The sequence below is a fragment of the Microcoleus sp. w2-18bC1 genome, assembly GCF_036700365.1.
GTDB lineage: Bacteria > Cyanobacteriota > Cyanobacteriia > Cyanobacteriales > Microcoleaceae > Microcoleus.
Genome location: NZ_JAUBOS010000020.1, coordinates 1 through 55447 on the forward strand (window position 1 = coordinate 1; position 55447 = coordinate 55447).

The following is a 55447-nucleotide window of genomic DNA, read 5'->3' on the forward strand; positions in this document are numbered from 1 at the left end:
GTGCAATCGTTTGGGAGTTTATTGTTGCCAAATCTATCTTCCTTTACCTCTGCTTGAATATCTGCGGAATGTGGGCTCCAATGCCGATCGAGCTTTAGGAAGACTAGACGGTGCTACCTCTATTTTGCCCAACCCTGACCTGTTCGTAGCGATGTACGTCCGTCAGGAAGCCGTTCTTAGTTCGCAAATTGAAGGAACGCAAAGCACCCTAGAGGACGTACTTCAATATGAAATTGATGTCAAAGGTCAAGAACGCTTTAAAGATGTGCAGGAGGTTGTTAACTACGTTAACGCCATGAACTACGGTTTAAAGCGGCTTCAAGAATTTCCACTTTGTCTGCGCTTGCTGCGAGAAATTCATGCAGAATTGATCAAAGATGTGCGAGGGAGCGATCGCACACCGGGAGAATTTCGGAAAAGTCAAAATTGGATTGGCCCTCAAGGTTGTAACCTGGGTACTGCGGCCTATGTACCTCCAACAGTTGCAGAAATGCACCAATCTCTCGACAACCTAGAGAGATTTTTGCACGATAACAATTCTTTACCTGTACTGATTCATTGCGGATTAGCTCACGCTCAATTTGAAACAATACACCCATTTTTAGATGGAAATGGACGGATTGGACGATTGCTAATTACTTTTCTGCTTTGTCAGCAAGGAATCCTGCAAAAGCCTTTACTATACCTCAGTCATTATCTAAAATTTCACAGAATAGAATATTACGATCGCCTGATGGCAATTCGCACTCATGGTGATTGGGAAGGATGGTTAAAGTTTTTTCTTCAAGGTATTTTTGAAGTCAGTCAGTCAGCAACAACAACAGCCCGTTCTATTCTGGAAATGCGCGAAAAACACCGCGAAATTATTGGGCAGCAAATTTCCAGTAGCAGTTATGGGTTGCGCTTGCTAGAATTACTTTTCCAGCACCCGATCGTGAATATTCGTTTGGTCGAAAATGAACTGCAATGTAGTTACGCAACTGCTAGTAAAATAGTCGATAAATTTGTAGAAGTTACTTTGCTTCAAGAAGTCACCGGTTGGCAACGCAACAGACTTTATCGTTACGAACCCTATCTCAATCTTTTTGAAAGTAGTTACACATTAATCAATCCAGAAAAATCTGATTCTATACCCTCAACTCAAAGTTAATATTTTTTTTAAGACAGCAAATCTTATGTCATCAAAAACTAACATCGATCAACTTATTATCAATTCTCCCTACAAAGAACCCAAACAATATTGGCACTACGATCGCACTTCTCGCCTGTTTAATCTTGCAGAAGGAAGAAGACCCGCAGGCTATATTATCGCTTCCGAAAGCTCCAAAACCTTCGACGATCCAGGCAAATTTGTCGAAATTCCTCTAGTTAACCAAATCCGCCCCCGCGTCAAAGCTTGGTGCAATGAGGGACACCCCGGCGTTACAGGCGTTACCAAACGTCTGCTAGAACACTGGCACAACTCCGAAGAACGGGACTTTCCCTTCTTTTTCTGTCAGTTAGAAGCCATAGAAACCCTAATCTGGCTAACAGAATCCCCCCCGTCTGAAAAAGTTGGTATCGACATCCCTTCCGATGGGGGAAACTTCAAACGCCTGTGTTCCAAAATGGCAACAGGTTCCGGCAAAACAATCGTCATGGCGATGTTAATTGCATGGCAAATTCTGAATAAAGTTACCTATCCCCAAGACTCCCGCTTTTCCAAAGCTATTTTTGTCATAGCCCCCGGACTTACAGTTAAGAATCGCCTGCAAGTTCTGCTTCCCTCTGCTGAAAATAGCTACTACGAAATTTTCAATATTGTTCCTCTGGGCTTATTAGATCAACTTCGTCAAGGCAAAGTTTTAATCCGTAACTGGCACACCCTCAATTGGGAAACTGAGGAACAAATTAAAAAGAAAAAAGGAGTTGATAAACGTGGTGCAAAAAGTAATGAAGCCTACGCAAGAGAGGTTTTAGGAGAACTTGGCAACTCCAGCAACATAGTTGTCATCAACGACGAAGCACACCACGCATGGCGCATTCCTGCTGAATCCAAAGTTAAAGGTGTCAGCAAAGAAGACTTAGATGAGGCAACTAAGTGGGTTGGTGGGTGCGATCGCATCCACCAAGCTAGAAAAATCCTCACCTGCTTTGACTTCTCCGCCACACCCTTCGCCCCGTCTGGTAAAAAAAGCTCAGAAGAAGCTCTCTTTGGCTGGATTGTCAGTGATTTTGGCTTAAATGATGCGATCGAATCTGGCTTAGTCAAGACTCCCCGCGTTGTGATTCGCGACGATGCAAGACTCAACGTGCAAGATTTCAAATCCCGTCTTTACCATCTTTATCGAGATCCAGAAGTTTACGATGATGTAAATCGTAAAGCCAAGCCCAATGAATCGCTTCCTGATTTGCTCAACAACGGCTACCTCTTACTCGGAAAAGATTGGCTGGAAACTGCGAAAGCATGGAAAGAATCTGGCCATAAAGTTCCACCAGCAATGATTTCGATCGCCAACCGTACCGAAACTGCTGCCCGAATCAAATATGCCTTTGACCATAACAAAATTCAAGTCGAAGAACTCTGCATTCCAGAATACACCTTACACATAGATTCTAACGTTCTGAAAATGGCAGAATCCCAAGAGGAAAGCACTGAGATACAAGACACAAACCCTGAGACTGCCGAAGATGATAACTCTGATGATGAGCCTATTCGCAAACTTTCTAAGAAAGAACAGGCAGAACTTTTACGGCAAATGGTGGATACGGTTGGTCAAGTTGGGAAGCCTGGAGAACAGATTCAAAATGTCATCTCAGTTGGGATGCTGTCTGAAGGCTGGGACGCTAAAACTGTAACGCATATTATGGGGATTCGCGCATTCACCAGCCAACTTCTCTGCGAACAAGTTGTAGGTAGAGGTTTACGGAGAACTACTTACGACATCAACCCAGAAACAAAGCTACTTGAAGCCGAATATGTTAATATTTTTGGTGTTCCTTTTACCTTTCTTCCCCACGAATCCGATGAAGGAACTCCGCCTCCGCCCCCGACTCCTAAAACAGAAATTAAACCCGATCCAGAAAAGCAGCAGTTTGAAATCAGCTTTCCAAATATCGTTCGCATTGATTACATTTATAAACCAGAACTCAAACTCGATTTGAGTCAGGTTGAGCCTTTGAAGTTAAATGCCTCTGACAATATTACCCTAGCAGACCTCGCTCCGAGTGTCGATGGCAAACCCGATGTCACGAAAATAAAGGCGATCGATCTAGAAGATTTAGGTCGCAAACAGCGGATGCAAAAAATCACTTTTGAGGTTGCTAGAGATATTTTCGATCAGATGAAACCCGGCTGGAAAGGTAATAGAGAATACTTACTAGCAAAACTGATTCAATTAGTCGAAAAATTCATCCAATCAGATTTTATCCAAATTACTCCGCCATTGTTCAATCGAGACCAAATCCGACGACGTATCCTGATCACTCTTAATCTGAGAAAAGTCGTTGAACACATCTGGAACGCTATTTATTTAGAAAATACAGAAAGAATTGAACCAGTTTTCGATCCAGTTCATCCAATCCGATCTACAGGTGATATGCGTTCCTGGTACACAGGTAAACCTTGCGAGTACACTTGTAAATCTCACATCAACTGCTGCGTCTTTGACAGTACATGGGAAGCCAGCGAAGCCTACGAACTCGATCGAGAAAGAAACGCTCATATTGTAGATGCTTGGGTGAAAAACGATCACCTTGGATTTGAGATTCTCTATATTTTTGGCGGAGTTGTTCGGAAATATCGCCCCGACTTTATAGTTCGTCTGAAAAATGGCAATTTTTTGATTCTAGAAACTAAAGGGCAACAAACTCGTCAAGATGAGGCTAAATGGGTATTTCTCGATCAGTGGATTAAAGCTGTTAACCAGCATGGTGGTTTTGGTTATTGGCAGTATGATGTATCCACAAATCCGGCTGATGTTGGATTAATCTTGGAAAAAGCTGCATTTCAGTTGAGATAAAGTTACTATAATATAGCATCCGGGGATGAGTAGACCCGACACCTACCCACAAACTATGCAACCGATCCAAATTACCACATTCCAAGCTTTGTGGCGCAGCTTGGGCCTGATAATCAAAGCCGCACCAATTGAACTCCGCCATTTAATAATACTCAACATCATCGCCGGTGCTGCCCCATCTGCCGTGCTTTTTTTAGATAAATTAATCATTGATGAAGTATCTCGGTTGCTGTCGCAAACCCAAACAGCACAGCCCTTTGCTTTGATGCTTTCCCGACCAATATTGCTGTGGAGTATTGCCGGAGTCTTAAGTCTTAGGTTAGTCGGCGATGCCCTAGACACAATGAGCTCTTTTGCAGCGACATCTTTGCGCGATCGCGTTCAAGGCTTTGTCGAAGGAAAAGTCCTGGAAAAAGTCGCCAATTTCGACGATATTGCCCTGTTTGAAAACCCGGAACTATTAAATATAGTAGAACTAGCAAAAACCGGAGTATTCAAAATACAGCAACTAGCATTTACCATCAGCATGACCATCACGGGAATTTTTATATTTATTCCATCGATAGGCCTTGCTGCCGCGATAGCTTGGTGGGTGCCAGTGGTGATGTTGATTTCATCCTGTCCCTCAATTTACATCCAAAGAAAATATAGCAAAATCATCTGGAGAGTTCAAAGAAAGCAAGCTAAAATCAGCCGCGAGATGAACTTATCCGCTAGAGTCTTGACGGGCGAAGAATATGCTAAAGAATTGCGTTTGTTTGGGTTGCAGGAACTTTGGTTCAAACGCTGGCAGGATCAGTTTTTGCAATTTTTTAGCGAGATGCAGCAAATCCGAAAAAAAGGAGCAATTGTTTTACTTTTGTGGTCAGTGTTTAGTAGAATCGGAGTAGCTTTGCCATTTGTTTATGTGGTAATGGGAGCTTTGGGTGGTCGCTATACTTTGGGAGATTTGGCGCTGTATTCGGGTTTGATTGTTCAGGTGGAGCAAAGTTTGCAGTTACTTATAGGCAATTATGCTAATTTGTACGATATTTCCCTCGGTGTTACTCCGATTTTTCAACTTTTGGAACTCCAACCAGAATTGCAGTCTCCGCTTGGGGATGTAGCATCTCGCCTGCCTAGTTTACCAGAAGGCGGGCAAGATTCCCCCCCCACAAAAGATAAAATTGGCATCGAGATGAAGCATTTATCTTTCTGCTATCCCGGTAGCAATAAAAGCACAGTTGAGGATATCAACTTAACGATTAATCCGGGTGAAATGCTAGTGCTTGTAGGTGAAAATGGCGCGGGTAAAACCACCCTTGGCAAACTCCTCGGTCGCCTGTACGACCCGACAAGTGGTACGATCGACTGGAACGGCAAAGATTTGCGATCGTACTCTCTAGCATACGTGCGATCGCGCATCGCCGTCGTCATGCAAGATTACGCCCGTTTCCCCTCCACAGTCCGAGAAAACGTCGGTTTCGGCGACTTGCTTTCACTGTCGGATGACACCGCAATTAACGAAGCTATTTCAGAAGCAGGAATTAGCGCCAAAGTCAATAGTCTTTCCGCAGGTTTAGAGACTCCGTTGGGGAAACAATTAGAAGACGGCATAGACTTATCGGGGGGACAGTGGCAAAGAATTGCGATCGCCCGCGCCTTAATGCGGCTTTCTACAGCCGAAGTGCTTATTTTTGACGAACCAACCGCCGCCCTCGACCCCAAGACAGAACACGAAATTTACAGCATCTTCCGCCAAATAGCCGCCGGGAAAACAACCATAGTCATCAGTCACAGATTAGGATTAGCGAAAATAGCCGATCGTATCGCCGTCATGGAAAACGGTAAAATAGCAGAAATAGGAACTCACGACGAATTGATAGCATCAAACGGAATTTACTGCTCAATGTTCACCCGTCAAGCTAGCAGCTATATTTAGAGTGAAATCAACAGAATTACCGGAGGGGCGGGTTCATCAACCATCTTGAATTCCCACAAACAATTTATATGAACCAGCCCTAACGCTCGCATTTGTGTCGCTGCGTGGCGAGAAACCGAGTTTCTGCGACAATTTTCAGTTGAGTACGAAAAATATCGGAAGAAACCCGGTTTCTGATCGTGCGCTCTTTTTGAGAAAATTGTCAGAAAGTGCGAGCTATAATAAAACCAACCTAGTTGGCGATAATATCAACGATGGAAACTATAACTCTCAACCTACCTGCAGCCGTCGCTTTAACCGACGAACAATTTTATCAATTGTCCATCGCTAATGAAGAGTGGCGATTAGAACAAACCCCCGAAGGAGAACTAATTATTATGCCTCCAACAGGAGGCGAAAGCGGCATCAGAAATTCCGATCTCAACCTGGGACTCGGTTTGTGGAATCGTCAGACTCGATTGGGAAAAGTCTTTGACTCTTCCACTATCTTTCAATTACCCAACGGTGCGAAGCGTTCCCCTGATGCTGCTTGGGTACTCCTAGAACGTTGGGAAGCATTATCCGCAGAAGATAAGCGCAAATTTCCTCCCCTGTGCCCGGACTTTGTAATAGAATTGCGATCGCAAAGTGATTCCCTAGAAACATTGCGGGCTAAAATGCGGTATTATCGAACTAACGGCTGTCGCTTAGGTTGGCTAATTGACCCCCAAACGCCTTTAGTAGAAATCTATCACTTGTCTGAAGATATAGCAGAAGTAATCAATTTCTCTTTTGACCAACCGCCTACACTTTCGGGTGAAGATGTACTTCCCGGATTTCTTCTAGATCTTACACCTATTCTCAATCCTTGAATCTAGATCGAGAACTGTCGCCCAAGTTGCGAGAAACCGGGTTTCTGCGACAATTAGGGTTGAGTACGAGAAATAAAGGAAGAAACCCGGTTTCTGAGATGAGCCTCCATCCACAAAAATGATGAGCAATTATCTCCCCGTCAACGTATCCGCATAAGGATCAGGCAAAGCTTGCTGCACCTCCAAAAGCGGCAAAGGATCTCCAGTCAACGGTTGGCTAATCAAATTTTTTTTTACCCCATCCCCCTTGCGATCGCGCTCTTGCAAATGCGATAATTCCTCTTGATAAACCGCAACAATCCGCGCCAAACTCCCCGCCAAATCATCCCAATTATCATCTCCTCCCAACTTCTCAGAAATTCCCTCAAATAACTCTCCCGCTTGCCTTTTTTGAACATAAGCTTTCAAAAGCTTTCCCGACTTTTGCAAAACGGCCTGATAAATATCCCCATCAGACCACCACAGCCCCTGTTGACTCAGCAGCCAAGTCAAAATATACTCGCGAGCGTGTTGCTCCTTCACCCAGGCCGCGAGATACTGCAAATCTTCCATAATTACAACAGTCTCCTCAATTGTCCTTAAAATGTCCGCTTGTTTGTATCTACCGTTACTGCGATCGACATAATACCTGCCTTATCATCACCTGCCCGCGTCATTAATATCCCTTAAATCTTAAAAAAACCCTACTGATTTACCAAACAGCAATTCTGAGAATATAAAAATAAACCTAAACCTCCTAGGTCTATTGTCCAATACTTTTAGTCCACCGGAAAGCGGTACACCCCGCCTCGCTTTCCTCTCTCGCAAACCTATCATCAAGCGGGAACAACCAGCGGGTTATTAGCATGACAAAGCAAAATTTTGGTTTAATCGGTCTAGCCGTGATGGGCGAAAACCTAGCGCTCAACGTCGAAAGCAGAGGCTTCTCCGTGGCTGTGTACAACCGCACAGCAGCCAAAACCGACGACTTCATGGCCCAACGCGCCCCCGGCAAGAACATTGTAGCCGCCAAGACTCTGACAGAATTCGTCGATGCCCTAGAAACCCCACGCCGAATCTTAGTTATGGTGCAAGCTGGGAAACCCGTAGATGCGGTCATCGACCAGCTCAAACCCATGCTGTCACCGGGCGACATGATTATTGACGGTGGCAACTCGCTCTACGACGACACCGAACGCCGCACCAAAGATTTAGAATCGATGGGACTGGGATTTGTCGGCATGGGCATCAGCGGCGGCGAAGAAGGCGCGCTGAATGGTGCTAGCTTGATGCCCGGTGGCACCCGCACTGCTTACGGCCTACTAGAGCCAATTCTCACCAAAATTGCGGCTCAAGTAGATGACGGCCCCTGCGTCACATTCATCGGCCCTGGTGGCGCAGGCCACTACGTGAAGATGGTTCACAACGGCATTGAGTACGGTGATATGCAGCTCATTGCTGAAGCCTACGATTTGCTCAAAAACGTTGGTGGATTGAACGGCCAGCAGTTGCAGGAAGTTTTTGCCGAATGGAATACCACAGACGAGCTCAACTCGTTTTTGATAGAAATTACGGCTAATATTTTCAAGTACATTGATCCGGAAACTAAGCAACCCTTAGTTGAGGTAATTATGGACGCAGCCGGTCAAAAAGGCACCGGCCGCTGGACTGTTATGAGTGCTTTGGAATTGGGCGTGAGCATTCCCACAATTATCGCGGCTGTGAATGCGAGAATCATGTCTTCTTACAAAGACGAGCGCATCAAAGCTTCCCAAGAACTTACGGGGCCTAGCGGCAAGTACGAAGGCGATACTAAAGAGTTTGTGAACAAAGTTCGGGATGCGCTTTACTGCTCGAAGATTTGCTCCTACGCGCAAGGCATGGCACTTTTGAGCGCGGCCTCGAAGTCGTACAACTATGACTTAAGTTTGAGCGAAATTTCCCGAATTTGGAAGGGTGGCTGTATTATTCGGGCTGGATTTTTGGACAAGATTAAAACAGCTTTCAAGGACGACCCCACGTTGCCGAATTTGCTGTTAGCACCGGAGTTCAAACAGAGCATTCTCGATCGCCAATCAGCTTGGCGGGACGTGTTAGCTACTGCTTGCCAACTGGGGATTGCAGTGCCAGCATTTAGCGCCTCGCTCGACTATTTTGATAGCTACCGGCGCGAAAGATTGCCACAAAACCTCACGCAAGCTCAGCGGGATTATTTCGGGGCTCACACCTACGAACGCACCGACAAACCGCGCGGTGAATTCTTCCACTCTGAGTGGACACAGACTGCTAAAGAGTCGCTGCAAACTGGTACTACCGATTAATTAGTTTTTGTAGGGTGCGTTTCGGCGCACCTTACTAATTATTCTGGTGTTGCTGTTTTGACGTTTGTTTTTGAGATAGGTTTTAATATATTCGTCGTTAAAGAGCGATAGCGTCCTTTGTAGTAATTTATGTAATTTCATGAAACCTTTTATAGTAAAAGCCGCTGCCGTTTTCGGTGTGATTGCAACATCGGTATTGGATACATTGAAAGAAGAAGAGTCAAGAAAACGTTTATTAGACAGTGGTATTCTGGAAGTAGATGAAATGACGGGAAAAGAGTTTGAAAATTTTCTATATCTTTATTTTATAAACTTTGGTTATAGTGTTAAGTTAACTCAAGATAGTCAAGATTATGGGGCGGATTTAATTTTATACAAAGATGGCTCAAAAACTGTGGTTCAAGCGAAAAGAAGCAAAAATCCAGTTGGTATTAAAGCAGTTCAAGAAGTAGCAGGAGCCGTCAAACATTACAACGGCAATAAAGGAAGAGTCATCACCAACAACAGATTTACCGAAAATGCTTACAACCTTGCTGAATCTAACGACATAGAGTTATGGGATAGAAAAAGACTCATCGAATTCATCCTGACAGCTAAGAAGTGTAAATAATTTATCTACCCAAGTAAGTTATATATAAAAGATGCACTGCTTTCTCAGTATCTTTAATTTCACTTATTCATCATGTTACAAATTTCTAACACTGTGTTCATAGACGATCGCGAAATCGAGATTAGTGCGATTCGCTCTCAAGGCGCGGGGGGGCAAAATGTAAATAAGGTGGCGAGTGCGATTCACTTGCGCTTTGATATCCCAGCTTCCTCATTGCCCGATCGCTACAAGCAGCGTTTGTTCCAAATCAACGACCAGCGCATCACCTCCGAAGGTGTGATTGTCATCAAGGCCCAGGAACACCGCAGCCAGGAACAAAACCGGGAGGAGGCTTTGAGACGGCTGCAAGAACTCATTAAAAGTGCGATCGTCATACCGAAAAGGCGCAAACCCAGCAAAGCGACTCGTAGTTCCCAGCGCAAGCGTCTCGACAGCAAAACCAAGCGAGGGCAGATTAAAGCTCTGAGAGGGAAAATTACGGATTGATCGATGAAAGGTCGATCGGGCTTCTGAGTTTTTAGTTATAGCGTTTGTATTTTCCGGGCTTGGGTGCATGACTCAAACCCGTTTCCCTAGACATTTCCGAACCCCTGCGGGTTAGTTGTCTTTCGGCGAGGGCGATCGACTTGGTAAGTCATCGGGAATTTTAGTTACATCTAATCCTAAAAGCTCAAACATAGTTTTTAGAGAAACCTGGTACAGGTTAGCCAGTGCAGCTACGTTTTCAACAGTTGGCATGGACTTTCCTGATTCCCAGTCAGCTTGCATCCGCTCAGAAACGCCGATATGTTGTTTGACTTGAGGGCGGGTTAGGCCAGCTTGTTCTCTGAGAAGCCTTAATGGAGACTTGTCCTTTTCTTGCAAATTTTCTTCCACAGTGCATGAAGTTTGTTTCATGAAGCGAACCTCTTGACATGGTTGTTTAGATGAAGTAGACTTCATGTATAGCGACCAAACAAAGGCCCCCTGGCGAGCCTACTTTCGTCAAAATGCAGGTTTGAAAGACCGCCTTATTTTTAGTGTCTATCAATTATGCCTGCATACCCAAGCGTATTTTCGGGGGTTGGGCGCATACCTCAAGCCCCTTTTTTCTCAACGCCGAGGAGGTGATGCCATGTAAAAGGTCGATCGACCTCACAGCACACTCCAACTCAACATTTTATCAAAGATCCAGACCAAAACTTCAACTTTGCGATCGCACAACTTCCGTGCTATCGTGCCATTTCTCGAACCATTCCAGATCATGCCCCCATCAATTGACAACTTCTACCTAGGCGATGTCGCCTCCAACTTTCACTTTGCAGGCCCGCTGCTAGACTTTGAAGAAGAAATCCAGAATCAATCTCCCTTTCACGATTTAGACTACCTGACAGGCGAAATTAAAAGGGGATTCCTAGACTACGTGCGGCAAGGAATCATGCTGGACGCCATCCGAAAGCTGCGATTGTACAAAGACAAGTTCAAAACTTTTAAAAGTTACTGCGAACAAGCATTAGGTAGGCAGTATTTTTACTGCACACAAATTATCAAAGCTGCGAGTATTTGCCTGCGCTTAATTAAAGCAGGATTTGAGATTTTGCCTAGCTGCGTTGCTCAAGTTGTCCCTTTGTTCAAACACGCAATTACAGACCAATATGGCGACTGTCGTTTACAGGAAAAGTGGCAAGAAGTTGTCGATGTCATACCAAAAGAAAGGATTACCGCAGTAACTATTGCCGAAACCGTTGACAACAATCCCAACCTTCGGCTCAAACAAATTCGCATAAAAACCGACACCTACGCCCTTTTAACGAAAAAAGCAGCCGCAGCCGGACTGTCAATTTCGGAATTTTTGGCAAGGTTGGTTGGCGAATACAATCCCAGCAATTTAGAGCAGCCAGCGGAACATACTCCCGAGCAAGAGGAGATTTTAGACCAATTAGACGCGGAGTTTAAGAAGCCAGCCACGGAACAGACTTCAACTTCTGCCCCACCAGGAAAAGTTAAGTCTAAAGGTTTTGGAGTCAAAGTTGAGCCTAAAGGTGGTAAAAGGGAAGTGAAGGCGAAAACTTCGGAAAGGGAAGTTAAGGCAAAAACTTCGGAAGGTGAAGTTAAGTTCAAAAATCGGCAAACTGAAATCCAAGCCGAGAAACAGTCGAATTCATTTAATGAGAAAAATCATGAAGTCATCTGCCCAAAATCCAATCATGCGTCAACTGAAATTAATGGAGGCTCAACTGAACGAAATTCAGTGCCACCTTATTAAAGCCAGTGTGTTGAATTGGTGGCAAATAGTTTTGCCTGACGGACAGAAAATTGCGATCGAACACGCGGGCGGCGGACACTGGGTTTTTCGGGCGAACGGGCTTGAGAAATCTCATCCAGAAGTGCGGCTAGCGGTTTTGAAGGCGATCGCCCAAGGCTGTCACAGGTAAGTTACGGCTAAGGACACGGCGCAGTGCCGTGTCCTCAGATCGACTGGCGATCGGATTTGATATGATTTGGGGATGTAGGACCAGATAAACACAGATTAATGCAGATGAATTATATCAATCACTGATGGTGCAAGCAAAATTAATATTACTCGATTTGATGAAGCAATTTCTCAATTGTCTCCACTAACGTTTCAGGCTCAACAGGCTTGGGAAGATGCCTGTGAAATCCGGCTGCTAGTGCTTGCTGTTGATTTGCCTCACCTGCATACGCTGTGAGAGCGATCGCGGGAATCTCTCCTCCCTCCTGTGTGGATAGTTGTCTGACTTGACTAATCAACATATAGCCATCAATTTGTGGCATCCCAATATCAGCAATCAAAACATCTGGCTTCAATTCATTGAGCTTTTGTAGCGCATCTTTTGCTGAAGATACAGAGATCACTGTGGCTCCCGCTTGCTCCAAAATACATTGAACTAACTCTAAATTGTCTACTTCGTCATCGACGGCAAGGATACATAATCTAGCCAAGGGTGAAGTGTGAGCTTTGAGTGATAAATTATCGTTGCGATCGCTGTTTGCATCATTGCTCCTGGCTAATAAGGGAAGTGTGACAGTAAATGTTGCTCCCTGTCCTTCTCCACAACTTTCGGCTTTGACAGTTCCACCGTGTAGCTCAACGACGTGACGCACGATCGCTAATCCGATCCCTAATCCACCAAAGGTTCTCGTAATACTGCTATCAGCTTGTCGAAATGTGTCAAAGACATAGGGAATAAATTCTGGCTTAATCCCTTTTCCTGTATCCCTGACTTGAATTTGAGCATAGGAATCAATCGTTTTTAGCTCAACTTCAACTCTACCTCCCGTTGGGGTGAACTTAATGGCATTGGTGAGCAAATTCCAGACAACCTGTTGCAATCGGGTAGCATCTCCTAACACATCGCCGACATCGGGTTCTAGGTGAGTTTGAATTTGAAGGTTTTTCGCTTCGGCGGCTAAACTAACTGTTTCGATCGCGGCTTTAAGAGTTGTTTTCAAATTAATAGGAGTAGAGTTCAAACTCAGCTTCCCTTGCAGAATCCGAGAAATATCCAGCAAATCCTCAATCAGTTGAACTTGCAACTGGGTATTGCGTTCAATTGTTTCGAGAGCTACCGCCGTCTTGCCAGAATCCAGGGTTCCCCTTCGCAGCAGCCGAGTCCAACCCAGAATCGGATTCAACGGAGTTCGCAATTCGTGCGACAAGACAGCTAAAAACTCATCTTTAATTCGGTTAGCTGCTTCTGCTTGTGTCCGTGCTTGCGATTCTGACTCGTAGAGCCGTGCTCGGTCGATCGACTGCGCCGACTGCTGTGCCAGTGCCAAAACGAAAGCGCGATCGCTCTCGGAAAGTCCGGGAACGGTCGAAAAACTCAGCGACAGTCCACCAACGGCTTGTCCTTCAATCAACAATGGCACTGAAATCCAGGCTTTTGAACCAGCCTGGGCATAAGCTTGGGCTAAATCAGGATAACGGGCAATTCGGTTTTCGATAGTTTCTAGCCAAACAGGTTGCCCACTTCGCACAGCTTCTGCGAGAGGATAGGGTGCATGAATCGAAAAACTGCGCTGAAATTCTCCTACGTGCTCGTACCCGATCGCTTGAATAATCTCCAGTTCGCTTGCATCCTGGTTTAATACCGCAACCAAACCACAACTTGCTCCCAGTGCGGACATTCCCTGTTCAATAATCACCTGAGCCACTTGAGCCGAGGTTAGCGATTCCGACAAAGCTGTCATCACCGCCAGCAGTCGAGCCGTCCGGTTAGCAGCGAGTTCGGCGGCTAATTTCGCTTGTTGTGTTTCATTATATAGACGAGCATTATCAATGGCGATCGCTGCTCGCTGAGCCAAATCTTCAGCCAGGGCAATGTCTTCTAGGCGATAGTGGCGATCGGATTCAGTAAACACAAAGGTAATGCTACCCAACACGCGCCCGCGTGCCTGTAGCGGTGCAATGATGCAGGACTTTAACCCAACTCCACGTAAGATTTCCAGGTATTCAGCATTCGGCACTGTGGCAACTAACTGTTCATCTGTAATCTCAATCCCAATTTCAATCTGTCCTGTTTGCATGACTTTAGCAATGCCATACGCATCATCGAGATGTCTGGGAAAGCGTTGAGCCAACTCCCAGCCAAACTTCACTTTTTCGGGATCTGAATGAGCAACTGCAACCCGACCAATTGTGCGATCGTCATTCAGCAGATCAACACTACACCAATCTGCAAAATAAGGAACTGCCAGCTTTGCAACGCTTTGGAGAGTTTGTTCATACTCTAGTGAAGAGGAAAGGACAGCACTCACTTGGGCTAAAAATGCTGATTGTTGTTGAGAATTCTCTGCTACAGCACGGGCTGCCTGTTCTTGAACAAGCTGTACTCGTTCGTCTTCGGTTTGCTTCCGTTCAGTAATGTCGCTGAAAGCAGCAATGATATTGATAATTTGCCCCTCTGCGTCAAACAAAGGGGAAGCATTGATCGAGAGAATCGTGCGAGTTCCATCAGCATGGCTAATAGCCTGTTCAATACCATAAACAGGCTCACCTGTCTGCATCACCCGCGCAAACGGCAGTTCATCTTCTGGGAAAGGATGACCCTCCACGGTTGTAATGAACCAGGATGGAGCGTTATACCCTCGCTCCACACTGTCCCTGCAAGTCAATCTTAAAATCCTTTCTGCGGCCCTATTGGCAGCTATAATCTCCCCGGTAGAATCTAGAATAGTGATACCATCAGGAATAGTTTGGAAGATGCTGGATAATTGCGCTTCACCCTCACGCAGAGCAGTTTCTGCCTGCTTGCGTTGTGTAATGTCGTGCATCACAACAACTGCACCCTGTTTTTCGCCGTTTGGAGCTATAATCGCCTGTCCAGTTACTAACAGCATTCGCGCCGTTCCCTGCTGCGGAACAATCATCATTTCCACATCACGAACGTTCTGTCCTTGCAATGCCTGGAACAGGGGAATATCCTCTGTATTCATGGGTGTTTTGCCGTCGGGCAAATACAAGTTATAATACTCAGCCCATTGAGCCGATGGAACTGGCTGCTGAGGTAATCCATGAAAATCTTTAGCTGCTTGGTTAAATACCGTCAATATGCCATCGGCATCGCAAGCCACAATGCCAGCTTGAACGTTGTTTAGGATGGCCTTCAAAAACTCCTGTTCTTTCTGAAGGGTGGCTTCCACCTGCTGCGAATTGGCGATTTCGGCTTTTAATTGTCGATCGAGTTGAGATGTTTCAGTAGTGTCTTGGAAGTAAATAAGTAACCCATCTTCACTCTTGATGAGGCGAATTCTCAACCATTTGTTGAATGAGGGGTAATGTTCTTCAAACTCGATTGCAGTTCGCGTTGCGATCGCTCGATGACAATACTTATATAGCTCCGAGGTAAGATCGACCGAAAATATAGTCCATATATTTTTGCCTATCAGGTGTTGCTGCTTACTGTTTAAAAGCTCCTCTGCTTTATGGTTGACATAGGTACAGTGCCACTCTGAATTAATAGAAATAAAAGCCTCAGCCATGTGCTCGACTATCACCGCAAATCGTCGTGCTTCCAGTGCTTGGCAGTCCGTACATAGCTCTTGAGGAAAATTTACAGTAAGCTCTTCTCGATCGTTCAAGGAGTGTGTACGTTCTACATTCATTGCGGTTAGTCCTGCCTATTTACCTATTATGCCAGCTATTGTTAGGGAATCAAGATATAATATGCCCCAAACCTAAGTCATTCAGTATTTAAGCACAGGGGCGATCGCACCTCATGCCAGAACACCGCTAAAAATTCGTCTTTAATCCGGTTAGTGGCTTCTGCTTGGGATCGTGCAAGGCGATCGCGTTCTCACAGTGGTTTTCTTTCTTGTTCTGCTTGCTTGCGCTTTGTTCACGGATGGGGATGGTGCCGACGAGAATCGGGCTAGCCTTTCTTTAACACCGAACTCCTGCAAACAACCCAACTGCTCAGCAACAGCCTCGACGAAACGTGGCAACTATACTAAATCTCTAGCCTAGACATATTCTGTCATTCCTAATTGAGAATGCCAAATCTATTAGTTTGGTGATAGAAACCACAAAAACCGCTTTGTGGGCGGGTTTTAGGTATGGAAAGAAAGGGACTCGAACCGCTGACCCCTCCTACAATGGCATTGTAATGCTCTAACTAACTGAGCTATGCGATCGCCTCAGCACTTATCCACCGTTAAAAATTTGCTTAGCGGTCAAATTTAACTCTGGAAACACCGCTGATTCAATTCTTTCATCTCCCCAAAACAGCTTAATTTGATACTCACCATCTACTAACTGATAAACCGATAAAGCAGGCTGTTTGGGATAACCAATATAACGGCTACCCCCTAAGCCCAAATAATCTACAATCCAATATTCAGGAATGCTTAATGCTTCATAATCAATCATTTTATGTGCATAATCATCACGCCAATTTGTGCTGACTACTTCAATAACTAATTTAACCGAATTTCCCTGAGTAATAACTGATTCTCTTTCCCATCAAGACTCATTGGCTTCAACGGCTTGTTTATCTAATACAATCACATCGAGATCGTAGCCAGAGTTATCGTTAAATTCAATTGTACATTCCTTGGGAATAAAGGAAGTTGTAATCGCCTGATTTATAAACCCAATTCTATCGATTGAAAACCCGCGTTGGATGAATGCTTACCAGTTGGATTTGCATTTAATTTAAACCATAAATCAGTTATGTAATTCATAACGGATTTATGGTTTTCCTTCCAGAAATTCATCAAAACTCCTGAACTTCGATATCGCTTGAGTCATGGTAAAGTCTTCCATGCTCTAATATCATTTGATTTTGATTCAGTAGGGTGCGTCAGATTTTTAAATTCATGATCTAACGAATAGGTTAATTGTCGAGCGAAAGACAAAACTCTCGGTAGGAGGGCAAACCTAAAACCCTTGATTTATAAATGATTGAAATTCATGGACACAACTGGACTCGAACCAGTGACCCCTACGATGTCAAGGTTGAATTGGCATCGCTCAAACATATACGGGATATAGGATTTAAGCATTTTAAATAACTGATATATCAATTTAATCGCTTTTTTTAGATTTAGATTCTTGATTTTGTTGATTTTCTTCGCGAATCCTTAACCATTCCAGCAGTCCCATGCGAACGATCGAAGCCAGCGATTGACCCGGTTCGATCGCCTGAGCTCTAAGTCGCTCGCGTAACCCACCCACATCAAATGTGAGCCGATCGCGAGTATCCCTACTTTTTCCTTTTTTACTGTTTTCCTCGCTCATGAATCTAGCATATTCGATGAGCGAAACAAATCTTAGCTAAATATTCAAGTTTTTTCTTGACGCAACATCCATTGGATGTTACAGTGTGTTGAAACGCCCAGAAAAGTGTTGATACCACTTTTCTGGACTTTCAACCAATGTCGGTACACGACACTAGGAGACAGAGTGCGATTCGTTGAAACGTGAATCACGGTAAAAGCCCGTACATAGCGTTTCCAACCACAAGGTTGAACTCTCGGTCGGATAAGGGTGTTAAGCCCCTTCTACCAGACTCAGGTATGACTCCCGATCTGCCCACACCGACCAAGCTCGATTCTTGCAGAGTGAAGCTGGGAACAGGACGCAATCAGACATCTAATGTGAGGTGACACTGGCGTTAATGGGGAGTTCCAATGGTGAAACAGAGCCTAGAAAAGTAACTTACCTAGGAGCGGGACACAGACCATTAATCCCGACTCTACTGGAGTTCATTCCCGCCGAATATTCTGTCAATATCGGCAAGAGTCCAGGGAATCCAGTAGTTAAATTGGCTCCACCTAAAGGAACAATCAATCTAACCGAGGGAACGAAGAAAAACGAGCTGAGGGTCAAGGGGAAGTCGAATCCTTTCGTAGGCTAGACGAGCAGCGGAACCCCCTTAGTTCGGGTAGGACAGACCGTAATTGGTCTGAGGTGTTCAGAGAACATAAGTTAGAGCAGAGTATGATTAGACACAACAGCAATGTTAGTGAATCTTGGAAGACGTTACCTTGGAAGAAATTCCGAAGGGACTTATTTCGCCTACAAAAACGAGTGTTTAAAGCGATTCAGGTTGGAGACAAGCAGAAAGCGAAGTCCCTTCAAAAGCTAATTCTGAAATCTCGGGCTGCAAGAATGTTGGCGATACGTCAAGTAACTCAACTAAATGCTGGCAAAAAGACTGCGGGAATTGATGGGAAAGCCTCACTCACATTCGAGGAAAGGTTCGCACTGAGTGAAGAACTCAGGGCTAAAAGTAACAACTGGAAACATCAGAAGTTACGTTCAATACCAATCCCTAAAAAGGATGGGAGCATCCGCCTCCTCAAGATACCAACTATCGCCGATAGAGCTTGGCAATGCCTCGCAAAATACGCGCTAGAGCCAGCACACGAAGCAACTTTCCATGCCCGGAGTTATGGGTTTAGAACAGGAAGATCGGCGCATGACGCGCAGAAAGCTCTATTCAACAATCTACGCTCTAAGAGTCATGGAATAGAGAAACGGGTTATCGAACTTGATATCGAAAAATGCTTCGACAGGATAAGCCACACCTGCATAATGGAACGACTCATCGCCCCAAAAGGCATCAAGACCGGAATATTCCGCAGTCTAAAATCAGGAGTCAATCCAGAATTTCCAGAACAAGGAACCCCGCAAGGGGGCGTGGTAAGTCCATTACTAGCCAATATTGCTCTCAATGGGATTGAGGAAATACATCAATCAGTCCGGTACGCGGATGACATGGTAATAATTCTGAAACCCAAAGATGATGCGAAGGCAATACTTGATAAAGTCAGCGAATTTCTGGCAGAACGAGGCATGAAGGTTAGTGAAAAGAAAACCAAGCTAACGGCTACGACAGATGGATTTGACTTGCTCGGTTGGCATTTCAAAGTGCAAAACAACGGGAAATTTAGATGCGTTCCATCAGCGGACAATTTTAAAGCTTTTTGTCAGAAGGTAAAACACATCGTTAACAACTCGAATTATGGTGCTACGGTCAAAGCTAAGAAATTAGCCCCTGTAGTTAGAGGCTGGAGAAATTACCATCGCTACTGTAAGTTGGAAGGGTCACGGCTATCACTGTGGTTTATCCAAAATAGAGCCTTCAAGGTATTCAATAAGGAATCGAAACAATCTCGCTACACCAGCAAGAATCTTCTAGATAAAGCATTCCCGACGGTTCCTTACTCCGAAAACAAATTTGTCAATGTCAAAGGAGAGAAATCCCCCTACGACGGAGATATAGCCTACTGGAGTGAGCGTAACAGCAAGCTCTATAACGGCGAAACCTCTAAAGCTTTAAAACGGCAAAACCATAAATGTGGAAAATGTGGCTTAAAAATGCTAGGCGATGAAAAGGTACATCTGCATCATGTAGATGGTTGCCATAGTAATTGGAAAATAAATAACCTTCTAGCGGTTCACGAAAGCTGCCACGATTATCTCCACATGAGCAAAGGCGCAAGCCAAGAACATCGGGAGCTGGGTGCCGGGAAACTAGCACGCCCAGATCTAACTGAGAGGTGCGGAGGATAATACCTCCCATCGACTCAACCATTATGTTACTACAGATGACGCAATTGACGTATCGGAACGAATATCCGATCGTAGTAGAGCGCCAATTCAATCCAAATTCCCAGGTGAGAGGGTTCGGGGAAACAGCGGTAGAAGCAACCCAGAAAATTTGGAACGAAAGACGAGCTTTGGGATACTGGGACGCAACAAAAGCTTACCCGCAGGGACAAGAAAACCACTCAGTACCAGAAACTAAGTCTGCTCAGACTGAAGAAGCGCCGAAACGTGGTGTTGGCAGGCAATAGATTCATTTTTTTTACTCTATCGTGAGCTACTTGAAGGGCTCAAAGAAAGGGTACTAAAAGTAGCTCATGAGATACAAGAAAAAGTGTCGAAAGCCTTACACAGTCCAGTATAAAGACGAAGCAGGAAGAGCAAATTACTGGACTCGATCGCAAATAAAGCAAATTCTGGGAAGTGTCGGTCGTAAAAGTAGACGCAAACCAGTACCAATGTCGGAAGCGACATTTAAACGCCGACTGACACTGCTAGAAGAAGAATGCCCAGAATGCGATCGAGTGCTTCATTCCCGTAAATTTTCAGATTTTCAGAAACGGTGTCTGGTTCAGGTCGAAGAAATTTTCGTTGCCTGCGATCGAGATATCGAAAAAACACGCAAATACTTACAAAACGTAGGACTTAACATCAATGACTACACTATCTAGAGTTGAGCTGAAATTTGAACTCGGACTAGGCAAAGTGTCCGACATTACCACCGTCCGCAAAGCGCTGGGTCATCGCAAATGGCAAAATGCTCAGGTCGAAGGAGTCGATATCGACGAAGTACGGGAATATTACCGTCTGATTCGTGAAGAAATGAAGAGTCCGACTGACGCATTACTCGACATTGCTTCCAAGCGCACCGGATACGCTGAGCACTGCGATGATATCAACGACAGTGAAATTGACCACTCTGAAAACCGAGACGGGCAGGAAGAAACCAGTCAGCTAGTGGTTGCAGTTCGAGGCGCAACATCTGAAGCAGCCCTGGCGATGACTGATGTGGGTGCTGCTGCTGCTGCTTCGGTTGTTGATGCCTTCTACATCTCCCTTGGAGAGAATGTAGTTGATCAGCTCAAATCTCGATCGACAAATACTCGCGCAAACTTCCGAGAAATTGTTGGCTCAGTCCAAAATGCTCCCCTCGATCTTCGTAACGGTAGCTTGCCAGGAAAAAAAACCCACCCGCCGAAACAGATCACTGGTGCTTGGGGTTAATTGAATCTTGCATAGAATTAGCTACAGCTTATAGCGATCGGCTAATTCTAGAAGAGCAAGCTCGTTCAGCTAACCGAGAAAAGTTACTTATGGCTTTGGTTATTTATGCGAGTTTGCTCTCATCAGGTTCATCAGATTGCGATTCTTCTGACAAAGATTCAAAGAGAAAGACAATGATTCCTATAACCTCAGACGAAGTTTATGATTGGAATCCAAACCAAAAAGTTTACGTTTATAGTGCTGATAAAAAATGTTTGGAACTGTGCCGAGTAATTGACCTGGATTTGTCAGAGTTAGGCGATCGGACTCGACTTCTGGAACCAGTAGACGATAACCTGCAACTCTGCAAACCAAAAGAACGAGAAATACCTCCTAACTGCGTCGGAGGTAGGCATTGTCCCTATCCTGGAGTTTGTTACCGTTTCGAGACTGAACAACAAGATTATGAATGCACATTCCCATCGGACGACGACAATTATCTCACTGCTGATTGTTGGGAACCATAACCAAATCGAGTTAATACTCCTGACAACCGTAATTCTAATCAGTCTCCTGATTCTTCTACTCAATATCGTCAATGTGTGGCGAAATATTCAGCAAGGCAAAAAAGCTCAAAACATTCAATTCCGATACAAAAAGCTGAAGGATTATAAGGGGTGGAAATAACACCTGAAATACAAGCCATTCTCGATTTCCTGAAACGTTTTGGAAAAGGCAGTACAGCCGAAATTGCTTTCTGTACTCTAATCGAAGAATGGCGAGTAGAAATTGATATTCAAGATATGTCTGATGAAGGTTGGGTAAGACTTTCAACCGATAGCAACGATAACACAGTTGCAACGATTGTTAACCACAGCAAGGATTATTAACCATGAATGACCTATTTTCGACAGATTCAACATCCACAACTAAGACGGAATCTGGCGCTCCCTGGATGAGTAGAGCTATCCCAGCATTGGTAGTTGGTTTCGGTGCATTCTGCTATCAAACCGGATATCAAGATGCCCTCAAACAAGCGAAACCGACGATCGTTCACGGCAATCAAACAGTTACTAACACCAAAGTTTATCAAATTTCCCCGTCAGTCGGTATTGGCAGCCACAATAACCGTCAAACAGTAGAGTAATTAGGAGCTAATTATCATGGCTAAAAGAGTCGGAACTATGACTTATGAGCAACTTCAGACCGAACGCGACGCGAACGAATTGCTCAAAACTAATCTGAAAGCTCAAATCGAACAGGTCATTGATTCACAAGTTTCTTTGCAGTTGCATCAAGAAGTTTTGCAACTCTCTAAACGCAATGAAAAATTAGCAGCACAACAAGTTCTTTTGATGAGAGGGGGAAAACTCAAAAGACCGATCGAGATGTCGCTTGAGGAAATTGAAGCCGAACAAGAAAAGAATAAAGTTACAATCGCCAAATTTGAACAAGAGTTGACCTCCATTGATTTTGATACACGGTTTAATGCTAGCCAAGAACTACGGATTATTTATACACGAATTAAAGCATTAAACAAACAACGAATCGCTCTTTTAACCCATTCAATCGCCCTTTTGAAACAAGAGTTAAATGCGAAACAAAAATCCTAAAGCCCGTCTAATACTTAAACCCCAAAAGCAACCTAAGCAGCCCAAAGCTAAGAGAAAGAGTGATTATGTCCCAGGGTTTAATTACATTTTTCAAGACGGTTATCTGTCCAAAGTTGGCTTGAGTGAGACACCCAAAACACGTCACTATTTCCTGTCACGAGACTACCAAGCTCCGTTAAAAATTAGGGCGATCGTGTTCACGATGAACATGAAACTGACAGAAAAAACGATGCACAAAATCTTTAAGGCTTGGAATGTTCACCGCTCTCCCGGATTAGATGGTAGGACAGAATGGTTTGAAGCCCCTCCTTACAGAGTTTTACTGATGCAAGTCACGCTATTTCTTCTCTGTTGGCTGGTTAACTTCGCTTACTTAGCTCTGGCTGTTTTAATTTTGATGCTCTTTTCCTCTCTGGTTTTTAGATAATGCTCGAACGTATCTTGAAATTCTTCCCAAATCTGTTGGCTTCTCAGCAGAAAGCTAGTCAGGTTTCCCGAAAACTGAGTAATAAAATCTTTCAAAATTGTAATCAGGATGTTCGACATCTACTGCCAGGTTGCTATTTCTATGTAGGGTTGCAAATTCAAATCAAGTTTTTCTCTACATATTCAGAATTTCTGAAAGAAGATATCGAATATTGGGATTGGATAATCTATGACGGTTTTGGGCAAGTAATTCTAAAGACTGGGGTGGGAGATACCAGAGATGAGGCTGTTGCTCTAGCTCAAGTTTGGACAGTCGAATTTCTTCAGGGCAAAGTACCTTTTTCAATCGTTCCAGGTGATCAAAATGCTTAAGCAAGTTTTGAATTTTGTTCCAATCAGTATTCTTCAAAAGATTGGTACTTCGATCGTAGAAATCTTACACGAAAAAGATGAGTTACGGAATTGGCAGCCGGATCAATCCGCTGTATCCGAAACTTACTGTTATCTGGACTTAGAAATTAAAATCGTTGCCTGTGCAAAGTTAAATTACTGGTACTGGTATTGGTTTGTTTGCGATGGTAGAGGTACTGAAATCCTTGGAAATGGAACAGCTACTACCGAAAATGATGCGATCGCTCTAGCAGTTAAATGGGCTAATGCGTTTCTAGCTGATGATGTTGATACTTTAGCTTTAGCTGAGGAAGAAATAGATGTTTGATTGGCTACTTGGTAAAGCTCCAGCAAGAAATCAATTTTCTCGCAACATTTACGTTTTTAGCAGCCGTCGCCCAACCCAAATTTTTACATTCTACGGTGATGCAGAAATTTGCGTTCTTCAGGCAATGAAAGCAGTTGAGCGCCAACTTCCCAAACCTGAACCGGGAGAAATGGTCAAAATTACAGCTTACCTAACACCGAATGGTTTACCCGAATAATGCGTAAAAATCTCAAACCAATCCTGAGTCTGTTGCCCGATTCGATCGTCCTGTCATTCACCAAACAACTTCTGATTTATCTGAAATTGAAAGGTGCAATCACAGAATGGGTGATTGATCCACCAATCTCTGACGAATATGAGCACTGTGGATTGATTATCCGTTTGCGATGCTTTCACATTGATGGAGAGGAACGCTGGAGCGAACAATGGATCTGGTATGTCTACGATGGTATGTATCGGTTTCTTGACCAAGGCATGACCTATGACTCCGCTGACTCCCTCCTAGCAGCCAAAAAGTGGATCAACGATTTCATGGAGTATGACGATGAAGAATTGGGAGAGGTAAGCAATAATGTTAGATAAATTCTTGAATTTGTTGTCCGATCGTACCGTCAGCAACTTAGCCATGAAACTCTTGCTGAATCTGCAAAGAAGAGGCGTTATAGAATCTGACTCTGATGCTGAAGAATATGAACATTTAGGCTTAACAATCCAGCTTAAATCGGTTGAGTTGAACACAAGATTTAAATGGTGTGTGTACGATCGACTGAAACAAGGTGCTTCTCACGACACAAAATCAGCTTTGTCCGATGCAATTATCTGGATCGATAATCTAAATCTTGATGATTCAACACAATTAGATTAAGAGGAAAATAATGCAACAACTACTCGACCAAGAACAAGATGTTTTGACCTACCTTCTCACAACGCTAGTCGGTGGCGCTCTTGATGCTGAAGGTGAGCAACTGTTGGATGAGGTCTTTGGCATCACAACTGCTGACTTGAACCAACTCACTCCCCAAGGCTGGGCTGCGATCGGCGATCGGGCAATCCAAGCAAAATGGTTTCTTGACCACATCACCGAAATCAAAGAGAAATTCAAGCTACTCATTGACGCACAAATCTGTTTCCGTGAGTTCCAAGGCTGGCTGATGGAAGCTGGCTATAAAGGCGCTGAGAAAATTAAGAAAGCTCAGATAGATGTTGCCGTTGCTCGTGCCAAATATGGCGCAACAGTAGAAGTCCAAGATTATCGACTTACGAAAAGCCAAGAACAATTCACTGGGGAAACTGAACAAGATAAGATTTTCTGGGACAACACGGTAATTGCTGCCCTCGCCAAGAAAGTTGCCGAAGTTGACGCAGCCAGTTTAAAGATGCAAGGAAATCCAGAGTTTGCTGCTGATTTAGCAAAATGGAAAGAAGAAGAAACCAATATCTATAAGCAAGCTTCATACGGTTTGAAACACGGTACTCATGGTTTGAGCCATCCATCTCTCGGCGGTTCCACTTCTGCTCCCCTCCAAATTAGTCAGTCCAATTACTCTCAACCTCAATTTGTTTCAGCTTCAAGTTCAGCTACACAACGATCGGCAGCAGTACAACGCTCAACAACAGCCAAAGCGAAGGATTCCATCAACGTAGCGGTTAACTGGTCAGGCGACATGGCAGGCAAAGTTAATGGTGTTGCTTCGCAGATAAATCGTGGTTTTTCAAGATTTACTAAATTCATGAGAGGTGAAAGTTGATTATTTCTAAAGGTCAAGTTTTCAAAGTCGTCAGCTCGATCGATTACAAGAACGGCGCTGCTGCTACGACAAATACAGGCTGGGTAACGACAGATGACCATCAACCAGGAATCAAAGTACCCAACCGTTACGGATATTTAGTAGTTGCTGAAGCTTCCGCAATACAGAATATCGAGATTTGCGCCAATTGTTGTCTGCTCTACGGCAAAACCTTCAATAAATGCACCAACCATGTTTTTACAAACTCCACAATTACCACAAAACCAGAAGCCTGCTGTACAACAACCACAGCAAGCTAAAGAAGAACTGGTTTTCAAGCCGTCAGCGGAACTGAAACACCTCAAGAATGTCAACAACTGGCTATTTTTGGTAGTGAAGTTCTCGATCGGCATCGGCATTGCAAATTTATTCCGGCTCTTTCCGTCACATCTTTTCTTAGGAATCGTGGCGATCGTCATCGGCTCTCTGAGTCTGTTTTTCATGTCGCCAGCCGATCGCGCTTATGTCGGACTCTGGCGGACAGGCGGTGCAACCTTGGCGATCGGAGGCATTCTCTGCTTCTGGGATTTGTATTATCTCCTGACCTGGCAGCATGGTTTGGCGATCGCAATCTTTATCATCGTCGCTATGTGGATCATTGGTGCTGGTAGTAAATAACACTTACCTCCCTGTTGCTACGGCTGTACTGGTTTGAGTCAGCAGCAGGGAGATTTTAAGTCTTGGCATCACTCCTCACTCATCAGTCATCACTCATCAGTCATTAGTCATCGGTCATCAGTCATCGGGCATCGGATCGGAAATCGCGCGCATCGGGCATGGGCATCAGGTATTGGATTTTGGGTATTGGATTTTGGGTATTGGGGATTGGGTAAAGGATAGGAGTCATGAGTCATGGGTAACAGGGTAACGATCGGGTCATTTTTCGGAGCATTTTGCTCTTTGGCGCTGGCATTGATGCCGCTTCCTTTCGATCGCTGGGTGGGAGTTCGGCAAGCCAGCTCTGTTGCTGCGATCGGCTGCGGATATTTCGGCTGGCACGACAGCCAGAAAAAAAAGGAGCAACTGGAACGGCAAGAGCTCTGGGAGTTTGAGCAGCGACTGAAACAACTAGCTCTTGATGCTGCTGTTAATTCCGCCCTCACCGAGGTTCTAGTTGAGGAGGTAGTGGTCAAAGAGAAGCTTCGGGCTAATGCCTCTGTTGAGGTCTACAAAGCCGAGACTCAGCAAAATTATGTCCGGGTCATGGCTCACGATCACCCCACCATTCTTGAGCATCTTCTCAAAAGTTCACAACCCCCAACACCAGAAACAAAAACAGTTTTTGATTCTCAGTCAGAAACAGAAACAGATTCCATTTCTGATTCTGTTGTTGATAGTGTTCCGGGGGGTGCAGCAAGAGAGAAAACAGTAGAAGAGAAGAGAGCGGAGTATATAGCTGCTGCCCGATCGAAGCTGTTGAAATTGATTGAGGAGCATGAAGGCGGATGGATTGCACAACTGATGCACAAACCCATCCTAATTTATGGGGATATGGGTAGCTTTAAAAGTTACTTCGCAGCTTTTTTAGCACTGTGCCGGCATTATTTGTATGGTCACAAAATCATCTCGATCGCTGACCCTCACTTTCATCAAAATTATGATGAATGCTGGAAAACTCTAGTTAAGCTAGGCGTTCCCGGCTACGGCGCAAATCAAAACTTTGAGGAAGTTGGCGCACAACTTAACGCTATGTACGATCGATTCAAAGTCAGAACTCTGAAGGATGATTGGCTGACTTCTATCTTTGATGAGATGACACAATATGGCTTTGAAGAAGGTACGGCGGAACCTGCCAGCAAACTAACCAGAAAAGTTGTTGGCGACCCTCGCAAAGGCAAAGAAGCGCCTATCTTCATTGCTCATAATGATACTAATGCTGCTTTCGGCGGTGGTGATGGTTTTAGTAAATCTGTTAACTCAGGAGTTATCAAACTACAGTTACGATCGGACAGCAAATATCAGCCACTTTTCAAAGGAACTATTTCGGGCATCAAAGATGAAGAGGGAGAGTGCATCAAAGATTTACCTATTTCTATTTTGCCGTACTGGATACGCCCTGAATGGGTCTATGAGTTATTTAATGGCTTTAGTTCAGAGTCGGACAATCAAGTTATTAGTAATTCAGAAGTTGACCAGAAACCTGATTTAAACCTTAGCTTGCACAACACAAAAAGTGAACTACAATCTGAGAGACTACCTGAAATACAATCGGACATAGAATCGGACATAGAATCGGACATAGACAAACTAAATCGGGCATTAAATCAGTCAGTATCGTGGGATTATTGGTTAGCAGAATCAACCACTGAAGAACTCGCTCGACAAATAGACTTACACCGATCGCAAGCCAGCCAAAAGTCAGATAATTTACCAGATAATTCAGCAGATAACTCAAGTGAAGAATTATCAGCTTTAGATAACCTTATCAAAAGCGAGATAATTCCAAAAGCCTTACCCAGAGAGGATTATCCAGTTATCTGGGATGCCGAAGATTTCGCAAGATTACTGCCAAATGAGTCAGAAACAGCAGTTTTTGAGCGCATTTTGGAATTATCCGATAAATATACAAGTGCCAGCAAACTCATACAAATTGGTTTGGGTTTCACCCAGGGAAGAAGGAAGCCTCGAAGTTATTCAGATGTAGGAAAAAAGTGTTTTCAGTACATAGTAATGAAGTACGGCACACCCTCTCTAATTGCTAAATTCAAGAATTACTTGGAAAAGAGGTAATTCCAATTATTTGTCAATTCGATTGTAGTACATCAATCCAACAAAACTAGGAGAAAAAATGCGTAAACCAACCCCAGGCGAATCAGTATTTTTGGCGGGAACATTGACAACAGCCATACTCACAACTGCTGAAGTTGTCCCCAATGTAATGCAAGAATTAAAAGAGGACGCGCATCAAGCAAGTCAAGAATTGAAGCGCACAAAGTCTGCAAATCCAGCAGACACTTTTACTGCTGGACTAATCATAGGTTTGGTTGGCGGAGCCGTAGGAACAACAAAGGTTATATCGGATAAAATTAATAATCCATAATGACCCAAAAGTAAATCTCATAGTAAAATCATTTTAAGTTGTGATTTTACTATGAGATTTATGGATCAGTTAGCAGTTTTGTTTTTTCTATTAGGTATTTTGACAGGAATCTTAGTGATACTATTCCTCCGTCAATTCATCTAGTAATTTTGGAAATCCTCTGAGCTTAACAATGCGAGGTGGTTTATTGCTAAAAAAACTCCAAACAATTAATGCAAGCCCAGCAACAAGCTGACCGTCTTCATTACTAACACGTTTACAAGCGATAAGCAATTCTGCGATGCCTGCGATCCCTCCGAAAATAGTTGACAAAATATCTAATTGATCCTGAGTAGGTTTTTTAAACTTCATAGTTTTCTAGAGTAATTTAGTCTTCATCTTCATCGTCAAATTGTCTTTCGAGCGATTCAATTATATTGCACGAGCCAATATCCAATTTTTTTTCAATAGCCTCCATTCTACATTCTAAAGTTATCCATCGAAGTTTATTCATATCTTGCCAGCGCCGTAATTTAAACGCAGTAGATATCGTATCGCTTTCTTGTTTTTTGCTAAAGTTGTGACAAAACTTATCAATTTTGTAGACTAAATCAACCTTAATTTGTCGAGATGCTAGCCAAAAAATATAAGTTGAGATGGTTGCAATAATACCGATCGAACCCGCAACATAATCAAGCGTTTCTTGCTTCATTTTTCCATAGATTAGAGTTTGTCACCTGGAATGATAGTTGTTGGAAATACAAAATTTGGGTCAGCAATATACCGTGGGTCAGACTTGACGCGATCCATAAAATCAAAGTGTTCGTCAGGATCGCGACCTACAAAACATCCAGCTCCGGCGGTGTAAATGTCGTTCTTAGGGTGGCCGTACCCGTGGTGCTGATTTATGCCGAAGTAACCTTCATCGATCGCATCCCCAGTCCTCATCATGTCCCGGTTCCAATCTCGGTAAACGCGAACAGGCGCAACCTGGATAAGAGCTTCGTGCGGGTGAGAGTAACCGTGAAGGCCGACTTGCCAAGCTCGATACTGCCTAAAGGCAATTCTAGCGGCACCGTTAGGGTTCATCGGATTGTCGGTGTAGTAGTAGCCCGGTTCGGTTGTGGCTTCCCAAGCACCTTCGATCTGGGGCAATCCATCATAAAAAACTAAAAGCAGTCGGGCATCATTGAAATGATTTGGAGTATCGGCATTGAGGGTTCCGTCCGGGTTCATCCCTTCCACATAAATTATGTTTTTTTCTCCCGCTCGTGTAGCCAATTGGTAATTTTTGGCTTTCATATAGTTAACAATTTTTTCAGCTAATTGCATTGTTTTTCAGGATAGATTTAACTTTTTGAACTCGTAAGGAAGAATTAGGTCAGGCTCTGACCAAAGCCCTAATTTTTTACGATTAGCAGCAGCAGTTTCTGTAATGACACCTCTGAGTACAGTCAATTCGCGGGTATTGTAGGCAAAGCGATTAAATGGCATATAAGTAACTGCCATTCCAGTTTTGCATAACTGAATTTGTATGTTGGTTGCTGCCGATATTTTGTCAAAGTAACAATCGCATACCCAGCGATCGTATATATCTTTCTCGATCGGAACCGTGATTATTGATTTTCCTGCTACATAATTCATCAAAGCTGTCTTAGCTTTTTGTGCCCATTCCCAGTGTTTAAGTATTCCGGGGTCGGTGCTAGTTTGCCCATTTTTTTGAGATTCAGGTGAATCTATCCACCGCAATCTTACTCTTAGTTCTGCACCTTGAGAATCTAGCAATAAAGTATCACCATCAAATACCAATTTAGAAAAGCAGTTATAGACAGTTCCTGGTGTTATCATGGTAGCCTCAAAAGTATTTTATCTATTGTAATTTAATTTTAAGGCTTAATTAAGGCTATGGAGAATTGACTAAAACAGGTTCGATCCAAAGCCGTTTACTATCTCGCCAGCGCTTACCCTCACCTGATTCTAACATCCTCCAATGTCCTCGTCTCCAGTGAGTACACGGAGAGAAATGAGTTTTTTTGTCTGCGGATATTACCGAGAAAGGTTGATAATTTTTACCCAACCATCGGGGATATCTGACATTAGAAAAAGTGCAATTGATAGGCTGGAATCCTTTATTTTTTCTCTTGATTTCAGATTCAGTAACGGACATCAATAAATCTGGTGAAAATTCCAGAGCCAACAACACATTGATTACTAAGTTTCTGATGCGTTGGAGGAAAGCTTTATCATCGATCGATATTGTATGTTTACCCAAACTCTCATTTTCATCGTAAATCAAACTACCGTCAGCTTTGACCGCAGTTCCTGAAGTCCAGACAGTTTCTAATGAATCTACGGTGCAAATCTGAAAATATAGATTGTGTTCTAGCGAAAACGGTTTAATTTGAATGTTGTGCCAGCTACCAGAATTCCACTCAGGATGTTCACAATCGCTACAAGAGATTGTGAGATAATCCACTTCACCGCCGTCCGGTGTGTGGATAAATCCTTTAGGTATGGCTAAGAGAAAAGTCGGTAAGGACGGTAGCCAGCCTGCAAGGATACCAGGTTTAGCAAGCGCATCGGTTCGATCGAACGCTGTAATTAATTGCTCAGTCAAGCAATAAATAGGAGCATCTTTGATAAACCAAAGAGCTGTTCGGTAGCTATGAATAAATGCTGAAATATCAACTTTCGCATATTCAGAACCGCAACTTGACAAAGCTACCGAGACAATTCCGCTCAAAGTATGCCAGTTGATGTAGTTCGGAGGCATTTTATAGGTGCGATCGCCTCTGATTTCTTTAAGCAAATCTTTCTGGATTTCCTCAAAGATTTTCAGGCTGCGATCGCGATTAGGATTTTTTTCGTCAAAAATGATTGATTTTAGTTTCATGATTGATTTCAAATGTTAACGTAAATGATTCGAGTTTTCTCCGCTGGCATCCGTCTTAAATTGGCTTTAACTCCATAGCTAAGACCGTCATGAACTGCCAACATATAATCTGCCGATCGACTCATTAGGATATCTTGACGTGGATATCGACCTGCATCAATGATTGGATATCCAAAACCTATACCGCTTCCCGCTTCATAAACTTTAACGTTAGGATATTCCAAAACATTTAAAAATGTTAATGCTAACTGATCAAAACCGCGATAATTCCCGATTAAAATTGTAGCATTGAGCTTGATGATATTGTGAATTCGCGTCCACATTTCCTCGTTCATTTTCTCAAGTCTTTCGGTTCCGGTGAGAAATACTTGCATAGATTTAGGGTACAATTAATTGACTTGATGTTTTGATTTAATTGACTGTTATATGAACACGATGTAACAGTCAATTTTTCGGATGATTTGTTAGATTCTTTTAAGAAGCATGGCAATTCGATCGTATCGATCGACATGACTACCGCTATCATAAAATCCAAAGCGGTAGTGAGAATAGTTAATGCCGAGTACCGAGATAACGCAGTAGTGGCTGTAATAAGGGAATAATATTGAGCCTAAATATGGCTCAATATATTCCATCTCAAACAAAGCTTTCGCTGTTAGTTTTTGATACTGTTGTTGGGTGTTTTGTCCCAAAAATTCTAAAGTCTCAATGTCCATTGGTCAACAATTAGCTAAACACTACCCCTCTACAGCGAAGCACCTACGACTGTAATAATTCAGTTGCTTGACTTCTGTAAGTTGATCGATCGGCCACATCTTGGCTAACAATTGACCGATTTCATCGTAAGTTTCGGGAGACTTAGCAGCTTCAAATCCCTGGGTTCTGTCCGCAAGAGAACAGGTGTTACGATAATAGCGAAAAAGTCTTTGTAGCTCTGGTTCAATATTCAATCTATCCCAACGTAGTCGATTAGCTAATCTTACCGCTGGTCGATCATATTGGATGGCTGAAGGATGGATAAAAGAATGCTTGGAATCGTCGATTTTTGTGAGATAGGGTAGTGACATATTACTGTTCCTAGAAATCACTACCCTACAGCGAAGCACTACTTACATCTACGACTGTAGTGATTTACTTTTCTCTCTTCTGTTTCTTCTTCAATCGGCCACAGCTTAGCCAAACGCCGACCAATTTCCTCATACTCTTCCATACGAGAATGATAAAAGCCATAACCTTTGCCCACATATCCTTCATCACATCCAAAGGTTAGAAAGATATAACATCGATCGTCATAAGAAGGGTACATTTCACCCAATATGGGCTTAATATGTTTCTGTTCCCAGCGAAGTTTAGCTGTTAGTTTCTGAAATACTAAGTCTACATCAAATCCAGAATCAGAAGTAGACTCAGGATTAGACTCAGGATTAGACTCAGGCTTAGGCTCAGGGTCACGAAACTTGTCATTTTTATGCGGAATGCGAATTGCCATAACTATTTACCACGACTGTTGTGATTGATTTTTCTGTCTTCGGTTACTTGATCGATCGGCCACATTTTTGCCAACCGCCGACCAATTTCATCGTATTTGTCTAAGCAATCTCGATAGATTCCATAGCCTTCTCCTACATACTCTTCATCACAGTTAGGAGTTAGAAAGATATAGCAGTAGTCTTTGTAATAAGGAAAGAGTTCATCCAACTCAGGCTCAACATTCTTAGTTTCCCAGGATAGTTTCGCTGTAAATTTGGCAAACATTGACTCTTTTGGCTTTGAATTAGAAGGCTCTGACTCTAACTCCGACTTAGGTTCCGGGTCAGGGTCAGAGAACTTACCATTTTTGTTGGGAATGCGAATCGCCATATTATTTGTCCAGAAAACTTACAATTTTACAGCGAAGCACTATTTACCAGGACTGATGTGTTTGTGATATTGCCTTTCCTGTTTCCGTTGCCGTTTCCGATGGCGCTACGCGCCCCGCAAGCTACGATATGGCAGCGAACGCAAACACATTCGACTTCTAAATGGTTGATGGCATCGTAGCCCTTATAGTGGTCATATTCATGGAGTCGATCTGACGCTAAATGACCACAATCAACACAGGAGATATTACGTGCACGCGGTAATTTATTGCGGGAGACTGCGTAATTCACCCGGTTGCGGGCTTGGTTTTTGTCGCCATCTCTGCCGGGAACCGGGGGAAAGCCTCGCGGTTTACTTATACCGATGCGCTACGCGCCCGCAAGCTACGGAATAGGCTGATACCTTCGGCGATCAAAGGCTCTCCGACAGCTTCGGCAACGGTTATCTTTCCCGTCGCGCGCATTTTTACTTTGGTTAAACAAGCTGACCTTTAACCATGTTTTGCAAGAAAAACACCATTTCAGACCAGACTTAAGATTTTGCTGATATTCTTCAACAGAAATTCCAATTTTGCCAGCAGCGATTTTTTGTCCGCCGATTTTTGTGAGTGTCATATTTGTTGAGTAGGCAGTAGCTAAAAGAAAAACCTCTGACGAACCATTGGCACAGGTCAGAGGTTTTTTCTCAGGCAGGATTAGAGAGAGAGAGAAGACGACAACATTTGTCTCGGAACAGGAAACTGACGAAATCTCACATCTTCGGGAAATTCTTCGATCGTCCCGCCCTTTTTATCTTTAAGCTTCAGTTTTTGGTAAGTAGTTGCTACTCCGTCGATATAGCAGGCGCTGAGGATGGGGTTTGAGCCAAGTTGTTTGACAAATATCGCCACATCTTCAGCACTTTGACATTGCGTGACCATGAATCGAATCCAGTCAAGGTCACAGGGACGCGCACCGGGCCCGGATTCACCGCCGATAATTACTTGGTCGATTTGATCTAGCCATTCTTTCTTAATCGTTACCCGTTCTAGTAAAGGCTCACAGCTCAGAAACCAAATTACTGATTCTGTTTCTAAAAGGTAAGGAATTCTTTTAGTACAGTCTTGGTTCTCGATCGTCGTGCCAAGCCAGAGATTCGGAATCGGCCACACAAACTCTGCCGGGGGTAATTTCAGTTCCCGTCTCAAATCCTCAACGTGTTTTCTGATGGGTTCTTTTGCCGATCGAAAATAGTCCGGCATCCGCTCCGGGCGTTTTGTGAGAATTTGGAAGGTGTGCTGGGACGCTACCACCATATAAGCAAAAGCTAAATCCAACGTATCATCACTGATCCAATCCCCGAAGCAATCAGTCATGGAGAAGATGAAAATTCTCTCACCTTTCTTCGTTTTCACCAGCTTCTCCATGATGATTGAGGAGAAAACCATGTTGACAGGAACTGTCCCGCTGTAGGCTAAGCCACTGGCAAAGATGAAGTAGTTACTTAGATTCATTGTTTCGGCATAACAATGAAGGCATCCTGGGCTGATTTTATGGCACCAGTGTCCGCCGTGTTTGCCATCGGCTTTGACCAAATGGATGGGGTTAGCCGTGATGCCAGTCCACTGAATATTGCTCATAATGTGTTTTAGATGTTGGGTAATCACGCGCGCGTGTTACTTAACGCGCGCTTGTGTAGAAATGAGAAACTAGCTGGTTACGGTGATATCCAGGTCATAGACGGCATTACCTTCAAGCAATCTTTCTGTGGTGTGGCTGCGGATGCCTTGCTCAGACTTGAGATAGATAGTGCAATCTCCATCGGCTCCATCCCCGTTCGATCGACTGTGCCATGCCCAAGACACTGTTTCGACTAATTCAGCGGGAGAGGAATCTGTTACCCATTGCCAGTCAGAATTTTGAAATTGAGGTAAAAACTGTTGACCGTTTTCTTCGGCAACAGCAACAGCTTTTTTGAGAAAATCCACCACATATCCTTTGAACAACTTAATAATGTGTCGTTCATTACCTGTTGGGCTAGTTACTTTGATTGTTTTCAGCATCACATTTTGGCAGAGAACGAGTAGATAGAGTTTGAGTGGAACAGTTCGATCGCTCTGAGTAAGGACGATCGAACTGAAGAAATTCAGGGGAATATTCCCCTGAATCGTGGATTATTTGCCTTTAAGTAGTTTTGCAGGTTGTTCAGCTTCAACAACTTCAGCGCCGTTCCCCGCTGCAAGAGCTAAACCCGAATCAGAAGCAGAACCCAAACACATTGCCTGATTCTCAATCAGTCGAGGATCGCTGCAATGACGGATACCGTTTTTCTCATCTTCAAAAATCATACGAGCAGCTTTTACGGCAGCCTCTTCAAAAGGATTTCTGATCAGACGAGTGGTGATGGCTAAGTAGTAGTAAGGGCCATGATTACCTTCACTTTGCACCATCTCGAAGCGGAAAATGTTTGCGAAATAAGCGTCTGATGCTTTGTTGAGTGCATATTCGCTGTGGTCGCCTTGCATACCTTCAGCAACCCAAGAATTGAATGCCTCTCGCCCAAAACATTCGACTAAGCCTTTCATTTTGTCTTGTGATTGACGATGAATTAAGAAAGTTGAAAGTTCGCTACATTTTTCATGGAAATGAGTTTTCATTCCCCCGGCTACTGGGATGCCCCAGATTTCGGTGAATTGCTCATTTTCATAGTGAGGCTTGAAAGTTAGCGTTTTCTGTCCGATCGCACAGATTGCCATTTCTACAAATTCACCACGGGTCAGTCCAGCTTTCTCGGCTTTACTGCTGTTCATTCCTTTGGTGTCTCCGGTAACGAACATTCCGAATTCTTTACTACAGTTGGCTCTGTAACGGCTAGGAATGGTGGGAATGCGAAAAGCGAATCCGTCTATGATGATTGGGTTTTCCATGATTGTTTCTGGTTTTGTTTCTGCTTTTGGTTTGTTTTTGTTTCTGTTTCTGTTTGAGTTTCTATTACTAAAACTCAATACCTTTCAGCGAAGCATTACGCTCAGTTTGGGTATATCTATTAACTTTAGGGTAGCTTGCGATCGGTCAATATAATCGCAAAGTACGCCAAAGTTAAATGACTACTTGATTTAATTTTTTATCATGACAAAAATCTATTTCACAGTTAAGGATATCGTCAGCAGCTTCTAAAGCATACTTTTCGGTATTATTCACAGGATTGCGAGTAAAAGCATTTAGCATGAAGCCTTTCCCTATGTCAGTCTTAAATGGTAGAAAGCCTAATTCATAGATTTTGCCAGGTTCGATCGCTGGTAAATCACGCTTAACTGTGATTAAAGTTGAAAGCGTTCCGCCAGAATCATTAAGGACAAATCCCCAGATTTCTGTTATTGGCAATCGAGCAAGTACCGAATCGAGCGTTAAAGTTAGGTGATTCATCTTTACGATCGCCATGTTCAGTGAAGGAAATTCTTGATTCTGTAAAGTAAAGTGTCCTTTGACTCGATTTTCTTTGTAGCGGACAAAGGGTTCTACCTGAAAACTGGATTCATTGATTATGATTTTTGCCATTGTACAAACTTACGAAAGAAATCAATATCCTAAAGCGAAGCACTTTAAAAGTACGATCGCTTTAGGTTTATTTTAAGACTTTAGGTAGTGAACATAAACCGCTAAACTTGGAACTTTATGCTCAGTTTTATTGAGTGCGACCGCCCGCTGTTTCCGCAACGTTTCTAAGTACACAGAAGCGAGAAGTGCTTCATGTTTTGTTTCTGCTTCTGTAAGCATTTCTTGCAAATCATTAATGTAAGCTTGGCTAGTTTCGATGGCAGTTGCGTTCGATCGACACAGTTTCTCGTATTCGCGGTTGATGTCTTCATCCAATCGAGTAACAGTAAGGTTTTTGTCATCGTACCGAGTTCTGAGCTGGATGATGATTTTCGCATTCTCGTCATTATAGACAACGTTTTTGCGAGATTTTTTAGACTCAATAATCTCGAAAGCTTCAAGAATAGCATCCGGTTCGATCGCATCAGCTTCAACTTTTAATCTTTCAATTTGATTGCGAATTTCAGCAATTCTTTGGAGATGTTTCATGTTAGAATTGTGAGGTGAAAATACCTGAACTGAATCTGTAACTAAACTCAAAGCGGTTAGTCCTACGCTAACCGCTTTTTTTGTGTCTCTGTGCTAGAAAGCTACCAACTAAGAGCGTTTATGGCTGCTTCTTGAGGTGTTCCCTCGAAATCATCTTCAAGTGGCGAATCAAATAATCCAGCTTCGTGAGCAACACCGATTTCTTCATAGATAGATTCTGGATCGTACTCTCGCAACTCTATTGCATCTTGCAAATCATCAAATGGCAGATGTCGATCGAAATGCTTGAAATCCTTGTTAATGAACCATTCAGGCTGCATTTCGATCGACTCAAGATGATTCTCAATCCATTTGAGGAAAGCAAACTTAACTTGGTCAGCCGTAAATAAGCTACATTGCTGATGATCCAAAGCTTGAAGCCGATCGACGATTTCATCCAGATTAATTAGTTTGCCGATCGCTTCTAGAAGCATCCGGTCTGATGCTTTTGCAGGAACTAGAGTCTCAACAGTTTCAGAATCGATTACTAATTGTTGACCAGTTTGTGATAGAGTAGTGAAAGATTGGATGGACATATTTGTTACCTTTGACAGAGGAATAGAGTAGAAATCAGTACCCCCCGGCGAAGCCTTCACGAGGGGTACTTTTGTTTTCATTTCTCAGTTCAGAGAGGAGGCAAATTAAGTTGGAAAACGTTATCATCAGCTTCAACGACATTGTAAATATCGTTGCTCATGTATTCAATTTTGGCTTGAAACCAACGCACAAACGCTAATTTGACATCAGAATCGTCGTACATCTGACAGTCACAGATGCAGCGAGATTTAAGCGTTTCTACGATCGCATTTACATCTAGTATCTTTTCAACTTTTGAAAGATAATAGATATCTTCTTCTGACCAGGTTTGCGGTGTTCTGAAGGTAGCTGAATGGTTTTGCATTTAGACACAGAAACAAAAACAGAACACTCCCTTACAGCGAAGCATTATTTTGTTTTTGTTTCTGTGTCTATGGAATTAGCTAAAGCGTAGGAATTGAGAAGATAAAGCAGGCTAGCAGCAGCGACGGTAGTATATTTGGTAGTCTGTGGTTTGCCGTCATTTTTATCAGGCACAGAACGCTTGATTAAGTAAGAGCTGTCGGAGATGCGATCGCAAGTGAGAATGTCTCCGCGTTCGATCGCACCCTTCGCAAGTTTGGTGATGCGACTGTGAATATGCGCTATAACTGCTTTTTTCTTCATTTTGAGTTTCTGGTTGAGTTTTTGGTTAAGTTTGCGGTTGGTCAGATGTCCCCCTTAATAAGGGGGATGCGATGAAAAACAGCTAGAAGAGGCGTAACTGACGGTGAGCAGGTTCAATAATTAAGAACTGAGATTCAGCCGGGATGTACTGATAAATGAGCAGATTATGATTGCGGGCCATCTCGAAAGTTGTGGCAGTTCCACCGCCAACGCCGTGAGGGTCGCCGGAAAAAACTGCTAGGCAAATGTCCGATCGTTTCACCATCCACAAATTCCGAGCCTGCATGACACCAGGTTTGTAGGTCTGATAAAGGCATCTCTGTTCTGTGGCTTTCTCCAGCAACTTCTTGTAATGACTTTGCTCACGAGGTTTCCATAACTTATGTTGATCAGCGCAAGGAATCACGGCTGTCCATTTGAGTTTACGCCGAACTAAAATCTCTGCTGCAACTTGGTCAGCGCCGAGTGCCATACCACACAAGAATTTAGTCACGCCTTGCTTCACTGCCATTGTGATAAGTTGATCGATCGGAATATTGTAATTGAACCAGCGATGTCCAGTAATCATCGCGGTGTGGTACTCTTTCACATCAAACGGTTCATCAAAATTGTATTGAGTCTCGCGGTTAAGACTTCGATTGACTCGTTGTTGTAAAGCAGGAATATTGCTTGTTGCCATGAGTTGTTCCTCTGAAAAAGAATCAACAACTCATGGCGAAGCATTACTTATTTCTGTGTTATTTCTTGGCTAATAAACTTGGCGAATGGTTAAGTTTAATCTGCCGTGGTTTTTCAATAAGTCCGAGGTTTTGGGAAGAATTCTTTGGACTCCGTGATAGGCTAAACGGCTGTCACCGTGGAGGATGAGGACATCGCCCGATCGTAAGAGGATGCCGTCGAGTGGGTCTTTGCGACTGCGGTTGCTGCCGATGACGAAACTGCAATCATCACCGAGAGATATCGAAATGATGCAGGGTTTGAGATTCTGCTCGGTGTTATCTTGATGCAAACCTAACTTACTTTTCCCGGTGGCTGGGTAAAAGTTAATTAGACAGGTTTCGGGATGGTAATCAAATTCACCAACTAATTTGGCTAAACTTTGAGCAATATCTATCAACTCTGTCGGCATTGCTGCGAATGGCTGATTATTTACTGGATTGATGGATGAGTAACGATAGCCTTTGCGATCGGATAGCCAACCAACAATCCCGCAACTGGTTTGGCTACAGTTGAATTTCTGGCCACTGGGCATCACAGGAATTGTTATCCCGCCGTTGGCTCTGGCTATATTTCGGATAAGCTCAACTAAAGCTTGTTGTTCAGAAACAGAGAAATAGCTTTTGAGGTGCAGCATAGTTTTTAGTTAGAAATCAACTCATTAACGCGAAGCGCTAGGTAACAGAAAATCTCCAGCGAGGGCTGGAGAATTATCTACTTACATTCAGATTTGCGAGAATCCATCTTCTGCTTGATGCGCTGTGGCAGACCGAGAATTGCGCCTTGATAGAGCCGATGGCGCTACGCGCCCCGCAAGCTACGAATTCTTGCTCGAAGTGAGCGCCGACCGTGGCACTTTCCACAACCAACAGCGTTTCATCATTTGCCCGGTTGGCGGCTTCACTCCAATTGTGAGAACCGGTGATGACTTTGGTTCCATCAACAACACCGAACTTGTGGTGCAGTCGTAGGCGTAAGCCGGGGCGTAGCCATCGCCTACAGGAAGTTTTGGCATTCCGACCGTCGCCAGTGGCTGACTCCAGGGACGGTTTTCGACTTCCAATTTGCAGCCTTCAAGCAAGCTGGCTCCCATCATGTCCATCGCCTCGCTGTAGGGACGGTAGACGAAACTGGAATCAACCAAAGCTCGGATGCCGACTCCGGTTCGAGATTTGGTTTCGAGTGTGTCTGCCAACTGCTGAGCAGAGAAGACAAACAGCGCCAGATTGACGGACTTGGATGCGGTGGCTAAAGTCCGATCGATTAATCCGTTCGGTGTCTGCTGCCAGGGAGTTTTGCTTGTCGCCGGCGAGAACTGAACCGCGACGGTCGCACCGCCGACTTGAACTCTGGCGATCGGGCGAGCAGACTTCTTCACACCAAATTTGCTGTCTGGTTTCCCACCGGGGCCGTCACCCCACATGAGGCTGAACTCTTCGCTGAAAACTTTGGCCAGCTCCGGGCTTTGAAGCTTGAGCAGATTATTCGGATTTCCCCGACTTTCGGCGCTCTTGAAATCGCCATGAATATCGCTGGTAGTGAAATTGCCAGAAGTGGCGATAACGGTTTTGCCATCAATGACAATGAACTTGTGGTGCATCAATCCACTGCCTTTGCTGCCGTCAGCGGTATCGTCAATCATGGGGATTCCTGCTTCACGGACGATCGCCAGAGCATCACCGGTGGAGATTTCCGCATCTGACAGCGAACCGTCTTTATCGGTATCTGCAAGGTGAACGAGTTCGGCATAGCGATCGCGCTCACGCTTGGGTAACGCTGCTATCTGTGAGGGAGAAAGAGCAACAGGACGATTGTACAGATTTTCGATGATGACTCGAACTTTGATGCCTGACCGATGGCGATGTGCTAGAGCTTGCGCTATCCGAGGCAAGCGAAGTTCTTGAACAGCGACATCGACACTCTCGCGAGCGCTATTGATGGAATAGACCATGAGCTGTTCTAAGTCATGACCTGGACGAGTAATTTGGCGATAAGGCTCAGTATAGCTAGAAGTCTGAGACTGATTGAAGTAAACCTGAAGTGATGGATCTTGAGGCAATGCTTTGATGACTGGAGCTGCGGGAAGTTCTTCGGTTGACTTTGGTTTCATGAGCTGACAGGAAGCGAAACCAGCGAGAATTAAACCTGCTAAACCGACAATTTTCTTGTTCACGATGAGTGATTTTTGGTTGATGAATAATGGTTGTGTGGGTCTAAAAAAAAATCTCTAGCACCAGCTAGAGATTTTCTTGTACTTCAACATTGCTATTTACAGTCCTTATCAGTTCGGATTACGACTTCGCCTTGATTGCCATTAGCTCCACCCCGAACTAAGCAAAACCGCTTTTTAGTCCAATGATGGCTAAAGGTTATTGTTCCATGCTGGCCATAGCTACCACCAATTCCGCTATTGGTTTCGCTTGCCCAACTAATCAACGTTGCTACATTGCTACCTGCTTTACCTGCAACTTTCGCATCAATACCTCTAAAGGTTGATTTGATGGTGATACCACTAGGCAAAGGGATTTTAGCTCCACAAACTCCGCTCAAACACTCTGCAATTGCTGGCTTATCGCCTGTGAAAATTGCGACACTTCTAACTTCGCCATAATTTACGATTGCATCATATCTGCTTTGCTTCGCTGTTTGAACTAACTGGACATGAGCTGCTGTTACTTTTGCATAACCAATGATTGGAGTTGCTGCTAACAATGCAATGGCTGCTAATTCACCAGCAATTACGATCGATACCAAAGTTTCAGTTAAATTAGCCATGAAAAATACCTAGATAAGAGAATGAGTTGCAAAATTACAACTCATTCTCTTATCGCGAAGCGCCCTCACAAAAAATCTTCACTTACTCTTTCTCTTAATTTTAAAGCCCCAATATCTATCACAGATACTGAGGCTTTTTCTTAAGTTCGTAGCTGGCGGGCGCTACGCGCCTCGGTATCGCTATAACTAAAATTCATCAGTTTTGTTGTTGTTGTTGTTGTACTCTTTCTTGTTGGCATAATATTCCGATCGAATTTGCATCAATTCGTCGGATGTATATCCCAACTTGCCGACAAATGTACGAATTCCTGCCAGATCCATTTTATGAATCTCATACGTTTCCCAGTCCTTTTTGAAAATTTCGTACAAATCTAAACCTTTGAGATCGGTATCATTGTCAGCCTTGAACTGTGACCAAGCCATTATCCGAATAGCATCTCTCAGATTGGATGCTTCTTTTTCAGATTTGGTCAAGATATTGATAGCCATGATAAACCTCTAAGTAAAGTACAAAAATCTAACTCAATCCCTAATGGCGAAGCCCTACCCAACACTAGACTTCACCATTGTTTCTTTCTTTGACAACCTAGGAGATAACGGTTAAATACTCTGGATCAAATCCAAAATATTTAACCATTATTTTACCATTCGATCGGCTCTACCATTTGCGATAGATAACCTTTGGCTTCATTCAATTGCCACAACACCAAACTAAATCTTTCCTCACTCATAATGCGAGGGACAGAATGGAGTTGCTTACAATTAAACTTTACAATTTCTCCATCATTCAACACACAGCTTTTGCCATCAACGACAAACTCTGCTATGCCAATATTGAGAGATACTGCGATCGGTCTACCATACCCATGATCGCGATGTGGAGCAATCAAACCACAACTACCACCTCTTTCAGGGCCGTGATAGGTCAACAAACCTATGTTACTGCCTGGATAAAGCCTCTGACAAAGGTCATATAACCTCTGGTCATAAAAACCAGGGCTAACTTGTCCATTGCCTAAATGGACTTTATTAAATAACCAAAGCTCTAACCTTTTCTTGGTCAAACTACTGTGGCTATATTCCATTTCCGTAACTAAACCTCGCAAATACTCTTTAAATTCGGAGATATTTGGGATAACTTTCTTAATCTTTTCCATGATACTAGGCTCCAAACGACAATATTTCACTCACCTCCTTATCGCGAAGCGACCCTAACGAAAAAACTTCTGTCACTTCTTCTCTTTTCATCGATCGACTGACTGATTAATCGATTGACTGATGATCGATCGATGATGGAAAGTAGAAACTCTCCACCATCAATCTGTGTTAAGTAAGGCTAAAACACATCATCAATATCATATTCTTCAGGAATAGTTTCATAGGCGGAAACATTTTCTGGAATATTGCCGTTAGATGTATCCTTCTTGGTGGGAGTCGTGCTAGCAGTATTGGCTTTCTTGGAGTAGTATTTCGATCGAATCGAAAGCAATTCTGCCTCAGAAAACTCTAGACTCTTAGCAAAAGCGAGAAGATCCTCATAACCTTTGCCATGAATTTCATCAACTTGCCATTCTTTGTCAAAGACAGCATAACCGCCATACTGAAGATTCTTGAGTGCTTCTTTGTTGGTAGACTTGTACTCTTCCCAGGCAAGAATACGAAGCGCATCAATCAACAAACTACGCTTTTTGGCAGTTTTGGACATAAATACAATAGCCATGATGAAATTCCTTTGATAAATGTACAGTGATTTTGGAAATAAGCAGAAAACCTATCTCATTTCCCTATCGCGAAGCGACCCTAACAGAAAAGCTACTGTAGGTTCTTTCTTTCGTAGCTGTAGCCATCGATCGATTGATGATGGAAAGATAAACTCACCATCATCAACTTAGGTCTAGGTCAACCATTAATCATCAGCAAAAGTGTCTGGATAAGGTTGCGCGATGGAGTAGTAACATTCTCTGATAGTCAACAGTTGTTCGATCGAGAAACCTCTTTCTGTTGCTAAGAGAGAAAGTTCAGTTAGATCCATCGATCGAATCTTGCACTGTCTCCAGCGACTGTAGAATCTGGTGTAACGCTGACTTAAATCTTCACGAATCTCAGGATTCGTTTCAAACACCTCCCATGCGAGTACACGGAACGCATCACGTAGGCGTAGAGTTGCTTGTTCTGTTTCTGAATCAATCTGAATCATGGTAGTAAAAGTAGAGTAAGTTAGGTTTCTGTTTCTGATTGGCTGTTTAATAATGCTTGGATAGAAAAGCCTTTCTCCATGAGATACCAAACAGTTCGATAGTAATCCATCGAATGAATGTGATGGATTTGCCAACGTTTGTTAAACTCGGCTTCAGTCATCTGTTCTTGGTAATGTTGCCAAGCTAACGATTTGAAAGCCAACTTTAGCTTTTTAGTGATTTCCGATTTCTCACGTTCAGATTCAAAGACTTGTCGTTCACGTTCGTTTGGATACATCTTTTGTTACTGCTGTTGTTTGTGTTGTGGAAAAAGGTCATTAAGAAGCTTGAAAAGAGTTTCTTTGTTCTCGATCGACACCTTCAGTGCGTAAGGAAACAGCGCATCGTTTTCGGTAACAAACTTAACTTTGCCACTCAAGTTAGATACGGGAAAGGCTACTTGAAGAGAGGTTGCTCTAGGAGTGAGAATCAGTTGATATCTTTTGTCACGTTTGTTTTTGTAGCCAACGTATTGTTCTGTGTAGCACCGGACTAACTGAGTATTCTTTGCTAACCAAGTTTCTGCGATCGAAAACAAAGTTGTTCCACCGTGAATTGTTTTAATGTCAGTAGAAATCAATTGAGGCACACCGTCAATAACTTCAAACCGTTGAATCACATCGTAAACTATTTTGTCAGTCATTTGAATTGTGTGAATTGGGTAGTGTAAGTTTCTCCTCACTATTTGAAGAGAAACTTACGTTAGTAGTTAGAGTAGTTAGCTACTTTTTCTTGCAGCGAATTACTTCAGCAACAAACTCAGGAGTTAGCCCACGTATTTTCATTTCAAACGGGAAATCTTTAATCCGCTTAGCTTTTCTGGGTTCGGCTTCTTTCGGGAGTGTGTAACCGCCAACTGTAGCTACGAGATTGAGATATGTAGTAGCCTCAGTTTTCGATCGAATCCCTATGTACGTGATGAAGGATTCAAATCCTGAAGCTGCATCCGGCATTTCTTGCCAATTGAATTGATTATTGGTTGTGCCGACAATTGTGATTCGATCGCTCAATCTTACTACAACGTAACTACCGTGCGGTGATGTTTCCACTACTTCACCTTCAACACCTGCAAAATTGACTGTTTCCATGACCAAGATTCCTTACTAAGTAAATAACTCAACACTTCAAAGCGAAGCAAAACATTAACAAACCTTGGAAACTGTTTCTTGATTTGTTTTTTTAGTTGCTAGTGTTTGATGTTTCTGATGTTTCTGATGTTGCTATAAGTGATCCTTGACAATTTGTACGATCGATTGAGCAGAAAGTCCGATTATTCGGATTTCATACTGTGAATTCGACAGATATCTGGGTTCACGAACCTGTTCATTTGGTTTCCCGCCAGCAAGTCGGATTTTGTTCTTGACAAGTGTTGCTTCAATAGTTGAGCGTACTCCTAGGTACAAAGTAAACAAATTCGGGTGAAATCCATTCAAGTTATCGGTTGTTGAATCCCAAACAAAATCCGAGGTGTAAATGCCTCGGATAACGGCGCGTTCTGAGAGTTTGACCAGGAAATAGCTATTGTGTGGGGATAAGGCTAATACTTGTCCTTCAATCCCGCCAAAGTTGAGTTTTTCCATGATTAGATTCCTGATGAGACAGTTTGCTTAGAGGGTGTAAATGCTTTGTATCTGGCTTGATGTTGTTGTTTGTACTGATTACCAATTCCAGAAAATACCTTTCTGATATCACCAATTCGCAATGACTTTAATCCTGTTGAGCCGATCGCTAATCTTTCCCATGTTCCTTGCTGCTGTAGATAAACGCACAAGTAGTAGGCATAATCAGGAATAATCAGCGCTGGACATTTAATGCCTGTTAAGAATGGCTCAAATTCTTTTACTGGATTTCCCAATTTCTGTTCACTGCCTTTGTTAATGAGCCAGAAATCAGCATCTGCATAATTATTGCGGATAATCCAATTAAAACATGACTTGTTTTCCATGAGACGATCGAAAATACATCGTCTCATCAAAACGAAGTATTTCCATCTCTCTTTCTTTGTCATTTTCACTCAGACATAGCGTGTACCTGTCTCTTTGTGTATCTGTACCTGTACATGAGCATAAAGAAGAATCTCAAACTGTTGCGATAAACAGCTTAAGATTCTTGAAGTAAAAGTTAGACAGCTCTGTAGATTTCCCAGGGCAAAAGTTTTTCTTCAGTTCCTTGTTCAGTTTCGACAATATACTCAAAATACTGAGCAACGGTTACTGAAGGGATGATCGACTTAACCGTAACTACCCCGCAGACAGTCGAATAAAGGCTACCTACCTGGATGCGATCGCCATGGACACATAGCGAGAGTTGGCAAGAGAAATGATATTCCTTCTTGCCATCTACGCAAACATAGACACCGCCTCGCCAAACCAAATTCTGGCTAATCGGCAAATCAAACTGAGACTGGTCTGGATGCGAAATCGGCGCAACTACCTTCTTTCCTGTTGCTGTAACTGTAACTAAACTCATGTCAAAACTCCTTCACGGGTAGAACGTGGGCAAACTCACGTCCTTACCGCAAAGCGTTTTAACGGTTAACCTCAGCTATTCTTACTTACAGATTAGGTCTGTTCCTGAATCTGTTTCTGAATCTGTTTTTGTTACTGTTTTGGTTACGGTAACAGTTTTTGTTTCTGTTACTGTTTCTGTTATTGAAGGTGGAGAATGTTTCCAGGGCGCAAAGATTTCGGTATCCTGGAAAAGTTCTTGAGGACTGATGGTAGAGTTAGGACGTTTCAGGATGCCTTTATCTCGGTAAAGTAACTGCTCATCTAGGGTGTAAGCAACGAGCTCGCTGCAAATCCATTTATTAGGGTTGTCGAGCAGTTTACCTAGCAGTTCCTCCAACTTTCCGGTCAGCAGTCGATCGAGCATCCGCCCAGGGAAACTGCCTGAGAGTCCTTGGGTCAAAATTGCGCCGAAATCGTATTGTTTGCCGATTTCGAGACTGGCTTTGTATGCGATCGCATAACCTACCGCCTCGTTGAAAAGTATGGGTTTGCGGAAGAAGATTTGACAGTTAGGGTCATTGAAGTATTTGCTTAGGCTGCAAACCTTAACTGTGTTATTTACCATGTCTGCTTCAATACATTGATCCTCACCCGCGACAATCAAGGTATGAGTCACATGGATATCGCTTATCAAATTCCAGCCTGTAAAATAAGCGATACCGAGAGATGTTACGTCGGCTCCCTTGTTGAGAAATCCTATGTACCCAGTTTTATAATTGACGTTATACTCTGGGGTTATGTCTGTTATTTTGATTGCTGGTTTATCAGGAGATTTTGTTGCACACATGAGGCTATACTCCAACTAAATTAGTTAGAGTATAGCAGCTTTTAATGATTGATTATTGGGTATTGTGACCAATACCATTCCAATAATCTTTTGATAAATTGAGCCGTAGGCAAGTCGTAGGAACTTACATACCATAGAAATAAAGGCTCATTTCTATGTCTCTCACAGAAACGAAGAAAATGTCTATTAACTGTTTGACTTTCAATTTTGTGCCAAATAATTTGACGTTTTTCTTCGACTGTTGCTCCTTCAAAATAAGTAGCTAAATTGGTCAATTCTTTGCGCTGTTTACCAGCCCAAGTTGCCAAGCGAATGTCTGTACCTTCATAAGCAACAGCATAATGACCTTCTAGACACTCATCCTTAACTCGCTTACCGTTTCGATCGAAATAGGTTCCCTCCCGTCTGTTGACATCATAAGGGAAGAGGCTCATTGGATTGATGTGAATTTCTGACATGATTCTCCTTAATATTAAATTGCAGTTTTCGATGTTGCGGGTATAATAGTCAGATAACAGCTTCTTACCAAAGATTAATTTCCGGTATCGCTGAAAACCTCGGCTTCTTACCAGGAAAAGAGATAAATTCCTGGTACAGCCGAAATTCTAATTTAGAATCTGATTTGCCACATAATCAACGCATCTGGCGATAAGTTCAGCATGGGAACGATCGGAAATATAAATCAGCTTCAACTCACCGTTATCTCGGTAAGCATGAGCTAATTCCATAATCGATCGAAAGATATCTGAATCAGGGACTAAATTAGGCTCATAGAAACCTTTTAATCTGACCTTGAAATATCTGGGTAAATGCTTTTGGATTTGTAGCCATAGCATTTGCCGATACTCCTCAACTGAAAACTTACCTCGCCACAGTGGAGAATTATCTAACTGATCATAATGATCGGTTAAACCTTCAGATACGTTGAAAACTTTACGGTCAATATCGATCGCAAATTTAACTTTCTCAGTCGTAAATTTGTCGAAATCAAACATTTCTAGAGTAATAGTCATGATAGTTACAGCGATGAGAGATCGCTTCCTTATCGCGAAGCGACCCTCACCGACCAACCTCAATTGCCTCAAATTCTGATAATTTTGGTTTTCCTTCCAGTTCGATCGATGTTATCCCTGGTTCCGCGACTTGTGCCATCCCAGAGAGCCAAACCGTAATCGCAAACTGAGCACATCATCTTGTCTCGATCGACATAGCTTCCTGCAACTCCAACCGTTTCATACCCCGTCGTATTTCTCGGTTTTCCGTTGCCGTTCCACAAAGCAAAGTAAACCTTAACGTTCAGGTAATTCGATCGACGCAGATATTCTTGAACTAACTTGTCTACGCCTCCCGCATCACCAACTATTATCGAAAACTTTAGCTCCATTATTCGATCGATTGATGGTAATCCAGCGGTGATATCTTTGATTGAGCGACTGCCAGAAATCATTACAATTTTAGTCATATTAGTCACAGTTGTTGATTCAAAACTACTTCCCAAACACGAAGTGAAAATGATAAAATTAAAATAAAGTCACTAATATGAAGCTGAAATGCGTTGATTTGTTTGCGGGAATAGGAGCTTGGGAATTAGCAGGGAGTTTAGTTAACGCGAACTCTCAGATTAAATTAGAGACGATCGAATTTGTAGAAAAGAATCCTTATTCCCAAAAAGTTCTTAGAACTCATTTCCCAGAAATCCCAATTCATTCCGATATCTGTAACTACCTACCAATCAAACATAAAGCCGATGTCTACACCATCTCCTTCCCTTGCACAGGGACATCAAGAGCCGGAACCAAAACCGGACTCATTCACATCGAATCAAGTCTATGGTTCCAAGCACTCCGATGCGTCATACTCGGTAGACCAAGTTTTGTATTGGTGGAGAATCCTGTCGGGCTTATCGATCGAGGGCTACGAACAATTATTGCCGGACTCAGAATGGGCGGTTACGAAACAGAAGTTGAAGTTATCAGCGCGTCGGAGTGCGGTGCGGTACATGAGAGGCAAAGAGTCTTTATCATTGCCTACGCCAACCACTTTGGCATCCAGCAACGGAAAAGGTGGGAGGGCTGGTCAAAACACATTGGAACACAGATTGAAATCGCAAAGTCGTTTACCAGCTACCCAGAAACTAAACCCAGAGCTATGCCTCTGGATGATGGGATTTCCGAGTACCTGGCTGGATTGCATTATGACCACTGGTGGCGATTCAATCCCCCGCCAGCCGAGCCAGGAGTAAAACGGAGAACTCCAGGCAGGGCAGAAGCAATCAACTTAGCAGGTTTGTCGATCTGCGTTCCCCAAGCGACTGTTCCTTTGATGCGTCTCCAGTTTCTAGCTTCTCTACTTCAATATTAATAATTCTGCGAAAGAGATGAGCAATCTAGAAGAACAAATCCGTTTGTACCGTCTAGGGCTATCTTATTCCGAGATAGCCAAACATACCAACACGACAGCAGGAAAGGTACAGCGCAGTATCAGAGCATGGGACTTACAGCCTAAGCAAGTCGAACCATCTACTCGTAGCTTGCGGGGCCTTGCCTGAGCGTAGTCGAAGGGCGTAGCGCCATCGACCGCTGAAATTGAAGCTTTGAGAGAACGCATTCGTAGTTTGCGGAGTCAGGGGTTATCTATGAAAGCGATTGGTCGTCAAGTTGTTTCAAACCGTTGTTTGGTACGATCGTCCATAAGTAAAACTTCCTTAGTTTCTAAATGAATATCAAATTTTTGTTCTTTGACTGCTGAACTTCTTCGCTGGACTTATAAATAATATGCCATCACCCGTTCAAATTCTTTGACTACATAGTTCATAAACTTTGGGTTTCGATCGAACAACGTTGAAAATCTCTCAGGCAGACTATTAAATCCTTGTCGTACCAGTTCTTCTACCATGAAAAAGACCGCATAGCCGAAATAATAAAGCTTAGGGGCTATGTCACCTTCTGGTGTAAAACCTTCTGTTGATATGTAGGATTTTCCATTTCGATCGAGATACTGAACTAAATAGATAGTCCCGCCACTCTCCAGCTCTAAGGATTCTCTATTATTTTCTGTCAAGTTTTCATGTGGTTGATCGAGTTTGAAATCGTTATACATTGCTCTTGCTAAATAGTTCATTTGTTCCAACCGCTCAGTCAGTCTTAGATTTTCTGCTTTTACCCTCAAACTTTCTATTAACAGTTCCGAATTCTCGATCAATAATTCCGAATTCTCGATCGACAATCCAGAATTGATAACCGATAAACGCGCATATTGTCTCAACAAATCTGTGTATTCTGACATAAATTTCCCCAATTCTTTGTTATATTATAGCAATAATTCAGGTTTTAGGTAGCTTCGCTTTTAGATTTTGATGTTCTTTTTTGTTAAAAGTAATGACAACTGTAACTGAAACAAAAAGTGTGGTTAATATTCATTGTGATGGTGCTTGCTCAGGGAATCCAGGGCCAGGTGGTTGGGCTGCATTACTCACAATTCCAGACAAAACTAACAAGAAAATGATTAGTGGTCAATCTGATACAACCACTACCAATAATCGGATGGAATTGACAGCAGCGATTGAAGCGTTGAAAGCTCTCAAGAAGCCTTGTAAGGTGACACTGTTTTCGGATTCAAGCTACGTCGTAAACACAATGGCTAAAGGTTGGAAACGTAACGCTAATCAAGACTTGTGGGAAGAACTTGATAAATTAGCAAAAGTTCATGAGGTGACATGGATCTGGCTAGCCCGAAAATCTACTCCTGAACTGACTGAGTGCGATCGAGTTGCTAAACAAGAAAGTTTGAAGAAGTCTAATTCTTAAAATTAGCTGATGAGGTAGGCATAGTAAGTGTGACTTGAATTATAATATTGTTAAAAATATCTAAAACAACCACACTTACTATGCCTACCAATCCACTCGATGATGTTTGGGCGAATTTTCAATCACTAAAAGGAGTTAGTGAAGTCAAAAAGATAATGGAGGCTCCTCAGCAATGGCTCCTGGAGCAACCGCTGACTCAGGGATTGTTGGCTCATCCAACGGCTAAAGTTCTTTTAGGTTGGCTTCAGTCATCACAGAATGTAGCAGCCTTTCCTCTTCTGATAGCTCAATGTGGAACAGCATTCTTGGAAACATCCCACGGCATCAACCGTGCCTACAACAGCAAACTTTATCCCAATTTAGCAGGTGCTGGTGAAAGAGCGTTGGCTGGATTAATCTCTACAAGTACAGAGAAAGGTATCTATGGTGATGTCATAAATGCTTTCAACAATAGCTTAAATCTCCCAGAATTGTCCAAAACCGGGGTAAAAATTAACTACGCTATGGATGAGGCTTGGAGATCAATTAATCAAAAAAAGCTTCAAATGCAGGAAGAAGCTAGAAGATTACGAGATAAATATTACCAAGAATTGCAAGATGAACGACTAAAATTAGACGATCGACGTAGAACGCGATCTAAATACAACAATGTGGCTAGAAGTTTAGTTGCTATGGGTGATGCACCTATCCCTTCTCCCAGAATTGTACGCTCTACGACAGGAACAGGAACAGGAACAGGAACAGGAACAGGAACAGGAACAGGTACAGGTACAGGAACAGTAATAGGTAATAGCAACTACGATATCAACTCAATTTACAACGATCAAATCTTATCAATGCGAAGTATCAAAGTAAATGCGAGTGCTTTGATAATTGTCCCGGTGATAGCGCCGATCGTTGCTGTAGGAAGTGGTTTAGCGACAGTAGGAATTACAGCAGGCATAATTTCTAGCATAGCAAGTTGGTTTTTAACGACTTGCATGAATTTGGCAGGAATTCCAGGAAGTTTAATTACAGCTCTTATTCATTGCGTAACTTCGATCGTCCTCAAAGTTTCTGGCAGTTCAGGGGCTGAAGCATTAAGATTTTTTGCTGCTTCTGCTTTGAAAATTAACGAAGCTTTGTTAATGACTGTTTTTGGAACCAGTAATATGAATGTTACTGCCTGGATGTTTCTGATTGCAATGGCAGGGCCGATTTTAATTGTCTCAATCATTATCATTTTAGCGATGCGAAATAAAACTGCTTTGTCGAAAACTCTCTATGTCTTTGGAGATTTAGTCGATAATCCAAACAGATTCAATCTGAGAGTAGCTACCATGTACGAAACTAATTCGATCGAAATATTGGATCAGTTCAAACTCTCAGCTAAAAATATGCGGGACAATGCCAAACTTGCTATGAGCCAAATCATAGGACTCGGATTAAATCCCAAAAATGAGTATGCGATTTGTTATAATTTAACTAATCCTGATAATCCAATTCAAGTCACTGGAAAAGAAGAAATTGCAGCATTATTAGGGCCTGATAAAGTTGCTAGAATAGCAACAGGTAGACTCAATTTTATGGACTTCATTTAAACAGATGCCAACAATTTATGAGCTGACTTACGATTGGTACGGCGCAGACGAAACACTGGCAAAAGTAGCAACAACTGCTGTTTGGTCAGTGTGGGACTGTGTTGCAAAAGAATGGTCGAATACTCCCAAAGTAACTTTGCGAAATACTCTGCTTTCAGGGTTACACAAAGATGTTAGGAAAGATAGATTTTGTATTGGTGAAATCCCAGAAAATACAAAAAATCCTGCACTGCTGAATCCATTTATTGTGGATAAAACTGATCGATATCAACTGGATTTAGCTAGCAATTCTCGCAATCACGGTAGGTTTACATTCAATCTATCTCCGATCGGGAGTGATTACTATGGAGGATTAGCAACAGAACAATGGAAACGAATCATTTACGGCAGTATTCTTCACACAGGATGCAAACATTTAATAGGTCGAGAATTCAATTATGTGATTGTTGATGATACAGCCAGAGATGCTAATGGCAATCCTCAAGATGATCCAGTAAATAAACGGCATTGGAACAGCGGAGACAGTCACGCCAAAGCTTCCAGAGAATTTATGGAGATATTAGGCGCAGGAACAGTAGAATTTGACCCTGATGAAATTGATGCTGATATTCCTATTCAGTTTCGGATAGCAGCATTTAAAAAATGGGTAGCAAAAGGGACGATCGCCTATAATCCCGCACTAGATAATTCTGGCTATGATTTGGTGATTCCCTGGAGTTCGCTGAAAGGCAAGAAACCAGCACTCGGAAACTACACGGATAAATTACTCTGTGGATTAGTATTCGAGGCGGAACAGCGCACAGCAAAAGCAGGCTGGATGCTATTTCAATGGTTTAAGTTTGAAACCCTTGAACAAGACAAAATCATTACCCGACTTCGGGAAAAATGTGAAAAATTAGCAGCAGCTACTAACTCAATTCAAGCACTTGCTAAAGAGTTGAGAATCCATCAAGTAGAAGCAGCGCAAGAGCGTGAACAAGGCGACAGTATCCAGTCAGAAGCTGAATATGTCAATACGGCAATGGAGATTATTAAATATGACATAAAAGGCAGGCTGTTACTGCATCCCTACATCACCGGGAAAGTAGCAGAAAGACTTCGAGCTGTTTGGCTCAATTTAGCCAAAGCAGCCGGGGTTCGTTTTTGGTCATTGATGTCCCAGCCTGATGAGTATTTCAAAAAATACGAAACCACGGACGCTAACAACGTAACCACTTTTAAGGAAAAAGTATTTTGTGCACCGGGGATGGCTCCCGGCGAGTACATCGTATTTTGCAACCCCATGCGCCACTGGGGAGACTGTCAGCTCTGGATCAACCGTCATGAAGGCACTTATGCCAAAGGTTCAGGATTGATGGCAGCCTCGACAAAACTCATGCTGAATTTGGGGAGAGACTTTGACGGGGACTTTGTTCAACTCATTGCATCCAAGGAGTATCCAGCTCTGAGAGATGCGATCGCCAACTTTGACAAACCTCCATCCGTTGACAAGCTTCCCAAAATGGCGTTGCCTGGAACTCTCCAAGAAGTCGCCATCAACAGCATGAACGACAGCACTGGAATTGTTGCCTCACTTCTCGGTCGGGCGCGAGGTGCGGGAGTTGAAGGAATAGTGCTGCTGATTCCTCCTGGTGGGATGCAGACAGCTCCCACAGAAATGGCAATTATCGATTTTCTGAGTCAGGAATTACAAATTGCGGTTGACTCATTGAAATCGGCATATCCGAATAATGACAAGGGTTTGCAGGCTGTTACTGACTATCTCAACACTCTCGGAGACGCGGGCAAAATTCCGTGGCTCAAAGATTTTAAAGAGGATGCGGTTTATCTGTCTCGCCCCTGTGCCGTTGCCGACGATGCGATCGATACTATTTCCCGGCTGGTCAGAGTCGTTAACACCTACTGGCGACCAGCTCAATTGGAAACCAACCTCGACATCAACTCCTTTCAGAATGCACTTTTTGTGGGCGTTGTGGTCGATCAGAAACAAACCGATTTTGCTTTTGAACATCGCAAGGCATACCGGATAGAAATGAGTGCTGCGATCGAATGGAAAACTCAAAATGATGGTGATACTACCAAAATTCGTGAGGTGTCTGCTAAATTTCAAGCTCTCAAAGACTCCGCGCTAGAACAATTAGCGGATGCTGACGGTCAGCCCTTCACTGAAAAAAGTTGGGCTGCTGCTTACTGGAGAGCGGTTCATACCGGAGCATCTGAGGTTAGCACTGGGTCGTTGGTATTCAACTTATTCAGGGACGAAATTCTCATGGACTTACAAGAAAATCCTGATACTTTGCCTTATTTCAACGCATACAACGTTCACAAGCAAGAACCCAATGTGTGGAGTAAAGGTGAATGGAAAGGGCAAAATGTTCTTGTTCGGATTGTTCAACGGATGAAACCTGCTGCGGGTGAGACAAAGGCGCGGATGGAACTTGGTGTTGATATGAGCTTTCCTGAAAGTACCAGA

At 43.2% G+C, this 55447-nt stretch carries 75 protein-coding genes and 1 pseudogene (1 of these 76 cut by a window edge); 32 read left to right on the plus strand and 44 right to left on the minus strand.

Features of this window, described 5'->3' with window-relative positions; translation table 11 throughout:
- The 4 genes from QT979_RS13205 to QT979_RS13220 form a co-directional block, all read left to right on the plus strand.
- Positions 1-1150: Fic family protein (locus QT979_RS13205; protein WP_333310406.1), on the plus strand; the 1150-nt coding region annotated here is incomplete at its 5' end.
- Positions 1151-1175: 25 nt separating this feature from the next.
- On the plus strand, positions 1176-4001 hold the full coding sequence (locus tag QT979_RS13210; RefSeq protein WP_333310408.1) for a BPTD_3080 family restriction endonuclease: 2826 nt from the start codon (positions 1176-1178) through the stop codon (positions 3999-4001).
- A gap of 55 nt (positions 4002-4056) precedes the next feature.
- On the plus strand, positions 4057-5922 hold the full coding sequence (locus QT979_RS13215) for an ABC transporter ATP-binding protein (protein ID WP_333310410.1): 1866 nt from the start codon (positions 4057-4059) through the stop codon (positions 5920-5922).
- Between the two features lie 254 nt (positions 5923-6176).
- The gene (locus QT979_RS13220) at positions 6177-6773 is read left to right on the plus strand and encodes a Uma2 family endonuclease (protein WP_333310411.1); all 597 of its coding nucleotides are present in this window, start codon (positions 6177-6179) and stop codon (positions 6771-6773) included.
- A gap of 129 nt (positions 6774-6902) precedes the next feature.
- On the opposite strand, the gene QT979_RS13225 is transcribed toward QT979_RS13220, so the two are convergent.
- Positions 6903-7325: a hypothetical protein gene (locus tag QT979_RS13225; RefSeq protein WP_333212563.1), complete on the minus strand. Its 423-nt coding sequence runs from the start codon at positions 7323-7325 to the stop codon at positions 6903-6905.
- A 293-nt stretch (positions 7326-7618) separates the two neighbouring features.
- Here QT979_RS13225 and gnd point away from each other — a divergent pair, with 293 nt between their 5' ends.
- The 3 genes from gnd to arfB all read left to right on the plus strand — a co-directional run bounded on the left by gnd (position 7619) and on the right by arfB (position 10169).
- Positions 7619-9073, plus strand: a complete 1455-nt coding sequence (gene gnd / locus QT979_RS13230; RefSeq protein ID WP_333212561.1) for a decarboxylating NADP(+)-dependent phosphogluconate dehydrogenase — start codon at positions 7619-7621, stop codon at positions 9071-9073.
- Between the two features lie 139 nt (positions 9074-9212).
- Positions 9213-9683, plus strand: a complete 471-nt coding sequence (locus QT979_RS13235) for a restriction endonuclease (protein ID WP_333310413.1) — start codon at positions 9213-9215, stop codon at positions 9681-9683.
- A 72-nt stretch (positions 9684-9755) separates the two neighbouring features.
- On the plus strand, positions 9756-10169 hold the full coding sequence (gene arfB, locus QT979_RS13240) for an alternative ribosome rescue aminoacyl-tRNA hydrolase ArfB (RefSeq protein WP_333212559.1): 414 nt from the start codon (positions 9756-9758) through the stop codon (positions 10167-10169).
- A gap of 111 nt (positions 10170-10280) precedes the next feature.
- Here arfB and QT979_RS13245 read toward each other — a convergent pair whose 3' ends face one another.
- Complete coding sequence (locus QT979_RS13245; RefSeq protein ID WP_333212557.1) at positions 10281-10580, minus strand: helix-turn-helix transcriptional regulator; 300 nt, start codon at positions 10578-10580, stop codon at positions 10281-10283.
- A gap of 346 nt (positions 10581-10926) precedes the next feature.
- Here QT979_RS13245 and QT979_RS13250 point away from each other — a divergent pair, with 346 nt between their 5' ends.
- Positions 10927-11928 (plus strand): hypothetical protein, encoded by a 1002-nt coding sequence (locus QT979_RS13250; RefSeq protein WP_333212556.1) that lies wholly within the window; start codon positions 10927-10929, stop codon positions 11926-11928.
- 7 nt (positions 11929-11935) lie between these two features.
- Positions 11936-12097, plus strand: coding sequence for a hypothetical protein (locus QT979_RS13255; RefSeq protein ID WP_333084216.1), 162 nt, complete (start codon positions 11936-11938; stop codon positions 12095-12097).
- Positions 12098-12242: 145 nt separating this feature from the next.
- On the opposite strand, the gene QT979_RS13260 is transcribed toward QT979_RS13255, so the two are convergent.
- From QT979_RS13260 to QT979_RS13270, 3 genes are all read right to left on the minus strand, one after another.
- The gene (locus tag QT979_RS13260) at positions 12243-15791 is read right to left on the minus strand and encodes a PAS domain S-box protein (protein WP_333310416.1); all 3549 of its coding nucleotides are present in this window, start codon (positions 15789-15791) and stop codon (positions 12243-12245) included.
- A 538-nt stretch (positions 15792-16329) separates the two neighbouring features.
- Complete coding sequence (locus QT979_RS29040) at positions 16330-16629, minus strand: Uma2 family endonuclease (protein ID WP_445304782.1); 300 nt, start codon at positions 16627-16629, stop codon at positions 16330-16332.
- Positions 16630-17211: 582 nt separating this feature from the next.
- On the minus strand, positions 17212-17424 hold the full coding sequence (locus QT979_RS13270; protein ID WP_333038842.1) for a hypothetical protein: 213 nt from the start codon (positions 17422-17424) through the stop codon (positions 17212-17214).
- Positions 17425-18126: 702 nt separating this feature from the next.
- Here QT979_RS13270 and QT979_RS13275 point away from each other — a divergent pair.
- From QT979_RS13275 to QT979_RS13365, 19 genes are all read left to right on the plus strand, one after another.
- Positions 18127-19704 (plus strand): reverse transcriptase domain-containing protein, encoded by a 1578-nt coding sequence (locus QT979_RS13275; RefSeq protein ID WP_333310418.1) that lies wholly within the window; start codon positions 18127-18129, stop codon positions 19702-19704.
- 35 nt (positions 19705-19739) lie between these two features.
- Positions 19740-19988 (plus strand): hypothetical protein, encoded by a 249-nt coding sequence (locus QT979_RS13280; protein ID WP_333310420.1) that lies wholly within the window; start codon positions 19740-19742, stop codon positions 19986-19988.
- Between the two features lie 66 nt (positions 19989-20054).
- A complete protein-coding gene (locus QT979_RS13285) occupies positions 20055-20408 on the plus strand; it encodes a hypothetical protein (protein ID WP_333310422.1) in 354 nt (117 codons plus the stop codon).
- A complete protein-coding gene (locus tag QT979_RS13290) occupies positions 20392-20961 on the plus strand; it encodes a hypothetical protein (protein WP_333310423.1) in 570 nt (189 codons plus the stop codon). The genes QT979_RS13285 and QT979_RS13290 overlap by 17 nt, the downstream gene beginning before the upstream one ends.
- Positions 20952-21467 carry a hypothetical protein gene (locus tag QT979_RS13295; RefSeq protein WP_333310424.1) on the plus strand — a complete coding sequence of 172 codons (516 nt, stop codon included), beginning with the start codon at positions 20952-20954 and terminating at the stop codon, positions 21465-21467. The genes QT979_RS13290 and QT979_RS13295 overlap by 10 nt, the downstream gene beginning before the upstream one ends.
- A gap of 150 nt (positions 21468-21617) precedes the next feature.
- Positions 21618-21830, plus strand: coding sequence for a hypothetical protein (locus QT979_RS13300; protein ID WP_333310426.1), 213 nt, complete (start codon positions 21618-21620; stop codon positions 21828-21830).
- A gap of 2 nt (positions 21831-21832) precedes the next feature.
- Positions 21833-22087, plus strand: a complete 255-nt coding sequence (locus QT979_RS13305) for a hypothetical protein (protein WP_333310428.1) — start codon at positions 21833-21835, stop codon at positions 22085-22087.
- A gap of 16 nt (positions 22088-22103) precedes the next feature.
- Positions 22104-22553, plus strand: a complete 450-nt coding sequence (locus QT979_RS13310) for a hypothetical protein (protein WP_333310430.1) — start codon at positions 22104-22106, stop codon at positions 22551-22553.
- A complete protein-coding gene (locus tag QT979_RS13315; RefSeq protein WP_333310432.1) occupies positions 22534-22980 on the plus strand; it encodes a GIY-YIG nuclease family protein in 447 nt (148 codons plus the stop codon). Before QT979_RS13310 ends, QT979_RS13315 begins: the two co-directional genes overlap by 20 nt.
- A 35-nt stretch (positions 22981-23015) precedes the next feature.
- Positions 23016-23351, plus strand: a complete 336-nt coding sequence (locus QT979_RS13320) for a hypothetical protein (protein ID WP_333106784.1) — start codon at positions 23016-23018, stop codon at positions 23349-23351.
- Positions 23344-23697 (plus strand): hypothetical protein, encoded by a 354-nt coding sequence (locus QT979_RS13325; protein ID WP_333310434.1) that lies wholly within the window; start codon positions 23344-23346, stop codon positions 23695-23697. The genes QT979_RS13320 and QT979_RS13325 overlap by 8 nt, the downstream gene beginning before the upstream one ends.
- Entirely contained in the window at positions 23690-23914 is a 225-nt protein-coding gene (locus QT979_RS13330; RefSeq protein ID WP_333106786.1) for a hypothetical protein, read from the plus strand. The genes QT979_RS13325 and QT979_RS13330 overlap by 8 nt, the downstream gene beginning before the upstream one ends.
- Positions 23914-24279, plus strand: a complete 366-nt coding sequence (locus tag QT979_RS13335; RefSeq protein ID WP_333106787.1) for a hypothetical protein — start codon at positions 23914-23916, stop codon at positions 24277-24279. The genes QT979_RS13330 and QT979_RS13335 overlap by 1 nt, the downstream gene beginning before the upstream one ends.
- On the plus strand, positions 24269-24562 hold the full coding sequence (locus tag QT979_RS13340) for a hypothetical protein (RefSeq protein ID WP_333310436.1): 294 nt from the start codon (positions 24269-24271) through the stop codon (positions 24560-24562). Before QT979_RS13335 ends, QT979_RS13340 begins: the two co-directional genes overlap by 11 nt.
- Before the next feature lie 10 nt (positions 24563-24572).
- Entirely contained in the window at positions 24573-25445 is an 873-nt protein-coding gene (locus QT979_RS13345; RefSeq protein WP_333106789.1) for a hypothetical protein, read from the plus strand.
- Entirely contained in the window at positions 25442-25744 is a 303-nt protein-coding gene (locus QT979_RS13350) for a hypothetical protein (RefSeq protein WP_333106790.1), read from the plus strand. The genes QT979_RS13345 and QT979_RS13350 overlap by 4 nt, the downstream gene beginning before the upstream one ends.
- On the plus strand, positions 25677-26102 hold the full coding sequence (locus tag QT979_RS13355; RefSeq protein WP_333106792.1) for a hypothetical protein: 426 nt from the start codon (positions 25677-25679) through the stop codon (positions 26100-26102). Before QT979_RS13350 ends, QT979_RS13355 begins: the two co-directional genes overlap by 68 nt.
- A gap of 234 nt (positions 26103-26336) precedes the next feature.
- Positions 26337-28214, plus strand: coding sequence for a hypothetical protein (locus QT979_RS13360; protein WP_333310438.1), 1878 nt, complete (start codon positions 26337-26339; stop codon positions 28212-28214).
- A gap of 58 nt (positions 28215-28272) precedes the next feature.
- Positions 28273-28524 carry a hypothetical protein gene (locus tag QT979_RS13365; protein WP_333310440.1) on the plus strand — a complete coding sequence of 84 codons (252 nt, stop codon included), beginning with the start codon at positions 28273-28275 and terminating at the stop codon, positions 28522-28524.
- Positions 28525-28644: 120 nt separating this feature from the next.
- Here QT979_RS13365 and QT979_RS13370 read toward each other — a convergent pair whose 3' ends face one another.
- From QT979_RS13370 to QT979_RS13555, 38 genes and pseudogenes are all read right to left on the minus strand, one after another.
- A complete protein-coding gene (locus QT979_RS13370) occupies positions 28645-28875 on the minus strand; it encodes a hypothetical protein (RefSeq protein ID WP_333106795.1) in 231 nt (76 codons plus the stop codon).
- A 16-nt stretch (positions 28876-28891) separates the two neighbouring features.
- Positions 28892-29215, minus strand: coding sequence for a hypothetical protein (locus QT979_RS13375; RefSeq protein WP_333310442.1), 324 nt, complete (start codon positions 29213-29215; stop codon positions 28892-28894).
- 11 nt (positions 29216-29226) lie between these two features.
- Entirely contained in the window at positions 29227-29835 is a 609-nt protein-coding gene (locus QT979_RS13380) for a hypothetical protein (protein ID WP_333310444.1), read from the minus strand.
- Positions 29836-29841: 6 nt separating this feature from the next.
- The gene (locus QT979_RS13385) at positions 29842-30351 is read right to left on the minus strand and encodes a thermonuclease family protein (RefSeq protein ID WP_333310446.1); all 510 of its coding nucleotides are present in this window, start codon (positions 30349-30351) and stop codon (positions 29842-29844) included.
- A gap of 55 nt (positions 30352-30406) precedes the next feature.
- On the minus strand, positions 30407-31396 hold the full coding sequence (locus QT979_RS13390) for a hypothetical protein (RefSeq protein ID WP_333310448.1): 990 nt from the start codon (positions 31394-31396) through the stop codon (positions 30407-30409).
- An 8-nt stretch (positions 31397-31404) separates the two neighbouring features.
- Entirely contained in the window at positions 31405-31785 is a 381-nt protein-coding gene (locus QT979_RS13395) for a hypothetical protein (RefSeq protein WP_333310450.1), read from the minus strand.
- Positions 31786-31860: 75 nt separating this feature from the next.
- Positions 31861-32112 (minus strand): hypothetical protein, encoded by a 252-nt coding sequence (locus QT979_RS13400; RefSeq protein ID WP_333310452.1) that lies wholly within the window; start codon positions 32110-32112, stop codon positions 31861-31863.
- A gap of 21 nt (positions 32113-32133) precedes the next feature.
- Positions 32134-32463: a hypothetical protein gene (locus QT979_RS13405; protein WP_333310454.1), complete on the minus strand. Its 330-nt coding sequence runs from the start codon at positions 32461-32463 to the stop codon at positions 32134-32136.
- A gap of 38 nt (positions 32464-32501) precedes the next feature.
- Positions 32502-32885, minus strand: coding sequence for a hypothetical protein (locus tag QT979_RS13410; protein WP_333310456.1), 384 nt, complete (start codon positions 32883-32885; stop codon positions 32502-32504).
- A 2-nt stretch (positions 32886-32887) separates the two neighbouring features.
- The gene (locus QT979_RS13415) at positions 32888-33256 is read right to left on the minus strand and encodes a hypothetical protein (protein WP_333310457.1); all 369 of its coding nucleotides are present in this window, start codon (positions 33254-33256) and stop codon (positions 32888-32890) included.
- 383 nt (positions 33257-33639) lie between these two features.
- On the minus strand, positions 33640-33870 hold the full coding sequence (locus tag QT979_RS13420) for a hypothetical protein (protein WP_333107505.1): 231 nt from the start codon (positions 33868-33870) through the stop codon (positions 33640-33642).
- Between the two features lie 80 nt (positions 33871-33950).
- On the minus strand, positions 33951-34874 hold the full coding sequence (locus QT979_RS13425; RefSeq protein ID WP_333310459.1) for a DUF5131 family protein: 924 nt from the start codon (positions 34872-34874) through the stop codon (positions 33951-33953).
- Between the two features lie 69 nt (positions 34875-34943).
- Complete coding sequence (locus QT979_RS13430; protein WP_333107503.1) at positions 34944-35297, minus strand: hypothetical protein; 354 nt, start codon at positions 35295-35297, stop codon at positions 34944-34946.
- A 111-nt stretch (positions 35298-35408) separates the two neighbouring features.
- A complete protein-coding gene (locus QT979_RS13435; RefSeq protein ID WP_333310461.1) occupies positions 35409-36161 on the minus strand; it encodes a hypothetical protein in 753 nt (250 codons plus the stop codon).
- Between the two features lie 172 nt (positions 36162-36333).
- Positions 36334-36792 (minus strand): hypothetical protein, encoded by a 459-nt coding sequence (locus QT979_RS13440; RefSeq protein ID WP_333310463.1) that lies wholly within the window; start codon positions 36790-36792, stop codon positions 36334-36336.
- A 72-nt stretch (positions 36793-36864) separates the two neighbouring features.
- Positions 36865-37320 carry a hypothetical protein gene (locus tag QT979_RS13445; protein WP_333299268.1) on the minus strand — a complete coding sequence of 152 codons (456 nt, stop codon included), beginning with the start codon at positions 37318-37320 and terminating at the stop codon, positions 36865-36867.
- A gap of 101 nt (positions 37321-37421) precedes the next feature.
- Complete coding sequence (locus tag QT979_RS13450; protein ID WP_333107498.1) at positions 37422-37976, minus strand: hypothetical protein; 555 nt, start codon at positions 37974-37976, stop codon at positions 37422-37424.
- 8 nt (positions 37977-37984) lie between these two features.
- The gene (locus tag QT979_RS13455; protein WP_333310465.1) at positions 37985-38260 is read right to left on the minus strand and encodes a hypothetical protein; all 276 of its coding nucleotides are present in this window, start codon (positions 38258-38260) and stop codon (positions 37985-37987) included.
- 44 nt (positions 38261-38304) lie between these two features.
- Complete coding sequence (locus tag QT979_RS13460) at positions 38305-38562, minus strand: hypothetical protein (protein WP_333107496.1); 258 nt, start codon at positions 38560-38562, stop codon at positions 38305-38307.
- A gap of 82 nt (positions 38563-38644) precedes the next feature.
- Entirely contained in the window at positions 38645-39241 is a 597-nt protein-coding gene (locus QT979_RS13465; RefSeq protein ID WP_333107495.1) for an SLOG family protein, read from the minus strand.
- A 69-nt stretch (positions 39242-39310) separates the two neighbouring features.
- Entirely contained in the window at positions 39311-39916 is a 606-nt protein-coding gene (locus QT979_RS13470) for an alpha-ketoglutarate-dependent dioxygenase AlkB (RefSeq protein ID WP_333310467.1), read from the minus strand.
- A gap of 73 nt (positions 39917-39989) precedes the next feature.
- The gene (locus QT979_RS13475) at positions 39990-40349 is read right to left on the minus strand and encodes a phospholipase D-like domain-containing protein (RefSeq protein WP_333310565.1); all 360 of its coding nucleotides are present in this window, start codon (positions 40347-40349) and stop codon (positions 39990-39992) included.
- A gap of 407 nt (positions 40350-40756) precedes the next feature.
- Positions 40757-41389 (minus strand): annotated as a pseudogene (locus QT979_RS13480) (phospholipase D-like domain-containing protein); the annotation flags it as partial.
- Between the two features lie 155 nt (positions 41390-41544).
- Positions 41545-42054, minus strand: coding sequence for a hypothetical protein (locus tag QT979_RS13485; protein ID WP_333310469.1), 510 nt, complete (start codon positions 42052-42054; stop codon positions 41545-41547).
- A gap of 186 nt (positions 42055-42240) precedes the next feature.
- Positions 42241-42543 carry a hypothetical protein gene (locus tag QT979_RS13490; RefSeq protein ID WP_333310471.1) on the minus strand — a complete coding sequence of 101 codons (303 nt, stop codon included), beginning with the start codon at positions 42541-42543 and terminating at the stop codon, positions 42241-42243.
- A gap of 152 nt (positions 42544-42695) precedes the next feature.
- Positions 42696-43211 carry a hypothetical protein gene (locus tag QT979_RS13495; protein WP_333310473.1) on the minus strand — a complete coding sequence of 172 codons (516 nt, stop codon included), beginning with the start codon at positions 43209-43211 and terminating at the stop codon, positions 42696-42698.
- Positions 43212-43390: 179 nt separating this feature from the next.
- Positions 43391-43774 carry a hypothetical protein gene (locus QT979_RS13500; RefSeq protein ID WP_333310474.1) on the minus strand — a complete coding sequence of 128 codons (384 nt, stop codon included), beginning with the start codon at positions 43772-43774 and terminating at the stop codon, positions 43391-43393.
- Between the two features lie 186 nt (positions 43775-43960).
- On the minus strand, positions 43961-44251 hold the full coding sequence (locus tag QT979_RS13505) for a hypothetical protein (protein WP_333310476.1): 291 nt from the start codon (positions 44249-44251) through the stop codon (positions 43961-43963).
- A gap of 20 nt (positions 44252-44271) precedes the next feature.
- Positions 44272-44529 carry a hypothetical protein gene (locus QT979_RS13510; RefSeq protein WP_333310478.1) on the minus strand — a complete coding sequence of 86 codons (258 nt, stop codon included), beginning with the start codon at positions 44527-44529 and terminating at the stop codon, positions 44272-44274.
- 6 nt (positions 44530-44535) lie between these two features.
- Positions 44536-44934, minus strand: a complete 399-nt coding sequence (locus QT979_RS13515) for a hypothetical protein (protein WP_333310480.1) — start codon at positions 44932-44934, stop codon at positions 44536-44538.
- A gap of 79 nt (positions 44935-45013) precedes the next feature.
- On the minus strand, positions 45014-45379 hold the full coding sequence (locus QT979_RS13520) for a hypothetical protein (protein WP_333310482.1): 366 nt from the start codon (positions 45377-45379) through the stop codon (positions 45014-45016).
- A gap of 132 nt (positions 45380-45511) precedes the next feature.
- Positions 45512-45871 carry a hypothetical protein gene (locus QT979_RS13525; protein ID WP_333310484.1) on the minus strand — a complete coding sequence of 120 codons (360 nt, stop codon included), beginning with the start codon at positions 45869-45871 and terminating at the stop codon, positions 45512-45514.
- Positions 45872-45873: 2 nt separating this feature from the next.
- Positions 45874-46299 (minus strand): hypothetical protein, encoded by a 426-nt coding sequence (locus QT979_RS13530; RefSeq protein ID WP_333310486.1) that lies wholly within the window; start codon positions 46297-46299, stop codon positions 45874-45876.
- 113 nt (positions 46300-46412) lie between these two features.
- Positions 46413-46760 carry a hypothetical protein gene (locus QT979_RS13535; protein ID WP_333310489.1) on the minus strand — a complete coding sequence of 116 codons (348 nt, stop codon included), beginning with the start codon at positions 46758-46760 and terminating at the stop codon, positions 46413-46415.
- Positions 46761-46841: 81 nt separating this feature from the next.
- Positions 46842-47588: a hypothetical protein gene (locus tag QT979_RS13540; protein WP_333310491.1), complete on the minus strand. Its 747-nt coding sequence runs from the start codon at positions 47586-47588 to the stop codon at positions 46842-46844.
- Positions 47589-47629: 41 nt separating this feature from the next.
- The gene (locus tag QT979_RS13545) at positions 47630-48046 is read right to left on the minus strand and encodes a hypothetical protein (RefSeq protein ID WP_333310493.1); all 417 of its coding nucleotides are present in this window, start codon (positions 48044-48046) and stop codon (positions 47630-47632) included.
- Positions 48047-48193: 147 nt separating this feature from the next.
- A complete protein-coding gene (locus QT979_RS13550) occupies positions 48194-48601 on the minus strand; it encodes a hypothetical protein (protein ID WP_333310495.1) in 408 nt (135 codons plus the stop codon).
- Positions 48602-48669: 68 nt separating this feature from the next.
- Entirely contained in the window at positions 48670-49050 is a 381-nt protein-coding gene (locus QT979_RS13555) for a hypothetical protein (protein WP_333310497.1), read from the minus strand.
- Positions 49051-49127: 77 nt separating this feature from the next.
- Here QT979_RS13555 and QT979_RS13560 point away from each other — a divergent pair, with 77 nt between their 5' ends.
- Positions 49128-49949 carry a DNA cytosine methyltransferase gene (locus QT979_RS13560; protein ID WP_333310499.1) on the plus strand — a complete coding sequence of 274 codons (822 nt, stop codon included), beginning with the start codon at positions 49128-49130 and terminating at the stop codon, positions 49947-49949.
- Positions 49950-50351: 402 nt separating this feature from the next.
- Here QT979_RS13560 and QT979_RS13565 read toward each other — a convergent pair whose 3' ends face one another.
- On the minus strand, positions 50352-50873 hold the full coding sequence (locus QT979_RS13565; RefSeq protein ID WP_333310501.1) for a hypothetical protein: 522 nt from the start codon (positions 50871-50873) through the stop codon (positions 50352-50354).
- A gap of 92 nt (positions 50874-50965) precedes the next feature.
- Between QT979_RS13565 and QT979_RS13570 the strand changes: the two genes are divergently transcribed.
- The 3 genes in view from QT979_RS13570 to QT979_RS13580 are tightly spaced (at most 47 nt apart) and all read left to right on the plus strand, a layout consistent with a single transcriptional unit that may run on beyond the window.
- Positions 50966-51394, plus strand: a complete 429-nt coding sequence (locus tag QT979_RS13570; protein WP_333310503.1) for an RNase H family protein — start codon at positions 50966-50968, stop codon at positions 51392-51394.
- A 47-nt stretch (positions 51395-51441) separates the two neighbouring features.
- Positions 51442-52974 carry a hypothetical protein gene (locus QT979_RS13575; RefSeq protein ID WP_333310505.1) on the plus strand — a complete coding sequence of 511 codons (1533 nt, stop codon included), beginning with the start codon at positions 51442-51444 and terminating at the stop codon, positions 52972-52974.
- A gap of 4 nt (positions 52975-52978) precedes the next feature.
- On the plus strand, positions 52979-55447 hold the 5' portion of the coding sequence (locus QT979_RS13580; protein WP_333310507.1) for a hypothetical protein. The gene runs 243 nt beyond the window's last position; only the first 2469 of its 2712 coding nucleotides appear in the window; the start codon lies at positions 52979-52981; the stop codon falls past the right edge of the window.

Bases quoted from the DNA above. Each gene is read 5' to 3' on its own strand.
- QT979_RS13385 (WP_333310446.1), bottom strand. From the start codon at position 30,351: ATGATAACACCAGGAACTGTCTATAACTGCTTTTCTAAATTGGTATTT.
- QT979_RS13365 (WP_333310440.1), top strand. From the start codon at position 28,273: ATGCGTAAACCAACCCCAGGCGAATCAGTATTTTTGGCGGGAACATTG.
- QT979_RS13370 (WP_333106795.1), bottom strand. From the start codon at position 28,875: ATGAAGTTTAAAAAACCTACTCAGGATCAATTAGATATTTTGTCAACT.
- QT979_RS13465 (WP_333107495.1), bottom strand. From the start codon at position 39,241: ATGGCAACAAGCAATATTCCTGCTTTACAACAACGAGTCAATCGAAGT.
- QT979_RS13425 (WP_333310459.1), bottom strand. From the start codon at position 34,874: ATGAGCAATATTCAGTGGACTGGCATCACGGCTAACCCCATCCATTTG.
- QT979_RS13495 (WP_333310473.1), bottom strand. From the start codon at position 43,211: ATGGAAAAGATTAAGAAAGTTATCCCAAATATCTCCGAATTTAAAGAG.
- QT979_RS13410 (WP_333310456.1), bottom strand. From the start codon at position 32,885: ATGGCAATTCGCATTCCGCATAAAAATGACAAGTTTCGTGACCCTGAG.
- QT979_RS13440 (WP_333310463.1), bottom strand. From the start codon at position 36,792: ATGGCAAAAATCATAATCAATGAATCCAGTTTTCAGGTAGAACCCTTT.
- QT979_RS13490 (WP_333310471.1), bottom strand. From the start codon at position 42,543: ATGGCTATCAATATCTTGACCAAATCTGAAAAAGAAGCATCCAATCTG.
- QT979_RS13470 (WP_333310467.1), bottom strand. From the start codon at position 39,916: ATGCTGCACCTCAAAAGCTATTTCTCTGTTTCTGAACAACAAGCTTTA.
- QT979_RS13515 (WP_333310480.1), bottom strand. From the start codon at position 44,934: ATGACTGACAAAATAGTTTACGATGTGATTCAACGGTTTGAAGTTATT.
- QT979_RS13445 (WP_333299268.1), bottom strand. From the start codon at position 37,320: ATGAAACATCTCCAAAGAATTGCTGAAATTCGCAATCAAATTGAAAGA.
- QT979_RS13500 (WP_333310474.1), bottom strand. From the start codon at position 43,774: ATGGCTATTGTATTTATGTCCAAAACTGCCAAAAAGCGTAGTTTGTTG.
- QT979_RS13415 (WP_333310457.1), bottom strand. From the start codon at position 33,256: ATGGCGATTCGCATTCCCAACAAAAATGGTAAGTTCTCTGACCCTGAC.
- QT979_RS13565 (WP_333310501.1), bottom strand. From the start codon at position 50,873: ATGTCAGAATACACAGATTTGTTGAGACAATATGCGCGTTTATCGGTT.
- QT979_RS13305 (WP_333310428.1), top strand. From the start codon at position 21,833: ATGAATGACCTATTTTCGACAGATTCAACATCCACAACTAAGACGGAA.
- QT979_RS13505 (WP_333310476.1), bottom strand. From the start codon at position 44,251: ATGATTCAGATTGATTCAGAAACAGAACAAGCAACTCTACGCCTACGT.
- QT979_RS13380 (WP_333310444.1), bottom strand. From the start codon at position 29,835: ATGCAATTAGCTGAAAAAATTGTTAACTATATGAAAGCCAAAAATTAC.
- QT979_RS13330 (WP_333106786.1), top strand. From the start codon at position 23,690: ATGTTTGATTGGCTACTTGGTAAAGCTCCAGCAAGAAATCAATTTTCT.
- QT979_RS13375 (WP_333310442.1), bottom strand. From the start codon at position 29,215: ATGAAGCAAGAAACGCTTGATTATGTTGCGGGTTCGATCGGTATTATT.
- QT979_RS13560 (WP_333310499.1), top strand. From the start codon at position 49,128: ATGAAGCTGAAATGCGTTGATTTGTTTGCGGGAATAGGAGCTTGGGAA.
- QT979_RS13460 (WP_333107496.1), bottom strand. From the start codon at position 38,562: ATGAAGAAAAAAGCAGTTATAGCGCATATTCACAGTCGCATCACCAAA.
- QT979_RS13225 (WP_333212563.1), bottom strand. From the start codon at position 7,325: ATGGAAGATTTGCAGTATCTCGCGGCCTGGGTGAAGGAGCAACACGCT.
- QT979_RS13275 (WP_333310418.1), top strand. From the start codon at position 18,127: ATGATTAGACACAACAGCAATGTTAGTGAATCTTGGAAGACGTTACCT.
- QT979_RS13290 (WP_333310423.1), top strand. From the start codon at position 20,392: ATGACTACACTATCTAGAGTTGAGCTGAAATTTGAACTCGGACTAGGC.
- QT979_RS13530 (WP_333310486.1), bottom strand. From the start codon at position 46,299: ATGACAAAGAAAGAGAGATGGAAATACTTCGTTTTGATGAGACGATGT.
- QT979_RS13540 (WP_333310491.1), bottom strand. From the start codon at position 47,588: ATGTGTGCAACAAAATCTCCTGATAAACCAGCAATCAAAATAACAGAC.
- QT979_RS13335 (WP_333106787.1), top strand. From the start codon at position 23,914: ATGCGTAAAAATCTCAAACCAATCCTGAGTCTGTTGCCCGATTCGATC.
- QT979_RS13550 (WP_333310495.1), bottom strand. From the start codon at position 48,601: ATGACTATTACTCTAGAAATGTTTGATTTCGACAAATTTACGACTGAG.
- QT979_RS13570 (WP_333310503.1), top strand. From the start codon at position 50,966: ATGACAACTGTAACTGAAACAAAAAGTGTGGTTAATATTCATTGTGAT.
- QT979_RS13355 (WP_333106792.1), top strand. From the start codon at position 25,677: ATGTTTTTACAAACTCCACAATTACCACAAAACCAGAAGCCTGCTGTA.
- QT979_RS13210 (WP_333310408.1), top strand. From the start codon at position 1,176: ATGTCATCAAAAACTAACATCGATCAACTTATTATCAATTCTCCCTAC.
- QT979_RS13360 (WP_333310438.1), top strand. From the start codon at position 26,337: ATGGGTAACAGGGTAACGATCGGGTCATTTTTCGGAGCATTTTGCTCT.
- QT979_RS13545 (WP_333310493.1), bottom strand. From the start codon at position 48,046: ATGTCAGAAATTCACATCAATCCAATGAGCCTCTTCCCTTATGATGTC.
- QT979_RS13390 (WP_333310448.1), bottom strand. From the start codon at position 31,396: ATGAAACTAAAATCAATCATTTTTGACGAAAAAAATCCTAATCGCGAT.
- QT979_RS13520 (WP_333310482.1), bottom strand. From the start codon at position 45,379: ATGGAAACAGTCAATTTTGCAGGTGTTGAAGGTGAAGTAGTGGAAACA.
- QT979_RS13455 (WP_333310465.1), bottom strand. From the start codon at position 38,260: ATGCAAAACCATTCAGCTACCTTCAGAACACCGCAAACCTGGTCAGAA.
- QT979_RS13315 (WP_333310432.1), top strand. From the start codon at position 22,534: ATGCGAAACAAAAATCCTAAAGCCCGTCTAATACTTAAACCCCAAAAG.
- QT979_RS13270 (WP_333038842.1), bottom strand. From the start codon at position 17,424: ATGAGCGAGGAAAACAGTAAAAAAGGAAAAAGTAGGGATACTCGCGAT.
- QT979_RS13215 (WP_333310410.1), top strand. From the start codon at position 4,057: ATGCAACCGATCCAAATTACCACATTCCAAGCTTTGTGGCGCAGCTTG.
- QT979_RS13420 (WP_333107505.1), bottom strand. From the start codon at position 33,870: ATGACACTCACAAAAATCGGCGGACAAAAAATCGCTGCTGGCAAAATT.
- QT979_RS13260 (WP_333310416.1), bottom strand. From the start codon at position 15,791: ATGAATGTAGAACGTACACACTCCTTGAACGATCGAGAAGAGCTTACT.
- gnd (WP_333212561.1), top strand. From the start codon at position 7,619: ATGACAAAGCAAAATTTTGGTTTAATCGGTCTAGCCGTGATGGGCGAA.
- QT979_RS13345 (WP_333106789.1), top strand. From the start codon at position 24,573: ATGCAACAACTACTCGACCAAGAACAAGATGTTTTGACCTACCTTCTC.
- QT979_RS13510 (WP_333310478.1), bottom strand. From the start codon at position 44,529: ATGTATCCAAACGAACGTGAACGACAAGTCTTTGAATCTGAACGTGAG.
- QT979_RS13535 (WP_333310489.1), bottom strand. From the start codon at position 46,760: ATGAGTTTAGTTACAGTTACAGCAACAGGAAAGAAGGTAGTTGCGCCG.
- QT979_RS13555 (WP_333310497.1), bottom strand. From the start codon at position 49,050: ATGACTAAAATTGTAATGATTTCTGGCAGTCGCTCAATCAAAGATATC.
- QT979_RS13435 (WP_333310461.1), bottom strand. From the start codon at position 36,161: ATGGAAAACCCAATCATCATAGACGGATTCGCTTTTCGCATTCCCACC.
- QT979_RS13430 (WP_333107503.1), bottom strand. From the start codon at position 35,297: ATGCTGAAAACAATCAAAGTAACTAGCCCAACAGGTAATGAACGACAC.
- QT979_RS13405 (WP_333310454.1), bottom strand. From the start codon at position 32,463: ATGTCACTACCCTATCTCACAAAAATCGACGATTCCAAGCATTCTTTT.
- QT979_RS13525 (WP_333310484.1), bottom strand. From the start codon at position 45,871: ATGGAAAAACTCAACTTTGGCGGGATTGAAGGACAAGTATTAGCCTTA.
- QT979_RS13485 (WP_333310469.1), bottom strand. From the start codon at position 42,054: ATGGCTAATTTAACTGAAACTTTGGTATCGATCGTAATTGCTGGTGAA.
- QT979_RS13280 (WP_333310420.1), top strand. From the start codon at position 19,740: ATGACGCAATTGACGTATCGGAACGAATATCCGATCGTAGTAGAGCGC.
- QT979_RS13325 (WP_333310434.1), top strand. From the start codon at position 23,344: ATGCTTAAGCAAGTTTTGAATTTTGTTCCAATCAGTATTCTTCAAAAG.
- QT979_RS13250 (WP_333212556.1), top strand. From the start codon at position 10,927: ATGCCCCCATCAATTGACAACTTCTACCTAGGCGATGTCGCCTCCAAC.
- QT979_RS13220 (WP_333310411.1), top strand. From the start codon at position 6,177: ATGGAAACTATAACTCTCAACCTACCTGCAGCCGTCGCTTTAACCGAC.
- QT979_RS13400 (WP_333310452.1), bottom strand. From the start codon at position 32,112: ATGGACATTGAGACTTTAGAATTTTTGGGACAAAACACCCAACAACAG.
- QT979_RS13235 (WP_333310413.1), top strand. From the start codon at position 9,213: ATGAAACCTTTTATAGTAAAAGCCGCTGCCGTTTTCGGTGTGATTGCA.
- QT979_RS13340 (WP_333310436.1), top strand. From the start codon at position 24,269: ATGTTAGATAAATTCTTGAATTTGTTGTCCGATCGTACCGTCAGCAAC.
- QT979_RS13285 (WP_333310422.1), top strand. From the start codon at position 20,055: ATGAGATACAAGAAAAAGTGTCGAAAGCCTTACACAGTCCAGTATAAA.
- QT979_RS13245 (WP_333212557.1), bottom strand. From the start codon at position 10,580: ATGAAACAAACTTCATGCACTGTGGAAGAAAATTTGCAAGAAAAGGAC.
- QT979_RS13450 (WP_333107498.1), bottom strand. From the start codon at position 37,976: ATGAAAACAAAAGTACCCCTCGTGAAGGCTTCGCCGGGGGGTACTGAT.
- arfB (WP_333212559.1), top strand. From the start codon at position 9,756: ATGTTACAAATTTCTAACACTGTGTTCATAGACGATCGCGAAATCGAG.
- QT979_RS13310 (WP_333310430.1), top strand. From the start codon at position 22,104: ATGGCTAAAAGAGTCGGAACTATGACTTATGAGCAACTTCAGACCGAA.